The sequence below is a fragment of the Pedobacter ginsengiterrae genome, from assembly GCF_039537385.1.
GTDB classification, from domain to species: Bacteria; Bacteroidota; Bacteroidia; order Sphingobacteriales; family Sphingobacteriaceae; genus Pedobacter; species Pedobacter ginsengiterrae.
Genome location: NZ_BAABAK010000004.1, coordinates 350,288 through 399,126, shown reverse-complemented (window position 1 = coordinate 399,126; position 48,839 = coordinate 350,288). Strand labels below are relative to the sequence as shown.

The window sequence follows — 48,839 nt, the reverse complement described above, 5'->3', positions numbered from 1 at the left end:
TAAGAGCTATTCATCCGCTTTTCTGTTTGAAGACAAATTTTATGTCTACTTTTTCAGTGCCCTCTTATATAAGAGGCAGCTTTTTTTTTAAAAGCAACTTAAAAACCTACCGCAGCAGGTTGTTTACCTCTCAAATTAATTGCCGTCCTACTAATTACTGGCTGCAAAGTGATTAATAAAATTGTCGCTAAGCATAATATGGCAATCCATTCGTAATAACTTACACAAAATTGCAAAAAAGCTTGTTTCTGAACGGCTCTACTTAATAGACCAACTGCCGCTTTTCCAGCTTCATCGCTTGGCATCCCCTTGGAGGTTAATATGCCTTGATACAATTTTAATCTTTCGGGTAAGTTAAAATCAAGAATAGAAAGATTGCTTCTCAAATCATCATAATGAACCCCCTTGAAATACAATTGATAAAAATTGACGGAAGCCAAGCTCAAACTAAAGGTAGCAAAACGAACAAAAATTCCTACAGAAGCAGCCGACTGGCTCATAGCATCTGGAACTGAAGACATAATAAACATTACGACAGGAGACATGAGCATACCTGCGCCAACGCCCTGCAAAAATAACGGTAAATAGAAATTAGTTGTGCCTGCTTCATTCGCAAAAAGTAAACACATCCAAAAGAAAAATGAAGACAACAGCAGAAAACCCGCTATCCATAAAATTCTTAAATGTTTTTGCCTGATTAAGAATTTAATTGCAATCAATGATCCCGTAATAACGCCTGCTACATTGAAAATCATAATTTCATTGGCATGAAGGGAATCCATCCCTAAAACCATAACAAAATACGAAGATGTTAAACTAAAAGCGCCACGAATAATGTATAAAACAACCAGAAATACAATTCCAATGATAAAATTTCGGTATTTAAAAACGGATAGATTAACTGCAGGTCTTTTTAAAGTAAGTTGTCTAAGTATCGAGACTATAGATAAAAATACTATAGACGAGATTGAATAAAGAATACTTGAATCATCCATCCAATCTTTCTGCTGCCCATAAATTAATACATAAGCGATAAGGACTAACATGGTAGAAAAAAGGACAAAACTCATCCAATCTATCTTATAAAGTGGCGTTTTGCGCATGGCATGGCTACGGTTCATTATTGTAAAAAGTAACACGGCACTTGGTAAGAAACAAAATATAATGGCTTTATAAACAACATTGTATTCATAATTCTCTACTAATGGAGCTGAAAAAAGTGCAGTTACAGGCGATACGCAAAGTATCATTCCATAAAATATAGTGTAGCCTGTTTCTTTAGCATGTTCTGATTTTAACCTACTAAACAATAAATTAAGAGAAATACTTGTTAAACCGCAATTCACAATCCCTTGTAAAAAGCGGAGAGCGAAAATCAACCACATATCGCGGGTTTTGAAGCACCAGTATGCTGTTATAATTTCGAGAATTATACAGATTAAGAGGTAATCTTTAGTTACTACACGTGAGAAAAATCTTCGTTCTACAACAGCAAAACTTGCAACAGCAGCGTAAAACATCAGCATAGAAAATTGAATGTCTGCAGGTCCTGCTCCGTAATACCCTGCGGCGGCAGTTCCGTCGGCTGTAGACAAAGCAAAAAGTAAAACAGATGACAATAGCACCATAAAAATACTGGTAACAATTAACCATTCGGGTACTTTAACTTTAAATATGGATAAACTATTAATCATTCTGACCTTCTCTTTTAACCTTAACACTTACGCTCATGCCTGCAGTTAATAAATCTAAATCTTTATCATTCTTGTTTAAAAGAATACGAACTGGTATTCTCTGAGCAATTTTTACAAAATTTCCAGTGGAATTATCTGGAGGTAATAACGAAAATCTTGAACCTGTAGCTCCTGAAAGTGATTCGATTTTACCTGCAAAAATTTGATTCGGAAATGCATCTACCTCAACATTTACGGTTTCGCCAACATGCATTTTAGCAATTTGTGTTTCTTTAAAATTTGCCACAACCCATTTCCCTGCACTCCTATCAACTAAATACGCTAAGGTTTGTCCATTTTGAACCAATTGGCCTGCTTGTATCGTTCTTCTGCCCATTTTCCCATTGTAAGGTGCTACAATAACCGTATACGATGTATTTAAGGTATTCCTTTTCACCACAGCTTCCCTCCTTTTTATTTCAGATAAAAGCACATGACTTTGTGCCTTAATATCGTTAGTTTTAGAAATTGCTGTAACGTAATCTTCTTTCGCTGCTTGGTATTCTGCTTCCGCTACCTGCCACACGCTTTCAATAGTTTCTAACTGTTGCCTAGTTGCCGATTCTGCATCAAATAGTTTTTTATAACGCTTATACTCGGTTAGTGCTTTCCAAAGCTTTGCTTTGGCGGCAACAATTTTTACATTTGCAACCGAAGCTACACTTTGAGCCGTTCTTACATTACTTTGCTGAACAGAAATTTGCGCTTTAGCATTCAATAATGATGCAGATGCTTCATCTTGTTGCACAGTATAATCGTCATCATCAATTAGAACAAGTGTATCACCCTTTCTTACTTCCTGATTTTCTTCAAACCTAACTTCTTTAATGTAACCGCTTACTCTTGCCGCAACTGGATTAATATATTCGTCTATCTGTGCGTCGTTTGTTTCTTCATATTTCAAGTAACCGAACAATGTTTTACCTGCCCAAATTAACAAAACAACGAGTACGACTACAGCAATTACGGTTGTTACTTTACTGATAATTTTATCAGATTTACTTTGTATATGTGTGCTCATTTTTATAAATTTCCTATGGCTTTTTGTAATTGATAATACTGCATTTTAGCATTTACCTTAGCTGTGGTCAGCTCAAATTTAGATTGAAGTAATTGCGTTTCTGCATCGAGTAGATCGGTTAGAAGCGACAATTGATTGAAGTAAGTATTTTGAACAATACGATAACTTTCTGAAGCTTGTTTAATATTTTCTTCAGCCAGATTAATCCGTTGTACCGATTCTCTATATCTAATGTAGTTCTCCTGAACTTCCTGGCGAATGTTATCTTTTACTTCCTCATCTTCCACCTCTTGTTGTTGTAATCTAATTTGCGCTTCTTTAACTTTATGTTGATTGGTGTACCAGCTTGAAATCGGAATTTTCAACTTCAAACCAACCATCCCGTTACTATATAAAGAAAGTGTATAAGGATAAAACTGAATTTGAGGATAAGCAAAAGCATACTCACCAAAAAAGCCCAACGTAGGCAGAATATTCGACTTCACGTTTTTCAACTTTAACCTAGCCAGCTCGTGCTCCTTTTCCGAAATTTGGAGTTTATAAGAAGATCCCTTGGCTGAGTCGAAATAACTATCAATTTCTTTCAATGCAATAGCATCGGTTTCATATTCTGAGATTTGAGGATTTACGAGTTCGTCGTCTTTTCCACCAGTTAAGATATTTAGTTTTTGAGAAGCAATTTTTATACTGTTTTCAATTTCAGTTAACAGCATTTTCTGTTTCGATAAACGCAACTCTACCCTCAAAACATCACTTTTTAAAACCGCTCCGTTTTTGTAGAGCTGATTAATTTCCGCTAGCTGTTTCTCCCGATCTCTAATATCTTGTTCCAGCAATCGTTTGTAAGAAATATTTCGAAAAACATCGTAAAAATAAACCGCGGCTGTGTAATGAATTTCTTGTCTGCTTTGATTTCTTAGCACATTACTTAATTCATATTCTACTTTCGATGCCGCTATTTCGGTATTGGTTTTACCACCGTTATAAATATTTAAATAGGCGTCTGCTCCAGCTTTATAATAAGTGGATACTACTGGAAATTGAGATGGCGTATGAAACAAACCATTTTCGTAAATGGGTAATGGAAAAACGTATGCGTAAGTTCCGCCAGCAGAAATTTCTGGTAACCGTTCCGCCTTGCTCACCTTTAAGTGTGCCTCATTTGCGGCGATGTTAATATTTTGCATTTCAAGTTTTTTGCTATTACTATCAACAAGCGCCCAAACCCGATTAATGGTTAAATTATCATTTTGTATATCTTGCGCATGAGCAAAAACCGTTAATAAAAGAAAAGCCATCCACAGCCATAAATTTCTTTTATACCTTATAAAATTCATATTCATTAATTAATGCTGCAAATTTCGATAGAGATTTGTTTCTTTGTTTTATCTAAACCGACATATATTTATTCAAACCAGCCAAATGATAAAAGTTAGCAATGAAGACCTTTTATTTGCAATCGACGAAAAACCAGAAACTATGTATGTTTGGCATAGTCGGTTCGAAGACCGTTTTAAAGATCATGCTCATTTAAAAGGCCAGCTCACTTACGTAGAAGGTGGAATCATTTTCTTGTACACTAAGGAAAAATCCTACTTTTTACCCGCAAGGCATTACGTTTGGATTCCCGCTGGTGTAGAACATCATTTGCAACACCGCTATCATGCAGCAATTGTTCGTAATATTTACTTCGATACCACAACAGATGAAGAAAACCCATTTTACAAGCAAATTGGAATTTACCCTGTAAACAATTTGCTGTTGGAGATGTTCTTGTTTTCGGAAAGATGGAATGGAAACATCGAGCCCAAAACGAAGGAATACGATTTTTTAAGTACACTAAAAAACATTCTTCCAATTGTAAGCGAGCATCCTTTGCCAATTGCTTTACCAACAACCGAAAACCAAAGATTAAGACCAGCATTAAGACATATTGTAGATCATTTATCAAACGACGCATTAAGCCTGGAAAGCGTAAGCAAAACTATGGGATTTAGCGAACGGACTTTATCTAGGTTATTTCAATCGGCATTAGAAACATCTTTTTTCCAATACCTAAAACTGGCGAGAATGATTAAAGCGATGGAGAAATTATTAGAAACTGATTTAACCATTAGCGAAATTGCTTACGCAGTTGGTTACAACAGTATTTCATCCTTTAGCAATACGTTTTACAAAGTGGTTGGCAAAAGACCATCAGAATTTAAAGAGCTGAAGCAATCTACTTTAACAAAACTTAATACCGTTTAAGCTAAAACGGCAATTGGCACAAATTTTTCAAAAACGGCCTCTGTATGTGGTGCATCAGACAATTCATCAGTTAAATCTTGCCCCGCCCAATGTTCATAGTGCCTGCCATTTCGCCATAAGCGGCTTTCGGTCATATCATAAATAAAACCTTTGTAGGCTACCCAAATCTGCGGTTTATCTTGTCCGTTTCGTAAAGCGAGTTGTTGTTTGGTATAAACTGGTAAATCCATTTAAATTAATATTCTAATGTGATTTTGAAGCGCAATTGTTTTACAAAATAATACGTTACTTCCCGTTTTACGCTTAGCAAACTCTTACCTCGGTACAGCAGGGTAGCGCTACAACCGCTCCTAAATGGCAACTGAGGAAATTTATTTTTACGGTTGGCCTGACGCAAACTTTGTGTTTAAAGCAGACAATAGCGGCAGCCCCAAATTTTTGCTATGAGGGCTATAGCAAATGTCAGGACGGCAAGCGCCAAATTAACCTAACGCTCATTTTCTAATTTTATTAAGCTCACGCTTTTTTAGCAGTCTTACTTTTAAAAAATTCGTACAAATAAATATTCATTAGCAGCAAACTCATTAAATAAAAATGATCTTCAAAAGGAATTGTACCAACTTTAAAGCCTAAAATTTCTTTACTGTTATAAATAACCACAGGAATTGCAGTTAAAAAACCATTAACGATATAAAACGGAATTAACGAAACCAAATATGCTCTATAAAACTTATACATAAATCTAAGTTTATTTACATACTCTACATAAACCAGCACTAAAAACAAGAAACCAAAGTTTATAAGCGTGTACCATCTGTTAAAACCGAAGAATAAAACTGCGATAGAAATGCCCAATATTAAATGACTAAGTGCTAAACTGTATTTTTGTAAATAATTTGATGGAAAATAAGCGTTTAAGCATTCGTAAATAAATATGCAAGCATATGGAACGGTCAGAAAAAATAAAATTTCTTCTAATGGTAAACCAAAAAAGCTTAGTCCAATTAAATAGTCGGGATTGAATGACCAAACATTTAGTTTTACAAAAAGTAAATCCCATACCAAAAAAACCAAGCCTGTAATTAAAATTGCGGGCAAAACAAATCTCCATTTACTAAAGAAATGCACTTTTTTATCAAAAGATAAAACCAACGGAAAGAATAATACGGCAATGTTGATGAGTAAATAAATATAATTCATTTAAATGTATTTCTTAAAAATCTTAACTTCTTCGTCAGTGCAACGCTCACTGTCGATCATAAATTTGGCAACATTTTTTATCAGAATTTCATCGGCGAGGCCAAAGTTGTTGTTTTGATAATGTTTAACAATTTCTTTTCGATCGGCCGTTAAATCTTTACTAAAACCTAAAAACGATGGGGTAAAATGCTCGATAGAAAAACGCATAAAACGAATTTCCATGTTTTCTTTATCCATGTTAATGGCTTTCTGCATGGTTTTAAGCGAAACCTTTACATATTTAATTTTATTGTAAGGATTCCAGGAGTGCTTAGCTTTAAGCGCTTCCAAAGTACCCGTATATGCGGTTATTAGTGCAGTTTTATTTGGGAGCTTAATTAGTTTTTTATAAAGCGAATCGGTTAGTTTCGAGCTTTCTACTGCTTTAACCAAATTGGTTTTAAGTACCGAAATCTCTTTAGTAGAAAGCTGTGCTTTTACAACACTACTTATTAAAATTAGAAGAAAAAAAATTAGGCTTTTATATTTCATTGATTGGGTAAAGTTAATAAAACATAATTATAGTGCTACAAGGACAGAAATAATCAATCGCCTTTCGGTAGCTAAAAATCCAACTAAACGAAAATGCTGTAAACCACCATTAAAAATTCAAACAAAACCCTTTAAAATTGCTTTATTTACAAAATGAATAAAAAAGCTGATGTGACTGTAATTGGAGCTGGTTTTGCTGGTTTGGCTGCAGCCGCTTTGTTAGCCAAGGATGGTTTCGAGGTTACTGTTCTCGAGAAAAATGAAATGGCAGGAGGAAGAGCCAGAACTTGGGAAAAAGACGGTTTTATTTTTGATATGGGGCCAAGTTGGTATTGGATGCCAGACGTTTTTGAAAACTATTTTAAGCTTTTTGGCAAAACGACTTCCGATTTCTATGAACTTAAACGACTTAGCCCATCGTACAGGATATACTTTGGTAAAGATGATGTTTTAGATGTTCCAGCAACTTTAGATGCTCTGAATAGTTTATTCGAAACTCTTGAACCAGGCAGCAGTAAAAATTTAGAACTTTTTCTCGCTCAAGCTAAATACAAATATGATGTAGGCATGAACGAATATGTTTTTAAGCCTTCGCATAGCGTTATGGAATATTTCGACCCAAGGCTGGCCATTAGTGGAATTAAATTACAACTGCTTGGCAACATGCGCAAACATGTTCATACCCTATTTAAGAATGATAAACTTAGAAAACTCTTAGAGTTTCCAGTTCTATTTTTAGGCGCCACACCACAAAACACACCAGCATTATATAGTTTAATGAACTATGCCGACTTGGTTTTAGGCACCTGGTACCCAATTGGTGGCATGCATAAAATTGTTTCTGCCATGAAAAGTATTGCCGAAGAACAAGGTGTAAATTTTCATTTCAATACAGAGGTGCAAAAAATTGAAGTAAGAAATCATATTGCCGAAGAAATTGTAACGAATAAGGGAACTTTTAAAACCAATTTTATTGTCGGAAATGCCGATTATAATCACATAGAACAACATCTTTTAAGTCAAAATAATAGAAACTACAGTGAAGATTATTGGGATAAAAGAACAATGGCACCTTCTTGCCTTTTGTTCTACATAGGTTTAAATAAAAAGCTTGCTAATATCCTTCATCATAATTTATTTTTTGACGAAAACTTTGATGAGCACGCCGAAGAAATTTATACGGAAGCAAAATGGCCATCGAAACCATTATTTTATGCTTGTTGTCCTTCGATTACAGATCGACAGGTTGCGCCTGAGGGCTGTGAAAATTTATTTTTTTTAATTCCGATTGCACCTGGATTGAAAGACAGCGAAACCAAAAGAGAAGAATACTTTAATTTGCTGATTAACCGATTTAAAGATTTAACAGGTAACGATATTAGCGATGCAATTTTGTTTAAAAGAAGCTATGCTATGAATGATTTTATTGAAGACTACCATGCCTTTAAAGGAAACGCCTATGGATTAGCTAACACGTTGAAACAGACGGCTTTTTTGAAACCTAAAATGAAAAGCAAAGTAAAAAATATTTTTTTTACAGGCCAATTAACGGTTCCAGGCCCTGGCGTACCGCCTGCAATCATCTCTGGACAGGTGGTAGCAAAAGAAATAAAAAAAAAGTTAAAAAAAGCTTGACAAATTTAAAATTTCCCTTATCTTTATAACCACAAAACAAAAACACTGCAAAACATAGTTAAAACACATTATTAACTGAGGTTTGCATTTGTTTCGAAATTAGAGAGAAGGCAGATTGTTGAAATAAAAAATAAGAATCAACTAACCAAATATATGATAAGCAAAAAGGCCAGGAATTTTTTCCGGGCCTTTTGCTTTTTATAACCTCTTCTTTTTTACTAAATATTTAACTTTGTTAAGTTGAAGGTGAATTTTTCACCTGGATAACTCTTTTTAGTAAATTCGACCCAACAGCAGCAGGGCTTAATTAACTCTTGGAATTTGTATTTTAAACGATGTAAGGTTCCATTTCTTTATCGATGCTTTTTCGAAGTTCCATTAGTTTTATCGCATAACCATGCATCGCGTTTTCTTTTTCTGTTTTGGGAGTGAAAGATGGAATTGTTTTAGGCTGTCCGTTTTCATCAACAGCGACAAAAACTATTATGCAGTGGGTATTTTTAACAAATTCTGACTGACCAACAGGCTTTGAAAAGGCATCGACAGCAATATGCATACTGGTTTTTCCTGTATAAATTATGCGAGCCTCCATTTTAACCAAATGACCGATGTGAACTGGATGAAAAAATCTAATTCCACCCACATAAACCGTTACACAATAAGAGTCGCTCCATTGTAAAGCGCAGGCAAAAGCAGCTTGATCAATCCACTTCATCATCATTCCACCATGCACTTTTCCTCCATAATTTACATCAGATGGTTCGCTTAAAAACTGTAATTCGATGTGATTTTTTTTTCTGGCCATGATTATAACTTTGAATTATTAACCGCAAAGTACAAAAAGTGAAAACGCAAAGAAAGCGAAGATGGATTTTTTAGATAAAACTCTACCACTATTACTACCATGCACGTCATTGCGAGTCACGAAGCAATCCTAACACGGTAGCTATTGAAACTTTTTGGTTTTAAGATTGCTTCGTGCTTTCGCAATAACGAAACATCTATAATAAATCATAGAGGAAATCATAAATCGGCTGAAATCAGCGAAATCTTTGGGAGCATTTTTTTTTAAAAATCATCATTAAAACAAAAAAGTCGTCCCATTAGGAACGACTTGAAATAAACTTATAAGTTTCGCGAAGAACTTTAGGCTCTTTGCGTTTAAATCAGTAAACTTATTTCGCCATTATACTTATTGCATAACCACCACCTGGAGCACAATTCAATGTTAATTTCGTTTTATTGGTTACTTCCATTTTACGAATGGTATAAGCTTTTGGATTCGTTTCGTAATGCGCATCCTTTGCGTCAGCATAAATGGTTGCTGTATATTTTTTACCAGCATCTAAAAAGCTAAAATCAATCTTCGAAGTACGGGCAACCTCATCATTCGTTCTACCAACAAACCAATCGTTTTTGCCTTTTGCTTTACGGGCAAAAGTGATGTAATCGCCAGGTTCTGCTTCTAAAACTTTAGTATCATCCCAATCGACCGCTACATCTTTAATAAATTGGAAGGCATCCATATATTTATTATAGGTTTCTGGTAAATCGGCAGCCATTTGCAATGGACTATACATGGTAACATATAGCGCCAACTGACGGGCAATTGTAGTATGTACGAATGAATTATTTTCTGGATTATATGCACTTACTTTGGTTTCGAAAATACCTGGCGTATAATCCATCGGACCGCCAATTAAACGCGTGAAAGGTAAAATGGTCGTATGGTCGGCATTATTACCACCAAAAGCTTCGTATTCTGTTCCACGGGCCGATTCGTTTCCAATTAAGTTAGGATAAGTACGGGCCAAACCAGTAGGGCGAACCGCCTCATGGGCGTTAACCATAATTTTATATTCTGCAGCTTTTTCAATCGCATACAAATAATGATTGTTTAACCATTGACCATAATGATGTTCGCCACGAGGAATCATATTGCCCACGTAACCACTTTTCACAGCATCGTAACCGTTTGCTTTCATAAATTTGTAAGCGGTATCTAAGTGTCTTTCATAATTACGAACCGATGAAGAAGTTTCGTGGTGCATAATCATTTTAATGTTTTTGCTTGCCGCATAGCGATGTAATTCTTTCACATCAAAATCAGGATATGGTGTTACAAAATCGAAAACATAATCTTTCGTCTTACCAAACCAATCTTCCCAACCTTCATTCCAACCTTCAACTAAAACAGCATCTAAACCATTTTTAGCAGCAAAATCTATATATTCTTTTACATGAGCAGTATTTGCGGCATGTTTTCCATTAGGTTTAGTTTTCGAATAATCGGTTATACCCAATTGAACACTGGTTAAATCGTTATAAGCCCAGGTGCTTTTGCCTGTAATCATTTCCCACCAAACGCCAACATATTTCGTCGGCTTAATCCACGATACATCCTTAAATTTTGTAGGTTCGTTTAAGTTGTATGTTAATTTCGAGGTTAAAATATCGCCTGCCTTATCACTTACAATAATTGTTCTCCAAGGCGTTAAACAAGGCGCTTGCATATAACCTTTATCTCCTACCGCATCTGGCGTTAACCACGATTCTAAAACCATGTTTTTATCATCCAAATTTAACGACATTAAAGAATAGTTAATTAATGCTGCCTCGTGGATATTGATATACAAACCATCTTTACTTTTCATCATTAAAGGCGTTTGTAAACCCGTTGGCGAAAATGTAGTTTGCGATGCATTTGGTGTAACCGCATCTTTCATTTTACCACGAACTTCTGATAAGTTAGAAGTTACGGTGCTATATTCCTGCGTATCATAATCGCCAGGTAACCAAAAAGCTTTATGGTCGCCAGCTAACGCGAATTGTGTTTTTTCTTCTTTAATTACGAAATAATCAAGATTTTTCTGTTCTGGAAATTCATATCTGAAACCCAAACCATCGTTAAATAAACGCAAACGAACAATAATGAAACGATTGGTTTCCTTTTGCGTTAAAGTAACAGCCAACTCATTGTAATGATTTACAATTTGCTTTACCTCGCCCCAAACAGGTTTCCAGGTTTCGTTAAATGTGCTGGTTTTGGCATCGCTTATTGTAAAACCATTGGTTAAGTTTTTACCATCCTTAAGCTCCAAACCAAGCTTACTCGTTTTAATAACATCCTTGCCCTTGTACTTTAAGCTATAAGTTGGTACACCACCATCTGCTAAAGAAAAATTTGCAATCAAATTTGCATCAGGCGATTTTAATTCCTGAGCGGAAACGTTCCCGAAAAATAGCAAAAGGCAAATTAATGCCATAAATTTTGAGAGGTTAAAGGGTTTGTTGTTTAGGTTTTTATTCACTTTATATAATTTATTTTATAATTCTGTTTCATTTATCGCCATGCCGAATTTAGCTCGGGAACTATCGTATATTAATTTGTTGTCATTCGGAACGCAGTGAAGAATACCTAACCTAAAAGCCTTGCATAAAATTAACCCACTTTTTTGATTTACTATACCTAAAAGCCAGCCTTTTATTTCATCAGATTTACTTCGCAGCTATTACACGATCTTCACTCCATTAAGCACGACATACTTTTCCAGTTAATCCAATAACAATGTATCATCCTCATCATCAGTCAAACTTAACTGAATACTATCGCTACCTGCAATACCCTCAATCGAGCCACGAATATGTGTTGCGTTTAACAAAACTTTTTCGAGCTGTTTTTCGCGGGCTTTCCACAAACGCTCCATTGCATCACGTTCGCGTTGGATGGATAATTTCATACTCATAAAACCCTCGCGAATAGCTTTCCATTGCTCAGAAAATTCTACTCCTGTTAAGTAATCATAAAGCATGTGCATTTTATCGCCACGATTTTCTTGAGATTTCATTGCTGTAGATAAACGCAAAATTCCGTCTCTCAATACATAAGCAACTGCATTCACTTCTTCGAAAGAGCAAATCCAAACACCATCCTTTTGACCGAAACAATCCATTCCTTTCGGGTAACATTGACTTACGATTACCGCAACATCAACGCCCATACTACGCATATCCTTTTTCAGCTTTTCAATCCAATCGCCACCGAAATCTTTGGTGCGCTTACTTTCATAAATAATTTTGCCACACTCCTGTCCGAATTGGTTACGCACAACTTGTACACAATCGGCTCCGCGAACACCTTTCCCAACCTCTTCTATTAAATCGAATGGGAAATTACTACGCAGTAATTCCTCCAAAATCAACTCCTGTACTTCGCCCTGCAATTGCATACTGCCTTGCTCCGCTTTGCGTTTCATTTCTTCTGCCAGTTTTTTCTGGTCGTCGAGTTGTTTTTCAAGTTCTCTTAAACGCAACTGATGCTCGGTATCTTTAATGCTATTTTTCTCGGCTTCTTGTTTACGAATTTGCTCCACCAACTCGTTGCGTTGTTCTTGCATTTTACGTTGGAAAGCCAATTCCATTTCTTCCTCTTTTAGCTTCAAACCTTGCTCACGACGCAAAAACTCCAATTCCTTTTCGCGGGCAAGTTTTAATTTCTCTTCGTTTTCTTTTGCATTGCCTTCCAACATTTGCAATTTGGTTTCAAAATCCGACGCGATACTTTTACGCAGGTTTTCTTCCAAATCCCCTTTTAGTTTATTCTTTTCTTCCACCAATTTAGCGTCGAAAACTTTTTGTTGTTGCTGTTTATCTGCCTCAAAAACCTGAAGTTTACGTTGGTATTCTTCATCTTTTTGTCTGGCATAAGCCGCCGCTTTCTCTCTCAGCTCTTTCTTATAATCTTCGGCCATTGCTTCTTCCATCGGAAAAACATGAGCACAGTTTGGACATTTAATTTCGGTAGCCATAAATAATTTTTTACTTCACAAAATTGAAGAGTTACAAAGATATTAAAGCTTTTAAGGAAATGGTAAACGAGTTTTGCACCATTTACTATAACACTTTCGACCGAACCTCGTTACCCGCCGTAAGAATTTTACTCACTGGGCATTTCGTCGCAATATCTTCCAGTCTCTGTTTTTGCTCTTCGGTTAAATCGCCTGTACAAGTAATCTCTTCGAGGAAAATGTTTTGCGCATTTTCGATGCCCATATTTACCTCCACTTCAATTTTATCAACCGCCCAACCCTTTCTATCCACATACATGCGCAGCGTAATGGCCACACAAGATGCAAGCGAAGCCATAAGCAAGCCTTTTGGCGCAAAACCTTTATGCGTTCCACCTAATTCTACAGGCTCATCTACTATAACTTCATGAGCGCCATTTGTAACCGAACAAGCATAATGTTCTTTATTTATCGTTGCTTTTACCATTGTTTATTAAAATTTGAAATCAAATATTGGTTTTATTTTAAACATTAAGATAATAATTTATTGAAAATGAAAGGTTCTGTTTATTTGGAGGTTTGCAGTCCTGCTTACCATTACAAATCCGCACTCGTACCTCGCTTGCGTGCTTTTCATTAAAATCAGATTTATAAACAATGGGTTAAGCACCCTGCAAACCGCCAAAATAAAAATCTGCCTCTGCCTTTTAGCCCCGATTGAAGTGAAAATACTTTTTGGTGCAGTAACCGTAAATATGATGTAATGCGCAGGCACAAAGCATTTGCAACAAATGAAACAGAGGCTTCGTGTATCAGCATGACAGGAGTTTGAAAAGATTGAAACGAAGAGCGGGACTGATTTTAATAGATGTTGTGCATTTGCGCTTCAGCAAATAATCCTTTAAAGATTATGAAATTGTCATTCATTTAAAAATAACGAAACATTATTAAATGGCATTTGTTCTTTTTAAAATATATTGCTATGAAATACAGAAAGTTAATCGGAAAATACTTAGCGCACAAATCTCATAATAACGCACAAATTGCCATTGCTTTAGTTGCAGGCTTAGCGGCTGGAGCGGTTATCAGTGTATTATTTGCACCAGATAGTGGCGCTGGAACTCGTGGAAAAATTGCAGGTGGAGCAAGAAATCTTCGTTTTGGTTTTCAGGATAAATATAACCTGTTAAAAGAAAAAGTATTTGGCGTTGAGGCTATTGAAGAAGATATTGTAGAGCATGAGGTGCCTCATTTTAAGCATAAAGTACAAAAGAAACGTAAATCGGATGTGCAAGATATTTTAGAACATGCGCACGAAAATGGACAAGTGCAAGAAGGACAAGGATAATTGACAATTAGCGGAATAATCTTAGTTTTACAAGACTATTTCGCTTTTTATGATATTTATCCTCTCGAAGATTCTCTTGTTTCTACTAAAACCAATACTTTGGATTTGCTTACTCTTAATTTTAGCTGTTTGCAAAAAATATGAACCGAACAGAAAGAGGCTGCTTTTTGCAGCGTTAGCTTTATTAATATTTTTTTCTAACGCTTTTATAGTTGGAAAAATTTTCAACTTTTACGAATCTGGATATCCACAAAAGGATAGAAAATATGATGTAGCAATTGTACTGGGCGGATTCTCTGGGCTCAATAAACGAAATAATAAAATCGCATTTGGAAGTTCGGGAGATAGGTTATTTCAGGCAATTGAGCTTTACAAAAACGGTAAAATCGGTAAAATTCTTTTAAGCAGCGGAAGTTCTAATTTAATTGATAAAAAAGTTAAGGAAGCCGATTTAGCAGTGGCTTATTTAAAGCTGATTGGTATTCCAGACTCTACTATATTAATTGAAAATCAAAGTAGAAACACCATAGAGAATGCGAAATTTAGCTTAGCCTTAATTGAAAAGCAAAAACCACAAGCGAGTGTTTTGGTTATTACCAGTGCATGGCACATCCCTAGAACTAAACTTATCTTTAACAAACAAAGCAAAAATAAATTAGACTATTATCCTACAGATTTTAGAGGCGTGGTTGAGTATGAGTTTGGTGATTTCATAATTCCAAATGCTTCGGCCCTAGGCTCTTGGGAAATACTTTTAAAAGAATGGGTGGGGTATGTTGTAGATGGAATAAGATCTTAATAATTGAATAAAATGATTAACTGTGCAAGCAAATTTCAGCTTTAAACTGTTTCTTACTTGCCCAATTTTTCAACTTAAGATTCAATTGCTTTCCAAAGCATATCCTTCAATTCTAAAATATTCTTTTCGGCAACCGATGATATAAATATTGATGGCACACTTGGCAAGTCCTGTTTCATTTCTGCCATTAATTCTTCATCTAACATATCCGATTTGGTAATAGCTAAAACATGTGGTTTTTGCATTAATTCGGGATTGTAAGATTCTAATTCCCTTTTAAGGATTTCATACTCTTCCTTTATTGAACGGCTCGTATCTGCAGGAACCATAAATAACAATACAGAATTACGTTCAATGTGGCGTAAAAAACGATAGCCCAAACCTTTTCCTTTCGAAGCACCTTCAATTATACCTGGAATATCGGCCATTACGAACGACTTGCCACCACGATAACTTACTATACCTAAATTAGGAACAATTGTGGTAAAAGGATAATCGGCAATTTCTGGTTTAGCAGCCGAAACTACTGAAAGCAAGGTAGATTTACCTGCATTCGGGAAACCAACCAAACCTACATCAGCCAAAACTTTAAGTTCCAGAACGTTCCAAACTTCTTGTCCTTGTTCGCCGGGTTGTGCAAAACGTGGTGTTTGCTGAACGGAGTTTTTAAAGTGTGCGTTACCCAAACCACCACGGCCACCAGCCGTTAAAATCTTAGTTTCGCCATCTTTTGTAATTTCGAAAAGAACTTCTCCAGTTTCAGCATCTTTAGCAATAGTTCCCAAAGGAACTTCTAAGATTTCGTCTTTACCTTGTCGGCCGAATTTGTGTGAACTTCCTCCCGCCAAACCGTCTTCAGCAATAATATGCTTACGGTATTTAAGGTGTAATAATGTCCAGATGTTGCTACTACCTTTAACGATAATGTGGCCGCCACGACCGCCATCACCACCATCAGGCCCACCCATAGATGTTAAAATATCACGATGCAGATGTGCTGAACCTGCCCCGCCCTTACCAGAACGGCAACAAATTTTTACATAATCTACGAAATTCGAACCCTGTGACATATTATTTACGATTTTAGATTGACGATTTAGATTAAAAAAAATCGACGATGAATTCTTATTGTATTTACTATTAACGATTTTAGATTACAAAAATCGCTAAAAAACAAACATCCGCAAAAAACAACTAATGCCTTTTTTGCGGATGCTATATTTAAAAAAATTGATTATTTAAAACTGATCTATTACAGCGCAAAGATCATTATAAACTCTATCTATTTCACCAATTCCGTTTACTTTCTTCAATTTCCCCTGCTCCTCGTAATAAGGTAATACATGGATAGTTTTATCGAAGTATTCTGAAATGCGTTTTTTTAACTTTTCTGCATCATCATCTGGACGGCCACTAATTTTATGACGTTCAGCTATCCGTTTTGTTAATTCATCCTGATCAACATCTAAAGCAATAACACCAGCGATTTTACTGTCCTTACGCTCTAAAAATAAATCAAGCTCCTTTGCTTGCGGAACCGTTCGAGGAAAACCATCAAATACAAATCCTTTTGCATCAGGGTTTTTATCTACTTCTTCTTCAAGCATGGCAATTGTAATCGCATCTGGCACCAATTCTCCATCAGCTAACAATTGACTAACTTTTTTTCCTAATTCTGTTTCTCCTTTAACGTGTGCTCTAAATAGATCGCCTGTTGAAACGTGTACCAACTGATATTTTGCAATCAGTTTTTCAGATTGGGTGCCTTTACCCGCCCCTGGAGGGCCAAAGAGAACTAAATTAAGCATTCAAGTTGTTTAGGTTGTCTTTAAAATTAAAAAAGCCTTATTCCTATGGCTGTACTAAATATGAAAGTTAACGCCTAATATTAAATTAAAGCGTTGCTTTCAAGGCTGCAAATATATAATTATTAATTTAGATGCTATTTATAATTGAGAATTTATTTGAAAATAAACCCATTTTAAAAGCATTCTAAATGCTTTTGCAAAGAATCTTAGGTCTTGTTTACACTTAACCAAATATTCTATTCGTATGCAAGTCGTTTCCCAAAACATTTAATTATTTGTCTGATAAAAATTATTTAATGATGCGATTGATATCAACTTTCAAGTACACTAAAATAATCCGAAAGCAGGTACAAATATTAGTTTGACTTTTAGCATTCGCGATATCTATATTAATATTGAAAATTATTTTCAATTATTTTTGGTACTGAAAATTATATCCCTATATTTGCAACCCCAAAGGAATACAGCAATGTATTAATTTGCGAAAGTAGCTCAGTTGGTAGAGCACGACCTTGCCAAGGTCGGGGTCGCGAGTTCGAATCTCGTCTTTCGCTCTAAATGTTTTCCTACCAGAAAGCATTTATTAAAAATTAACCTACCGAAGGATTTCGGAACAGGCTAATGCTCGGGTGGTGGAACTGGTAGACACGCAGGACTTAAAATCCTGTGCTTTCAAAGGCGTGCGGGTTCGATTCCCGCCCCGAGTACTTCAAAAAAAATCGAAACTAAAGCCATCAGAAATGATGGCTTTTTGTTTTATACCTTTTTTCCCTCTCTTTTCGAATTTTAATCACATCACATTTCGAATACAAGCTTAATCCAACTTATAGTTCGAGCATGAATATTGTTCTTGGCTGGAAGTTGTGTGATATTAAAACCTAAGAGGTACTATGAAATTAGAATCTTCAATTGAATTGACGAAGTATCGAAAAAATAATTATGTGATTCCGTGCAAAACCGGCCACCCGAATTTCTAACCAACGATAGCATCAAATAGGAATACAAAATTTGCAATTTATCCCATTTAAGCTGGTCCAAAATTGATCACTATAATAGATAAGCAATAAATAGAAAGTTTCCATGATGGCTTATTGTCGTGATATGATGTGTCATCGCCTGTTTCCTAAAGATTTCAGGCAGTCCCGATTCATCTGTTTGCAGAAATAAATCGTTATGATCGCGGTTAAAAAGAGTTAAGTAGTCGGTACAGTTTTTTGCGTGAATTATCCTGCACTTTTCATAGCTGGCATAAGTCTTAAAACTCAGCGTATGAACGTAGTTTTGAGCAACCTCGCTTCTTGTTAAAAATTTTTCACCAAAATAGTCGACAGAACCCTTTGCCTTCGAACCATTCAGATCGAATCCGCAAATGAATGCCTTTGGATCATAAACACGAATTCCCGTTCGCCGGTTTACAATCTTATAGACTGCCTCTTTCATGCTCCACATCAGCCATACCATCAGGTCCGCATTGTCTGAATTATAAATTATATCCTGCTCATTTAAAGAAAAAACCTTAGACAAATAGTTTGACCGTTTCCAGTTGCTTTGCGTTTTGGCAAGTCTTAGATCTATAACATCATTACCCAGCATTTTCAGCAAGTTTAGTTTCAATGACCTCAACTGTAGCTTTAATATTTAGCATTCTCGCCATCGAATCATTGTCGATTGAGATATTAAACTTTTCTTCGATATCAAGTACGATATCCACAAGATTAGCTGAATTTATTTTCAAGTCCGTAATGAAATCAGTGTGTTCATTTATGTTTTCCAATGAATCCTGGTTTTCGCTATAAAGGGAAACAATTTCCCTAAGTTCAGCAATTATTTCTTTTTTATCCATTGCGGTATTTTTTTAAAATTAAACAGGCATTCACATCTCCAAAACCAAAACTCGCTTTGGCCAAAATATTAAAACTTCTTTTCAAAAGTTGGCGAGGAACCCTACGCTCATCTATCAGTGAGGAAATTTCCAAATTCAAATCCTCGCAGTTTATGTTTGGGAAGATAAATTCTTCGTATAACTGCAGCACGGATGCAACGCATTCGATGCTCCCTGAAGCGCTAATACAATGACCAATCATTCCTTTTAACGAATTTATATATGGAAAATTTTCTTTGGAGGAGCCAAGTGCATGCTTCCAGTTTTCAATTTCTAGTGCGTCTTTGCTTGTTGCAGTCAAATGCCCGTTAATAACATCGATATCCTCAGGATTAATTCTGGCATTCTCAATCGCTTTTACGATACAACGCTGAACAGCCCCTGGGTTAGGAGCGGTCATTGTCCCCCCGCCACGCTGACCACCCGAGTTGATATGACCACCGATTACCTCAGCATAAATACTGGCATTCCTGGACTGCGCACTTTCGAGAGATTCCAATACGATTGCACCTGCCCCGCTGCCAGGAACAAACCCACTTGCAGTGGCGCTCATTGGCCTGCTACCACTTTCAGGTGAATTATTGTGTTTGAAGGTACAAACCTTCATCGCATCAAATCCCCCCCAAATGTATGGTCCACTATCACTTGTACTTCCTGCAAGCATTCTCCTCGCTTTTCCAGATTTAATGTGATCGTAAGCCATCAAGATACTTTCTGTGCCTGTTGCACAGGCTGCAGAATTTGTGCTAACCTGGTTGCCTAATCCAAGCTTACCACTGATGAAAGCACTCACACCACTGGCCATTGTTTGCGCTACAACACTGCTACCTAGCTTTCTTATATCAAGTTCATCTATTTTGTTAATTGCCCATCTGAGCTTATCAATCCCAGAAGTTCCAGTTCCAAAAAAAGTTCCACTATCCCAGTCAGGATCAGCCGCGGCGGATATTTCAAGGCCTGCATTCCGCCAAGCGTCAAGTCCTGCAATAACTCCATAAACAATTCCAGAACTCGCTAAGCTTCTTATTTCAAGAGGGGTAAAATATTGAGCTATCCGCGCTTCATCAAGAGTAGGTTTGCCTGCTATCTGACAAGAAAAACCCAGTCTTTCAAGTTCGGGCTGATGGCTTATTCCAGATAGCCCATTTTTTATGGCATGAAGAAATTCCTCAACAGTTGTTCCATTTGGTGCACATACACCCAAGCCAGTAATTACAACCCTATTTTCAGTCATTTGCATTCGTTGTTAACATACCCGATATTATACCTTTACAAACTGTTTCCCCTGCTGAATTTTTCATAACCACTTTGCAGGATAGTTTGTTAAACCTGAAATAAATCTTCTCACTTGTAACAAAAACTTGTTCTCCAGGATAGACAGGTCTCAAAAAATCAATTTCACTGGAGGTCATCGCGAGTCCAAAACCTTTTTCCATCAAGGTTTCTCCAACCAGGAAGATCCCTAAACACACCACACCAATCTGCGCCATGGTTTCTGTAAGTATGACTGCCGGAGTAATCGGAAAATCCTTGAAGTGTGACTTATAAAAGGAAAGCTCTTTATCAAAAGTATAGGTACCTTTTGCGCCATCTTCATCGACATATAACAATTCCCCGACAAATAAAAAGTCCTTCCCGTAAGGAAGTTTGCTTAGAATTTCTGCTTTAGTCATATTACCACTTCAAAAGTATTCTTTGGGCAGAAAAGCCTGGACCGAAGCTGAGCATCAAACCCGTTTCACCAGAGGCGGGATTCGTTTCCATATGACGCTGCAAAACGTAAAGTACCGTAGCACTACTCATATTACCATATTGTCTCAACACCTCTTTGGTATGATCTATATTTTTGCCTAACTGACCAAATAGTGCTTCTACCACCTGGATGATTTTTCTTCCTCCGGGATGAAAAATAAGATGGTCTATATTCGAAATTTCCAACCCGTTTTTTAGTAAAAAAGGATGAATTATTTCTGGAAAATGCTCCGCGATGGTTTCGGGTACCCCCACATCAAGCACCATCTGAAGTCCGGTATCGGTAATCTTAAAACCCATCATATCTTCTGCGTGGTAAAAATGATACATTTCCTCTGCAAGGATCTCTGGCCCCTGATCAGATTCATGAGAGCTTAGCAGCACACATGCAGCCCCATCTCCAAAAATTGCCGCACTGACGATATTGGCCATGGAAAAGTCATTTAGCTGAAATGTTGCTGTCGGGGATTCAACAGCAATAACAGCTGCTCTTTTTCCAGGATTTGCCTTTAAAAAATTTTTAGCATAAATCATCCCAGACACACCTGCTGCGCAGCCCATTTCAGTAACTGGAAGCCTAACAATATCTTGCCTTAAGCCAAGGGCATTGATTAGATACGCATCCAATGAGGGAATCATAATCCCCGTACAACTTACGGTAATGATAAAATCTAAATCGACTGGTTTCCAGTCTGCCTTTTCCAGAGCAGAAGAAAGACATTGTATGCCGAGCTTAATTGCCGCCCGAACATATATATCATTTCGCTTTTCAAAAGTCAAGTCGGAAAATACTTCTTCGGGTGACATAATTGAATACCTCTTGTCCACTGCAGCACCTTCAAATATCTTTTTAACCTTTCTGATAAATCGGTCGTCCTGTCCAGCTAACCAAATATCCAAAAATGGCAGAATTTCAGAAGTTGTTCTGGAGAACTCAGGTAAAGCTTTGCTTATTGTTTTAATTTTTACGCTCATCTTGTTTTAATAACCCATAAATACCTGAAAGCCCATCTCCAGCCTATATAACTTGAAGTAATGTCTAAGGCTTTTTCGTAGCGCTTTAGATCTGCCTTCTTAAATCCACGAAGAATTGACACTAGACCATCTTCCCTTGACATATTATTAAGCTTGAACACATAGCTCAACGCGGTAAAAAGACGGTATGCAAGACCACTTCTTTCCAGATCATTGACAACTATACCTACGAAAACCCCCTTGATAAGGTTGTTGAAAAGATTAGTTATCTGGCCGTCGGAAAAATGATGCAGGGTGAGGGTGAAGAGCATGATATCGCATCGCTCAGTTTCTTTGCTTTGATCAAAAATATCACTGCACTGATATTGTATTTCCGGATAGTTCAAAGAACAGCGCACGGCATGTGCGATGGTGCATTTATTAGCATCTATTCCTTTCAACTCAAAGTTCAAATGATTTTTACGGGCATAATCCGCGAGCATTCTAAGCATTGCTCCGTTACCACAACCTACGTCAGTAATGCTTAGCTTAGCAGCATTATTTTTCGGCATCAACATTCTAACGCCTTCCAAAGTCACTTTGTTTCCCCCAAGGAGTTTGTTTATTGCCGCGATTTTATCCAAGGCATCCGTTAAGATATCTCCCTCCATTGCGAAGTCATCCATGATTTCTGCAGCTGTGCTTCTAAATTTTGTATCTATTGGCATTTATTGAGAAATTGATAGTGGTTTTCCATGCGTCATTTTGATCGTTCTTGAAAGCAGACCAGGCATTTTAGTTAAAGTACCCAGGGCTAATTTCTGTATAGTGGGATTACTGAAAACAGCGGACAAGATTTTTCCCGCGAAGAGTCTTCTTTGAAAAAGACCTTTCCACTGCTTTGTATATTCCTTTTCCATCACCTTTCTGGAAAGTCCTTTACTTTGGGAAAATCTAATCAGAAGTTCAGATGCAATTTTAGCACTGTGTATGGCCATTGCCATGCCGTTTCCACAAAGCGGATGAATTAAAGCTGCAGTATCACCTATCATGAGAATATGATCAAAAACAGGTTCCTTTGACTCAAAGCAAATCTGACTTATAGTTAGCGGCGTTTCAAAAATCATTCTTGAATCCTCTAAAATAGTTTTAAGAAACTTATTTTTATATAGCACTTCCTGCTGATAGCTTTCGATATTCTTAAAATGCTTGAAACGGTTAAAATTCGCGAGATAACATATATTAAGTTTGTTATCTTCAACTTTTGAAATCCCGCAATATCCTCCACTGAAATTATGCAGGGCAACCAGGTTAGACGGAAACTCTCCCTCATAGTGCGCCTTTACAGCAAGGTAAGGAGATTTACTCTGCATAAAATCCCGTCCAAGCGTTTTATCAAGTGAGGATCTTTTGCCAAAGGCTCCTAAAACATGGCTGGCAACGAATTGCTTATTTGCATTAGTCTCCACATAGAAAAGATCATTCTTGTATAGTACCTGATTAACTGTATCGAAAAGCACCGACACACCTCTTTTTAAGAGTTCTTGGTAGAGGAAATCATCCATCACATACCTGCTTAGCCCAAATCCGCCGAGCGGCAAACTCGCATTCAGGAAAGATCCGGAAACAGAACTAAACTGTAAGCTGGTTATCAAAGCCGGCTTCAGGCTTTCAAAAGAAATGCCAAGCCAGCTTAAATATGGCAGTACTTCATTGGAAACATACTCCCCGCAAACTTTATGATGTGGATAAGGTTTTTTCTCGATTAGCGTGACGTGAAATCCAGATTGCTGTAAATGCAGCGCCGCGGTCAAGCCGGCCAGTCCGCCACCGATTACAAGGATTTCCGTTTCAATCTGCATATGGTTAAGATAACAATTTCCCTGGTTTATTGTTCAGTAAAAAGTCACTGCCCACAAGAATTAATTCGATAAAAAAATTAAACCATTTTTTGACAGAAGCATGCTCATTGATCGAAAAAATTCGGAAATGTAAATCATTTGCCTATTGATATCTATATTAGCATATGATATGGACATCAAGAGAAGTAAGAAAAGCTAGCGAAGATTTGAGAATGAACATCGTCGATGCAGCCAAAGTGCTCTCCTTGCGTAATGAGCATGATGCAGCATCCATTAGCAAAATTGCTTAATATACAGTTCAGCCCGACAATTTTCCCCACTCTCCAGTCTAAAGATCCAAGAATGGTGTTTTTTCGCATACTATCAAGATTAATAAAGAATCAGATGGGCTCTGTATCCTAGGCACGAAAAAATTAATTCGTTGCGTGAGCGAACAAATTCAAAACGCTTGAACTAATAACAGGAAATGAGACTGATGGTGTTGGCTTTGCTGCTATAAAATTAATCCGCAATAAGAAAATGTTTAATTAGGTAATTGAGTGCCGCAAAAAAAGTCGCAGAATTGAATGCCGAAAAAGGAATAAAAAATTTCCTGCTTTATACTTTAAAACAAATTCGAGTTTTTAAAACTCCGGCGGACAAAATTCGATTAACTTTTGCTGTACAAACAAGTCATTGTTTACAATAGACGAATCACAGGCTCTAATTATTAATAATCCGACATTTTGAATGGAACGCGATACAACAAAAAAAGCCTCAGATTTCTCAAAGGCTTTCTTTTTCGTGCACTTGTAGGGATTCGAACCCCAAACCTTCTCATCCGTAGTGAGATGCTCTATCCAATTGAGCTACAAATGCGTTTCCGTATTGTTAACGGACTGCAAAGGTATAATTTGATATTTTAATTTCCAATTAAATTTTAAAAAAAATCAAAATTATATATTGCAAGTTTAAACTTAACCTTTTAAGGCTTCATCAATCGCCTTAAAATCAGGCAAGTCGTGTGCATCTTCCAAAACCTCAGCATAAGCGATTTTTCCTTCTTCATCAATAACAAATGCTGCTCTTTTAGAAACACCTTTCAATCCGAATACAAATTCGTTGTACAAAGCACCATATTCTTCTGATACATTTTTGTTAAAATCGGATAATAATGGAAATTGGTAATTCTGTACTTCTTTAAACTTTGCTAAAGAAAAAGGAGAATCAACTGAAATACCTAATACTTGCGCATTAATACCTTCGTAAAAACTAAAGTTATCTCTCATTGTACACAATTGCTCAGTACAAGTACCCGTAAAAGCCATCGGAAAAAAATGAATAATAACCTTTTTACCTTTAAAAGCTGATAAAGAAACTTCCGCTAAATCAGAACTGTATAATTTAAAATCTGGGGCTTGATCGCCAACTTGTAATGACATATTTTTTATTATTAAATTGTTGTAAATATTTTATTATTGAAGGTTTACTGCAGCTGTGGCTTCACAAATCGGCCGTTACGTTTTTCGTTTTCTAATTACTGTCTCCCAATCTTGCTACTAAACACTTGCTACTTTTTTCATCTGCTCATCCACAATTTTCAGTCCTTCTTCAAAACTGTGTGGTTTATAATCTAAATCTTTTATTGTTTTATCTAATACAAAACCAGTTTTAATTGGTCGCTTAGCCGATTGATTTAAACTCTCAGAACTTATTTCAGAAATTATCGATTTATCGAGCGACCAATAATCGGCAACTTTTCTCACTAAATCTGCAATGCTCATGTAATCTTTCCCCGAAACGTGATAAATACCTTGCGCATTTTTTTCTACTGCTAACAAGCAGGCCTCTGCTAAATCTTCGGCCAAGGTCGGCATTCTCCATTGATCGTTTACTACATTTATAGCCTGCCCCTTTTCTAATGCACCTTTCGCCCAAAGCACAATATTACTACGACTCATATCATTAGTAATACCGTAAACTAAAATAGTGCGCAAAATGGCCCAATTTGCTGTCGATTCTTTAACAGCTAATTCAGCTAATAGTTTAGTTTCTCCGTAATAACTCAAAGGATTTGGCGCATCTTCTTCTTTGTATGGACCATCTGCTCCATCAAATATAAAATCGGTACTTAAATGTATAAAGCGAATATTATTTTTTTCGCAAAGCGATATTAAGTTTTGAGTTGCATCTACATTTAATTGATGGCAAAGTTCTTTATCAGCCTCGCCAGTATCTACATTAGTCATTGCGGCGGTATGTATAATCGCATCGGGCTGATACTTTTCGATAACTTGCTTAACCAGCCCGTTATTCAAAATATCCATTTCGGCGTATTCATATCCGTTTGCAATAGGATAACGATTAGCACCCTTTGAAGTTGCAATGAGTTTTACCCGTCCTTCGGCTAAAACTTTTTCAGTTAATTTTTGGCCTAAAAGGCCGTTACTGCCAGTTACTAAAATGGTTTTCATTTGATGATTTTATGCCTCTAAATTATCTATAAAAACCTTGTTTAAAAATTTTATAATATATATTTAAAATATAGCAAGAATAACTTAACTTTGCCAACCGAATTGGAGCCCTTACAAACAGCTTTAATTCATTGACTGTAATAAATTTACTCACAACAGATATGCCTAACTTAGGAAAAATAGCACAAATTATCGGCCCAGTGGTTGACGTTAGCTTTGCTGATGATGCCCATCTACCTAAAATTTTCGATGCGTTAGAGATAACAAAAGAAAATGGACAAAAAATTGTTTTAGAAGTTCAACAGCATTTAGGCGAAGACCGCGTACGTGCAATCTCTATGGATTCTACTGATGGTTTAGTTCGTGGAATGAAGGTACTTGATACTGGTTCAGCGATTAAAATGCCAGTTGGCGACCAAATTAAAGGTCGTTTATTTAACGTAGTAGGTGACGCAATTGACGGAATCACTGCAGTAGATAAAGCTGACGGTCGTCCGATTCACGCTACTCCTCCTAAGTTCGAAGATTTATCAACAGAAACTGAAGTACTTTTTACTGGTATAAAGGTTATCGATTTATTAGAGCCTTATGCAAAAGGTGGTAAAATCGGTTTGTTCGGTGGTGCTGGTGTAGGTAAAACTGTATTAATCATGGAGTTGGTAAATAATATCGCTAAAGCTTATGCTGGTTTATCAGTATTCGCAGGTGTTGGTGAGCGTACTCGTGAGGGTAACGATTTACTTCGTGAGTTTATCGAATCAGGCGTAATTAACTATGGTGATGAATTCTTACACTCAATGGAAAAAGGTGGATGGGATTTGAACGCAGTTGATACTGAAAAATTAAAAGAATCTAAAGCAACATTGGTTTTCGGTCAAATGAACGAGCCTCCTGGTGCACGTGCTCGTGTAGCATTATCAGGATTAACAGTTGCAGAATATTTCCGTGATGGTGATGGCGAAGGCGCTGGAAAAGATATCCTTTTCTTCGTTGATAACATCTTCCGTTTTACTCAGGCAGGTTCTGAGGTATCGGCTTTATTAGGTCGTATGCCATCTGCGGTAGGTTACCAACCAACATTGGCAACTGAAATGGGTTTAATGCAAGAGCGTATTACTTCAACTAAACGTGGCTCAATTACATCTGTACAGGCTGTATATGTACCTGCGGATGATTTAACTGACCCTGCGCCAGCTACAACTTTCGCCCACTTAGATGCAACTACGGTACTTTCTCGTAAAATTGCTGAGTTAGGTATTTACCCAGCGGTAGATCCATTGGATTCTACCTCACGTATCCTTTCTCCTGCCGTTTTAGGTGATGAGCACTATAACACTGCACAACGTGTTAAAGAAACTTTACAACGTTATAAAGAATTACAAGATATCATCGCGATCTTAGGTATGGACGAATTATCTGAAGAAGATAAATTAGTAGTATCTAGAGCTCGTCGTGTTCAACGTTTCTTATCTCAACCTTTCCACGTAGCTGAGCAATTTACAGGCTTAAAAGGTGTATTGGTTGACATTAAAGATACCATCAAAGGTTTCAATATGATTATGGATGGTGAAGTTGATGAATATCCTGAAGCTGCATTTAACTTGGTTGGTAGCATGGAAGACGCTATTGAAAAAGGTAAAAAATTATTAGCAGAAGCGAACTAGTATCGAAATTTGAGTATCAGGTATCAAGACCAACAATAAAATCTTGATACTTGATACTAGCTACTTGATACTCAAATCAAAAAAAATGAATTTAGAAATATTAACTCCAGATAAAAAAGTTTTCGAAGGTGAAGTAACCGCAGTTACAGTTCCTGGAACTTTAGGTTCTTTTCAAATTTTGAGAGACCATGCGGCAATCATCTCAACTTTAGAAGATGGAGAAGTTATTATAAAAGCAGGCAAAGATGAAGAACAACGTTTCTTTATTAAAGGTGGCGTAGTTGAAGCTATTCATAATAAGATTGTAGTTTTGGCAGAAGGCATTGCATAACATAACTTAACTCATTTAAAAAGCCTTTTCAATTAATTTGGAAAGGCTTTTTTTGTGATCAAAGAATTTCTCATTTCTATTGAAAAACAATTCCCCTAAGGCAAGTTTTTCCGAACCTTGAAAGTAATTTGGTTTAATATTCTTTATAACAAAATAGCTTGTTTCGCCGAAGCAAAACAAGCTATTCATATTATTAATAAGTCTTCTTATTTGTTTGTACCTGTAATTATAACGTTATCTAAACGTAAACCTAAAGTGTTTGTAGCAGCTGGACCAAAAAATTCGACTGTGTTATTTGCAAGTGCAGGAACATCACCTACAACTTCTAACGTGTAAAATTTATTTGTATCAGCACCTACAATTGGTTGACTGGTTACCGCATATTCTACGCCGTTAACTTTAACTTTGATCACATTCAAATTACCAGTTGAACTTGAACCTTGAATATTTGCTGCTGCATCATATTTAATTTTTAATTTCGAATACCCACTAACAGTAACTCCAGAAATTACCACTGAAGCATCTTTAGCTGCAGGTAACCAAACATGTGCATTTGTTCCGTCGCCATAAGTAGAAATAGTTCTTAAATCTGCATTTCCGTAGCTATCAGCAAATGTGAAAGTTTTGTTATCGTAGTTAGTATAAGTTGTAATTTTTGGTTTTGTTGTACCAATTGTTCCCGTACCAAAACCTTCTGTATAAAGCACTTTATCTTCGCCAACTGGTGGAGTTACCACAACCACATCCTGATCAACAGTATAAGAACCTGAAGGAACGTTATTCCAGTTGGTAATAGTAGCAGAAATTGCAACAGCAACAGGAGTAGCTGTACCGCCATTTTTCAATTCAATTTCGTAGCTATATTTTTTACCTTGCTCAAATTTAGTATTAGCTGGTAAAGTCAGTTTGAATTTTCCAGCTGGCAAGCTAAAAGTAATTTGTTTTCCAGAAGCATCTTCAACTGGTAATACAATAACTTCAGAAACTACAGCAGAACCTCTAAGACCAGTTTTAGCGACAACTTCAACAGCCTGAGTTTGATTAGCTAAAATTCCTGTAGCTAAATCGAAATCAGCTTTAGTGTTTAAACCTGCAATGGCTGTACTTAAGCCATTCAAATCAGATACACCAGTACCATTTTTAACGGTAAACTCTATTTTCGAAAGTTTATGAGAAAATACAAGGTTTGCATTTGTACTGGTTTTGCTTAAGCCTGTTGCATTGTTTGCATATAACAAATCTATTGCACTTTGGCTGGTTTGATTATTTACATCAACAGCATAAATATTGTTACTAGGAAGACTTTGCTTAAATGGATAGTAAGCAATGAAATCTACTGTTTTACCATCTTCTGGATAGTATAAGGTTTGATCAGCTGCTGATGGTTTAAATTCGCCATCACCTGTTGTATTGTAATTTTTGTTTGCAGAAATAACAGAAGTTAAACCTGTACCAGTTTTCATGAATACACCAATTGCATCACTGCTTTCCCAGGCATCATTTAATGCTTTAGTTTTAATTTGGCCATCAATGCTTGAAGAAAATTTAACCGCCGTTGCATTAGGGTTAGTTACAACTGGAGCGTTATCTTTCTTACAAGAACTGCTCATTACAAACAGCGTAATTGCTGTCGCGAATAAAATGTTTTGATTTCTCATGTTCGTTTTAAAGTATTATTATGTTTGTTTATTTCCAGATCGTGTTATCAACGGTTGCTTTAACCTCAGCAGAAAGTTTAGGGAAGAAAGTATAACCTGTTTCTTTTTCTAAATCACTTACACTTACACGGTAAGTATTGTAGTTGTTACCCGAAGGGATAACCTGATTATTGATTCTAAACCCTATTGTATAATATGTACTCCCTTTTTTCATTGCTAACGCCTTATAGTAATATTTAGGAATAGCAGAACCTTTAGCATAAGTAATGTTTTGATCAGTTGCTGTTTTAATTGCGGCACCAGTAACTACATAAAGTGTATCACTTTGTGCAGTCCAGGTTCTAACTTGTTGTTCTAAATTGTTCCAAATGCCTTGGTTCATGGAAGAAACTTGAGCAGTCATGTTAGAATAATAGAAAGTAGTTGCATTTAAATCTCTAGAAGCTGTACGATCGCCACTAGGAATTTGGTGACCGCGATCGTAACCATTACCAAAAGAACTACCCAAATCAACCTGATCGCTTGAGGCAATTGAAGGATCAAATGCCCATGCATCAGAACGGCCAGAGCTTCCAATATAAGATGCATGTAAAGGATAAGCTACCCAATAAGCCATTTTATATTTTTTATCGTATAACATTGCGTAATTTCTTACACCTGTTTTTCCAGGAAAACCGTGTGAAACGTAAACGGTGTTCTCATCAGTTGTAATTGCAGGAGTTTCCATATAACCAGACAAAGTTGGAGGAGTTACAACAACGGTTTCCTGATCAAGATTGTATGAACCAGAAGGAACATCATTCCAGTTTATAATGCTTGCTTTAATAAATGCAGCAGTTCCTACAGGGCTTGTGCCTTCGCCTTTCAATTCAATTTCGTAGCTATATTTTTTACCTTTTTCGAATTTGGTACCAGCCGGTAAAGCCCAGGTAAAAGTTTTAGCACCTAATGTAAATATCACTTTTGTTCCTACCTCGTCAGTAGTTGGAATTAAAATTGCCTCAGCAACAGTGGCTGCATTTCGAACACCAGTTTTAGCTAAAATAGTTGCTGTTTGGCTTTGAGGAGTAATTGTTCCTGTTGCCAAATCGAAATTGGCATTAGTTTTTAAACCAGTTATACTTACTGATAAGCCATTTAAATCTGCAACACCAGTACCATTTTTAACAGTAAATTCTACTTTGGATAATTGGTGAGAGAAAACAAGATTAGCATTCGTACTGGTTTTGCTTAAACCCACTGCATTATTTGCATACAGTAAATCGATTGCAGGTTGGTTACCTTGTGCACTAACATTTACTGAATAAATGTTACCAGAAAGATTTTGATCGAATGGATAATAAGCGATAAAATCTACTGCTTTTCCATCTTCAGGATAATAAATGGTCTGCTCTAAATTTGATGGTTTAAATTCGCCATCGCCAAGCGTTAAATAAACTTTATTTGCAGATAAAACATTGGTTAAACCTGTACCAGTTTTCATAAATACGCCGATTGCATCATTTGCACTCCAGCTGTTATCTGCTGCTTTTGTTTTAATTTGTCCGTTAATTGAAGATGAAAACTGTACTGCAGTACGATTTTCATTAACAACTTCTGGAGCATTGTCTTTTCGGCAGGCAGTACCTAAAAGCATGAGCATAGCAATAGAGCCAAATTGTAAATTTTTGATTTTCATTTTTGTTCGTTATGTTAAAAATTTATTTGTTTTTGTGTTTTTTATTTGAGGCTGAAAGCGCCTAAAACTTTAAGGAATGATTGAGATTACGTCTGATTTATTATACATTAATGAGCACTATTGGCGCCCCGTTAGAAAATGATTAGTTAAATGTTACTGCAAAGAAAGGCCAATACAGTACGCTTTGAGTTAAGCGAAAAAGAAGCTTACGTTAAGCTTCGGTGCTAAAAAAAATAAATAATAATGGTTTGTTAACATAACTTTTTGTAGCCATAATAGGCACATTTCTTAAAGCTAAAAGCTTAAATAAATAGCAAGAGGCAGATAAAAATTATATTTAAACAACTGTATAACAATCAGATAAACTAAAGTTAAAGTTATATCAGTTGTATTTAATGACTTAGGTTACCTCCAAAAATTATTTTGAAATCTTAAGTTTATAGCTCTCGCATTTCTTTAAACCTAAAAATTTCAATGCATCATGAATCTTCACTTTAGAGTCGTTCGTTTTAGTCGGCATAGAATTTAAGTACTTTTGCTCTGCTAAAAAACAGTCATGAAATCTTTAAAACATTTTTTTTTAAAATCACTCTTTATTATTGGTATAATTTCTCTTCAGTCTTCCTGTAAGAAAAATATCGATGTAACGCCTGAAAAGATAAAAGTGTCGAAGATGGTGTTGGTTTATATGGAGGCAAATAACGATTTACGTTACGATGCTTTAAACAGCATCAACCAAATGGAAAAAGGTGCTGCAAACATTAATGGCACATTATTGGTGTACATTAAAACCAGTAGCGTTCGTTCTTATCTATTAAAGATTAAATATGATCCTGATGAAAACAAAATTGTTAGCGACACCGTTAAAACTTTCGAGAATAGTAGTAATTCAGACCCTGAATTTTTAAAAGACGTAGTTAAGTATGCTCAAACAGAGTATCCTGCAGAAACTTACGGACTTATACTCTGGTCGCATGCCACTTCATGGGCTCCCCCAACATCAGCAATAATTAAAACAAAATCATTTGGGCGAGATACTGGAAAAGAGATCGATATTATAGATTTAAAAAACGCTTTACCAAATAATCTTGAATTTATCATCTTCGATGCCTGCTCAATGGGTGGCGTAGAAGTTTTGTATGAATTTAAAGATAAAGCGAAATACATTATCGCATCCCCCGCCGAAACCATTGCAGAAAGTTTTCCCTATCAAAAAATTACGCCCTACTTATTTCAAGGTTCAGCTCAATTAAAAGATGTAGCAAAAGCATATTACGATTATTATAATGCTTATACAGACGATAGACAATCTGCTACGGTTGTGCTAGTCAAAGCAAGCGAACTTGTGCAATTAGCTACGGAAATGAAAGCAATTATGCTTAAAACAAAACTTTATGGTAATAAATTTATTAGCGATAATATTCAACGGTTAGATTTCACTACTAATTTCCCCGTGGCTAATTATGATTTTGGAGACTTCTTAAATCATAATTTTGCAAATAATGACTTGACGAGTATTTATGCTCAATTAGATAAAACCATTTTATATAAAGCTGCTACTGCAAACTTTTTAGGCACACCGATAAAAACATTTTCTGGACTTACATGCTACATTCCTTATCAAGGCGATGTTAACCTAACTTATTATAAAAAACTACAGTGGTATTCAAACAGTGGGTTCTATATTCCTTTTGATAAGTAAACCCACTTTTATTTAACTATACCAACAACTTAAAGCAAGGACAATCAACAAACTTCAAAAAACATTAAGAAAAGAAAATGCACTTTCGAAAATGTTGCCTGGCTTAGAATCCGAAGGAAGTCTTTTAAATATTCCAGATCGATGGCTTTATGGGATGAAGATGATGCACTGTGAAAATTCAGATATCAACAAGTAAAAACTCAACTGAACAGATTTCATTTTTGGTAGTATTTTTTTAAATATTTAAGCACTAAAAGCAATTTTAGGCAGAAAATTAGAAAATTTATAATGCAAGCATAACAAATAGACCGTATACCGTTTTGATATTCAGTCTACGGTCGTCGAGATTAAATCACTAATCTTAAACAGAATAAGAATATTGTTCTGATTTAATATAAAAAATCAAAATTATATTCTTATTTCATTTTTTTCTGATTTCTCTTGCATATTTATGAACCAAAAACTAAATTGGTTTTATAAACAAAGCAATAGTAATGATCACATCAAATAACACATTTTTAAATAACTCTACTGCAATTGCAGCTGGAAACATTGTGTTATTATCTGTCATTTTACTTAACCTGCTTCTCCTAAATATTTTAGGGAAGAAAACGGACTGCTTTTAAATAGATTTAAAAAACTAAATATACCTAAAGCGTCCTGATACAAACAGGACGCTTTTTTTAAATAACAAAACACGGTATTATGAAATACTATAATTCTAATACGATTATTTACCTTGATGGAAAGTTTGAAAAGGCTGTTGATAGCAGTACTGATCTTTACGGACAGTCGTTACATTATGGCTATGCAGCGTTCGAGGGTATTAGAGCTTACAAAACGCATAATGGCAATCGCATTTTTAAAGCTGCTGCCCATTTCGATCGCTTAGAACGTTCTTGTCAACTGGCAAACATTCCTTTTCCATGGGATAAGCAGGAACTGATTAAGGAAACTTATAAGTTACTTACTTTAAATAAACTGAAGGATGCTTATATCCGTCCGTTGGTTTTTTGCCACCCAAATATGAAATTGAATGAACCTAGCGGCGTTTCGATTTTAATTTGTGCTTGGGATTGGGATGCTTATTCAGGTAATAAACTTTTAAAATTAACCATTTCTGATTACGAAAGACCGAATCCTAAATCGACTCCAATGGAAGCGAAATTGAGCGGAAACTACGTGAACTCCATCTTAGCAACTACCGCAGCCAACATTAAAGGTTACGATGAGGCATTGCTTTTAGATATGCACGGTTTTGTGGCCGAAGCTTCGGGAGCAAACATCTTCTTAGAAAAAGATGGCAAACTTTTCACGCCATCTTTAGGAAATATTTTGCCCGGAATTACCAGAGCCACCGTTAAAGAACTTTGTACTGTTCTAGATATCGAATGCATCGAGAAAAAATTGACAGTTGAAGATTTGAAACAAGCAGACAGTGCTTTCTTATGCGGCACGGCTACCGAAATTGCGGGGATTGCTTCCATAGATGATATTGTTTTCCGTACTCTTTGGAGAGAGTCAATTGGTTACACCATTCAACGTGCTTACAAAAACCTGGTACTTGAAAAAGTAAACTACGAAGTGATAATCTAACCAACAACATTATGAATCAGGATATCAATCAACCATTCCCAAAAGCTTACCAGCAAATTAATGATGCAACTAAAGCATCAGGATTTGAGATGGCTTCAGATGTGTTGACCTGTGCCTTGTTAAAAACGCTTGCAGCATCGAAACCTGCTGGGCGTTTTCTAGAGTTAGGGACTGGCACAGGCTTATCAACTTCTTGGATTTTGGATGGGATCGATGAATGTTCAACTTTGATTTCGATAGATAATGAAGATAAATTTTTAAACATTGCCAAAACATTTTTGGAAGATGATAAACGTTTAGAACTAGTCTCATCAGATGGTGGTGATTGGTTTGAAAACAATAAAGAAAAAAAATTCGATTACATTTTTGCTGATACATGGCATGGAAAATATTTGCTTTTAGAAGAAGCAATAAGAATGCTAAATAAAGGTGGATTTTACATAATCGATGATATGTTACCTCAACCGAATTGGCCTGAAGGACATGAGGAGAAAGCCATTAAGTTGATAGCGGATTTAGAATCTCGAGAAGATTTGCACTTAATCAAACAAGTTTGGGCAACTGGGATTTTAATCGCAGTAAAAAAATAATGAGGGTTTTTACCTCGAAACAGAATAACTTACAGAACCACAACATATTTTAACAATGAGCGAATTAAACAAGTACAGTAAAACATTTACACAAGACCCAACACAACCTGCTGCGCAAGCAATGCTTTACGGAATCGGATTAACCGATGCAGATATGGCAAAAGCGCAAGTCGGTATTGCGAGTATGGGTTACGATGGCAACACCTGCAACATGCACCTTAACGACCTTGCAAAAGATGTTAAAGCTGGCGTTTGGAAAAATGATTTAGTGGGCTTAGTTTTCAACACCATTGGCGTAAGTGATGGGATGAGCAATGGAACTGACGGCATGCGTTACTCCTTAGTAAGTCGTGATGTAATTGCAGACAGTATCGAAACCATTTGTGGTGGACAATATTATGATGGAATTATCTCGATTCCAGGTTGTGATAAAAACATGCCAGGTGCGATTATGGCAATGGCTCGTTTAGACCGTCCATCGATTATGATTTATGGTGGCACAATTGCCCCTGGTCATTACAAAGGCGAAGAGCTAAATATTGTTTCGGCTTTTGAGGCTTTAGGTCAAAAAATATGTGGTAATTTATCAGAAGAAGATTATCAAGGCATTATTAAACATACTTGTCCTGGTGCAGGCGCTTGTGGTGGTATGTACACCGCAAACACAATGGCATCGGCAATTGAGGCTTTAGGAATGAGTTTGCCTTATTCTTCATCAAATCCAGCAGTTAGTCCTGAGAAAAAACAAGAGTGTTTGGATGCTGGAAAATACATCAAAGTTTTATTAGAAAATGATATTAAACCATCTGATATCATGACGAGAAAAGCATTCGAGAATGCAATTCGTTCAATCATTATATTAGGTGGAAGTACAAATGCGGTATTGCATTTCATTGCAATGGGCAAAGCGATTGGTGTTGAAATTACGCAAGATGATTTCCAAAAGATGAGTGACATCACACCAGTATTGGCCGATTTTAAACCAAGTGGAAAATACTTAATGCAAGATTTACACCAATATGGTGGGATTCCTGCGGTGTTGAAGTTTTTATTAAACGAAGGTTTATTGCATGGCGATTGCCTAACCGTAACTGGAAAAACAATGGCTGAAAACTTGGCTGATGTGAAATCGATTATGGATTATGACCAGAAAATCATTCAAAAATTAAGCGAACCGATCAAACCAACAGGTCACTTACAAATCCTTTACGGAAACTTAGCAGAAAAAGGTTCTGTTGCAAAGATTTCTGGTAAGGAAGGAGAAAAATTTGAAGGTCCAGCACGTGTATTTGATGGCGAGCATGATTTAATTGCGGGTATTTCTAGTGGTCGTGTTCAGCCTGGGGATGTAATCGTAATTAAAAACTCAGGTCCAGTTGGAGCTCCAGGTATGCCTGAAATGCTAAAACCTACTTCTGCAATTATTGGTGCGGGTTTGGGTAAATCCGTTGCTTTGATTACCGATGGCCGTTTCTCTGGAGGTACTCATGGTTTTGTGGTAGGTCACATTACTCCCGAATCTTACAAAGGAGGTTTAATTGGTCTGGTTGAGGACAATGATCCAATTTTAATCGACGCTGTAAATAACATCATTAGTTTACAGGTGAGCGAAGATGTTATCGCAGAGCGAAGAAAAAAATATGTTCAACCAGCATTGAAAGTGACAAAAGGTGTTTTATATAAATATGCTAAAACAGTATCAGATGCAGCAAGTGGTTGCGTAACTGATGAATATTAACCTCCTAACTCCCTGGAGGGGGGAGAAAAAGGTCAAATTTAAACCGGTCACAAATTGTGACCCCATATAATTAAGACACCAATCATCACAACGTGAGATGATGACTTGAAGTCACATCTGTGACATCGAGATTAAAGAATAATAGAACCGCAAAAACATAATTATGGAAACTGCACAAGATACAATACAACAAACCGAGGTGAAGGCAGAAACCTCAAAAACTTTCCAGGGAACAGGCTCGCAGGTTTTGTTGAATGGATTGATTGAAGAAGGCGTAACCACCATCTTCGGTTATCCTGGAGGAGCAATTATGCCAATTTACGATGCATTGTACGATTACACTGATAAATTACAGCACATATTGGTTCGCCATGAGCAAGGTGGTATCCATGCTGCTCAGGGCTTTGCAAGAGCTAGTGGTAAAGTGGGTGTTTGTTTCGCAACAAGCGGACCTGGCGCAACCAACTTGGTTACAGGTTTGGCAGATGCTCAAATCGACAGTACGCCTTTAGTGTGTATTACAGGTCAGGTTTTCGCTCATCTATTAGGCACCGATGCTTTTCAGGAAACGGATGTAATTAACATTACCACACCTGTTACCAAATGGAATTATCAGGTTACAGATGCGAAAGAAATACCTGAAGTTTTAGCTAAAGCTTTTTACATTGCTAAAAGCGGAAGACCAGGACCAGTTTTAATTGACATTACTAAAAATGCACAAATACAGATTGAGGAATTTCCTGAATATGTGAAGTGTAATCATATCCGCTCATACCGTCCGAAACCAAAAGTTAGGGTTGAGTATATTGAACAGGCAGCAGCTTTAATTAATGCGGCGAAGAAGCCATTCGTATTATTCGGACAAGGAGTTGTTTTAGGGACCGCCGAAGAAGAATTTAAAGCATTCATTGAGAAAAGTGGTATTCCAGCTGCATGGACAATTATGGGCGAAGGTGCAATTCCAACTTCGCATCCTCTAAATGTTGGTATGTTAGGGATGCATGGTAATTACGGACCAAATGTTTTAACTAACGAATGTGACGTATTAATCGCCATCGGAATGCGTTTCGATGACCGAGTGACTGGTCGTTTAGATAAATATGCAAAACAGGCTAAAGTGATTCATTTCGACATCGACCCAGCTGAAATTGATAAAAATGTTAAAGCTGATGTGGGTGTTTGGGGCGATTGTAAAGAAACCTTACCCCTATTAACCAATCTGGTTAACGAAAATAAACATGAAGATTGGGTTGCTAAATTCAAAGATTACAATCAGCAGGAAATCGACCAGGTCATCACACCTGAACTTTACCCAAAAGGCGATGAAATAACGATGGGCGAAGTATTACGCAACATCAATGAAATTTGTGGCGGCGATGCAGTGATTGTAACCGATGTTGGTCAGCACCAAATGGTAGCATGCCGTTACGCTAAATTTAATAATACACGAAGTAACATTACTTCAGGTGGTTTAGGCACAATGGGTTTTGGTTTACCTGCTGCAATTGGTGCGAAATATGGTGCGCCAAACAAAACTGTAATTGCTATTATTGGCGATGGTGGTTTCCAAATGACTCCACAAGAACTGGGTACTATTATGCAATTTGGTGCAGCTGTTAAAATCCTGATTTTGAACAACCGTTTCTTAGGGATGGTTCGCCAATGGCAAGAGCTGTTTAATGATAAACGTTATTCATCGGTAAACATTACAAGTCCTGATTTTGTAGCACTAGCTAAGGCTTACTACATCGAAGCTGATAAAGTTGATGAGCGTGCTAACTTGAGAACCGCTTTGGAAACGATGATTAATCACGAAGGTTCGTATTTACTGGAAGTAATGGTTGGAAGAGAAAATAACGTCTTCCCAATGGTTCCACAAGGAATGAGCGTAAGCGAGATTAGGTTGAAATAAGCTGAAAAGAGTAAAGCAGAAAGACTAAAGCGAAAATCATTGCCAAAAGAAATTATCATGAGTACTGAAAACACGATAGAACATAAAATAGACAAAGCTGATATAGAAGGAAAGCAGGAATATACCATCACGGTTTATGCTGAAAATCGTATCGGTTTATTAAACAGGATTGCGATTATCTTCTCGAAGAGAAAAATCAATATTGAAAGTTTGAATACTTCTCCATCCGAAATTGATGGCATACACCGTTTCAATATTGTGATTACGGAGAGCTATGAAGTGGTTAGAAAATTAGCTCGTCAGATTGAGAAGCAAATTGAGGTTTTGAAAGTTTATTTCAACACCAACGAAGAAATCATCTGGCAGGAACTGGCTTTATACAAAGTATCTACGGATGAAATTGCAGAGAAAGTAACTGTAGAAAGATTACTTAGACAATATGGTGCGAGTGCGGTGGTAATCCGTAAAGATTATACCGTTTTTGCAGTAACTGGCCACAGAGAAGAAACTGATGCTTTAGTGAAAGCTTTAGAACCTTATGAACTGATTGAGTTTGTGCGTTCAGCCAGGGTTGCGATTATTAAAGACAGTGCTGGTTTCCACGAAAAATTAAAAGAATTTGAAGCTTTTGAACCTGGAGAAGAACTTGTTGAGAATGAGTTTTTAGATAAAGGCGAGAAGATTTTTACCATGTAAATAAGTACTACGTTATAAGTGGTAAGTTATAAGTTCAGGACGTAAAACGTATAACTTAAGACCTAAAACAATAGAAAAAATGAACGAAATATTTGATTTTATAATTAACTCCCGTAAAGCTTTTATTCAGTTGATGGATGGCTTAACGATTGAGCAGTTGAATAAAATTCCCGAAGGTTACAACAACAATATCATCTGGAATTTCGGGCATGTGGTAGTGAGTACGCAAACGCTTTGTTATGTCCGTACAGGGATTTTGGCTGATGCCAGCTCGGTAAAATTCAATGAGTTTTATAAAAAAGATACTCGTCCGACTTCTACTGTAACAGCTGAAGGAGTTGCAGAATTAAAAGCTTTAGCACTTGATAGCATTGAAAAGATAAAAGAAGATTATGCAAATGGTGTATTTGCGAACATCACGCCTTTTTCAACATCAACTTATGGTGTGGAAATGAAAAGCATTGAAGAAGTGCTGATTACGACTATCGGTCATGATAATGTGCATTACGGATATGCCTGGGCGCTGAAGAAAGGTATAGAAAGGGTTTAGGGTTTAAGGTTTAGGGTAACAACACCGAACCTGAGTAAAATAAACCGATTGAAGTGGAAATACTTTTTTTTCACCAAAACTGTCATGCTGAGGCACTAAGCATCTGCAACCGATGAAACAGATTCTTCCCTCCTCAAAATGACAGGAGTTAAAAAAGATTGAAATCCCCAACAATGTTGGGGAGGACTGAAATAACTAAAAAGCACAAAAAATTGCTTTATATATTTCGACTACGCTCAATGGCAAAAATGTTCGTGAGGATACGAACCACGGCGGTAAAACCTGCAAAAAACGAACTAATTAGAAAATAGAACCATAAAATAAATAACAAAAACGATGTCAAATTATTTTAACACATTACCTCTTAGAGAAAAATTAAACCAACTGGGTGTTTGCGATTTCATGGATAGCAACGAATTTTTAGATGGCATTAGCGCTTTGAAAGGCAAAAAACTAGTGATTGTAGGTTGTGGCGCTCAAGGCTTAAATCAGGGTTTAAATTTAAGAGATAGTGGTTTAGATGTAAGTTACACGTTGCGTAAAGAAGCGATTGAAGGCAAAAGAGATTCATGGAAAAATGCAACTGAAAACAACTTCAAAGTTGGTACTTACGAAGAATTAATTCCTGGTGCGGATGTGGTAATTAACCTTACACCAGATAAACAACACACTGCGGTTGTAAATGCAATTATGCCTTTAATGAAAGATGGCGCTACATTATTGTACTCTCACGGTTTCAACATCGTGGAAGAAGGTATGCAAATCCGCAAAGATTTAACGGTAATTATGGTAGCTCCAAAATGCCCTGGAAGTGAAGTTAGAGCAGAATATGTTCGTGGTTTTGGTGTACCAACTTTAATTGCTGTGCATCCAGAGAACGACCCTCAAGGTAAAGGATTAGCACAAGCAAAAGCTTATGCTGTTGGTACAGGTGGTCATAGAGCTGGTGTTTTAAAATCATCTTTCGTTGCTGAGGTCAAATCTGATTTAATGGGCGAACAAACCATTCTTTGTGGTCTATTGCAAACAGGTTCCATCCTATCTTTCGATAAAATGGTTGAGAAAGGAATTGATGCTGGCTATGCATCTAAACTGGTTCAATATGGTGTTGAAGTAATTACGGAAGCGCTAAAGCAAGGAGGTATTACTGCAATGGTTGATAGATTAAGCAACATTGCTAAAATTAAAGCTTTCGAAATTTCGGAAGAATTAAAAGATATTATGCGTCCGTTATTCCAAAAACACCAGGATGATATCATGAGTGGCGAATTTAGCCGTATCATGATGGAAGATTGGGCTGCTGGCGATAAAAACTTATTGGCATGGAGAGCTGAAACTGGCGAAACTGCTTTCGAAAAAACTCCTGCTGGCGATGTTAAAATTGGCGAGCAAGAGTATTTCGACAACTATTTATTAATGGTTGCTTTCGTTCGTGCTGGTGTTGAATTGGCTTTTGAAACGATGGTTCAGGCTGGAATTAAACCAGAATCTGCTTACTACGAGTCGCTACACGAAACACCGCTTATCGCAAACACTATTGCCCGTAAGAAATTGTTTGAAATGAACCGCGTAATTTCTGATACCGCTGAATACGGTTGTTATTTATTCGACCAGGCTTGTAAACCATTATTGGCTGATTTCATGAAAAAAGTGGATACTGATTTAGTTGGTAAAAACTTTAACGATGGTAAAGATGGCGCTGTTGATAACAGAAAATTAATCGATGTTAACGAAGCGATCCGCTCTCATGAAGTAGAACAAATTGGCGCTACTTTACGTAAAGCAATGACTGCGATGAAAGCAATTAAAACTGCATAGAATAAAAAGAATGTCATCCTGAGCTTGTCGAAGGATTCTTTTTATTCTTTAAAGGGTCTTCGACGGGCTCAGACCGACAACATTAAATACAAAATAAAATGTCAAAAACATTAGTAGAAAAAATTTGGGATGCACACGTTGTAAAAAGTGAAGAAGGATTTCCTGATATTTTATACATTGATACACACTTAATACACGAGGTAACTTCTCCTCAGGCTTTTGATGGCTTGCGCAAAAGAGGTCTGCCTGTTTTTCGTCCACAACAAACGGTGGCAACAGCCGACCATAACGTGCCAACGTTAAACCAATTACAGCCAATTAAAGAAGAGCTTTCTCGCTACCAAGTGGATATGCTGACCAAAAATTGTGCAGAATTTGGGATTGAACTTTATGGCTTAGGACACCCATTTCAAGGAATTGTTCACGTAATTGGCCCTGAGTTGGGTATTACCTTACCAGGAAAAACGATGGTTTGTGGCGATAGCCACACTTCTACCCATGGTGCTTTTGGAGCGATTGCTTTCGGTATCGGCACATCACAGGTTGAGCAGGTTTTCGCAACGCAATGTTTGTTGCAATCGAAACCTAAAACCATGAAAATTGAGGTTAATGGCGAACTTGGAAAAGGTGTTGGCGCAAAAGATATCATCCTATACATCATCGCTCAGATTTCTGCAGCTGGTGGAACTGGATATTTCATCGAATACGCTGGTTCGGCAATCGAGAGTTTAAGTATGGAAGCTCGGATGACAATTTGCAATATGAGTATCGAAATGGGGGCCAGAGGTGGCTTAATTGCTCCAGACCAAATTACTTTCGATTACATAAAAGGTAGAGAATTTGCGCCCGCAGGCGAAGAGTGGGATAAAGCTTTAGCCTATTGGAAAACGTTATACAGCGATGCTGATGCAAAATTCGACAGCGTTTTAACTTTCGATGCGGCAGATATTGCACCAATGATTACTTATGGAACCAACCCAGGAATGGGAATGGGTATCCAGGAAAACATCCCTGCAACAAATGCTCAACCAGAAAAAGAAAAACTTTCTTATCAAAAAGCATTGGACTACATGGGTTTTGATGATGATGCTTCATTAATTGGGAAACCAGTTGATTATGTTTTCATTGGAAGTTGCACCAACTCTCGTATTGAAGATTTGCGTGAAGTAGCTGATTTTGTAAAAGATAAGCGCAAAGCAGATAATGTTACGGTCTGGATTGTTCCAGGTTCGAAACAAGTAGAGCAGCAAGCTAAAAACGAAGGTTTGGATAAAATTTTCGAAGCTGCAGGTTTCCAGTTACGTGAGCCGGGTTGCAGCGCTTGTTTAGGCATGAACGAAGATAAAATTCCAGCTGGAAAATATTGTGTTTCTACATCGAACAGAAATTTTGAAGGCAGACAAGGGCAAAATGCTAGAACTTTATTGGCTAGTCCGTTAACGGCTGCTGCTGCTGCTGTTACAGGTGTGATTACGGATGTTAGGGAATTATTAACCCCCTAACCCAAAAAGTAGAAATGTCTAATTCGATAAGCATAAACGATAGAACAGAAGCCCCCTTTATAGGGTTGGGGGGTTTGGAAGAAATTCAAAACCAATTTAACGCAGTATCTGAGAAGTACGATAAGCAAAGGCGTTTTCTTATTCCTTGTTTTGATGATTTTTACGGGACCGCTTTAGCGCTGTCGGAAAATGTTCCAGCAGTTAAAAGCATTTTGGATGTTCGTGCAGGAACTGGATTGATGAGTGCGTTCTTTCATGAGAAGTATCCTGAGGCGAAAATAACTTTGGTTGATATCTCTAAAGAGATGCTTAAAAAAGCAGAGGAGCGTTTCGAGGGAAATGAAAACATTAGTTTTTTAAACGCCGATTTCTCCACTGTCGATTTACCAGAAAATCATTATGATTTAGTGGTTTCAGGACTCGCAATACACCATTTACCAAATGAATTGAAACAACAGTTGTTTGGCAAAATTACAAAAACGCTCAAACCTGGAGGTTGGTTTATCAACGCTGATCAAGTTTTAGGCGAAACTGAAGTGGCAGAAAAAATTTTTACTGAAAACTGGAAAAACCATGTTGAACAGAACCCGAATTTAACAGGAGAAGAAAAACAAAGTGCATTCGAGCGAATTAAGGTTGACATTATGGCGCCTTTAAAACCGCAATTGGAATGGCTTGAAAATGCAGGACTACAAAATGCAAATTGTTATTATCAGTATTACAATTTTGTAGTTTTTGCTGCAAATAAATAAAAAAATAAAGCGATAAAAGGGTTCTTGATCCTGTTACTCGCAACTTGATACTAATAAAATGAAAAAGTTCACAAAATTAACATCGGCAGTAGTGCCTTTAAACATAGAGAACATTGATACCGACCAGATTATCCCTGCGAGGTTTTTAAAAGCAACAACTCGTGAGGGTTTTGGCGAAAACTTGTTCCGCGATTGGCGTTATGAAAACGACAATCAACCTAAAGCTGATTTTGTGTTAAACGACCCGACATATAGCGGCCAAGTTTTAGTGGCAGGAAAAAACTTTGGTTGCGGCAGTAGTCGTGAACACGCAGCTTGGGCTATACAGGATGCAGGTTTCGATGCGGTAATCAGTAGTTTTTTTGCTGATATTTTCAAAGGTAATGCCCTGAACAATGGCTTATTGCCAATCCAGGTAAGCGAAGATTTCTTAGCTCAAATTTTTAAAGCTGTAGATATCAATGCAAAATCTCCTTTAGAGGTTGATTTAGAAAACCAAACGGTTACAATTGTTGAAAGCGGTGTACAGGAATCTTTTGAGATTAACGCTTACAAAAAATCGTGCTTGATTAATGGCTATGATGATATCGATTTCATCCTGGCGCAAAAAGATTTGATTGAGGAATTTGAAACCCCCAACACCCTAAAAGGGGCTTAAAACCTATAGCTAACAACCACGTCATTGCGAGGCGCGAAGCAACCTTAAAGCAAGGGATCGAAGGGTATAGCGTTAGTAGTAGGATTGCTTCGTACCTCGCAATGACGACCGCCTAATAACCACGATTAAAAAAAACGACAATACCCAACTTAGATTTACTAAGGTTTTTAAGATGGCAAAAAATAAATAGCATGAAAGAAAGTTTCGTCAGTATTCAGGATTTAAACCTAAAACACCAACAAAAATCGGTGTTAAAGGATTTGACTTGGGCTATTAATCGTGGCGAAAACTGGGCATTAGGTGGCACGAGTGGAAGCGGAAAAACTTCGTTAGCTAAAATTATTGCAGGCTTGCAAAATGCGGCTGGCGAGGTAAAAATCAATTTCAATAATGAAAGTCATTTACCAGCAGAGGTTTTATTCGTAGAAAGCTGGTATCAGTTTAAAAACTTAGAGGGCGTTGCAAACTTCTATTATCAGCAACGTTATACCAGTCAGCAGGCGAAAGACACCTTGACTGTTCATGCCGAATTGGTCAATTATGGTAAAGAAAAAGGAATTCATTTAGATAAAGTTGAACACATTTTAGAAGCGCTAAACTTTTCTTCATTTGCCAGTTCGCAATTGATTGAATTATCTAGCGGAGAACATAAAAAATTGCAGCTCGTTAAAGCTTTATGGTTAAAGCCGCAATTGTTAATTATCGACCAACCTTATACAGGCCTGGATGCCGCATCACGTAAAAACCTTAACCTTTTATTGGATGAAGTTTCAACGGATGGTGTTCAGTTGATTTTAATTTGTAATGACTCGGAGTTACCAAGTTCTATTCATCGCTTTGCGGAAATAGTAAATGGTCAAATTTCAGTTTCTAATTCAAGAACTATAACATCAGTTTCTGATGATCAACATTCAAAAGAAATTCCAGATTTCCTAAAAGAATCGCCTGTTTATTCTTCCGAGAATATTGTTAACATGATTGATGTAAACATCAGTTATGGCGAAAAACAGGTTTTAAAAAACATCAATTGGGAAGTTAAAGCTGGCGAAAAATGGTTATTGCAAGGACATAATGGTTCTGGAAAATCAACTTTATTAAGCCTTGTAAATGGCGACCATCCACAATCTTACGCCAACGAACTTTACCTGTTTGGCAACCGACGTGGAAGCGGCGAGAGCATTTGGGACATTAAACAGCATATCGGTTTAATTTCACCTGAGTTTCATTGGTATTTTGATGCTTCGGCAACGGTTTGGCAAAGTATTGCTTCTGGTTTTTATGACACTGTTGGATTATTTCAACAGCTGCCTTATACTAAAGGCCAACAAGTTGATGAATTGGTAGAATATTTCGGTTTAACTGAAAATAAAAACGAACTCTTAAGTTCGCTCCCCTTAGGAAGACAACGATTGGTTTTATTGGCAAGAACCATCATCAAAAATCCAGAATTATTGATCCTGGATGAACCATGCCAAGGTTTAGACCAACAGCAAACGGTACATTTTAACCAATTGGTTGATGAGTTGTGCAGCAATGGAATGACCTTAATTTATGTTGGCCATTTTGAATCGCAGTTGCCAACCTGCATCGAGAAAAGAATATTATTAGAAAAAGGCGAGGTAAAAGTCGTTGAAAGTTTAAATATAGAAATACTAAGCTAAAGCAGAATTGCCACAGAAACACAGAATACACGGAATCAATTTTTCCCAATTTCCGAGTCTCCGTGGCAAATGATTAGCTGAAAACAATAGAAGTCGAAAATGAAGAAGAACATTTTAGTAATACCTGGAGACGGTATTGGACCAGAAGTAACCACCTGGGGAAAAGCAGCATTAGAAAAAATTGCAGAAATTTTTGGCCATGAATTTGTGTTTGATGAAGCTTTAATGGGCCACGCGGCTATTGAGGTAACAGGCGAACCATTGCCAGACGAAACTTTAGAGAAAGCAAGAAAAAGCGATGCCATCCTCTTCGGTGCCATCGGCCATGCCAAATACGACAACGACCCAAGTTTAAAAGTTAGACCTGAGCAAGGTTTATTAAAAATCCGCAAGGAACTTGGTTTATTTGCAAACCTCCGCCCGATATTACTATTCGATGAACTTCTTCAGGCATCGAGTATTAAACCCGAAATATTAAAAGGAACGGATATTTTATTCTTCCGCGAATTAACGGGAGATGTTTATTTCGGCGAAAAAACACGTTCTGAAGATAGAAATACCGCTTCTGATTTAATGATTTACCACCGTTACGAAGTAGAGCGTATTGCGCACAAAGCTTACCAAGCTGCTCAGCAACGTAGTAAAAAATTATGTTCGGTAGATAAAGCGAATGTTTTAGAAAGTTCTCGTTTATGGCGAGAAACCGTTCAGGAAATTGCAAAACAATATCCTGATGTAGAAACCGAGCACATGTTTATTGATAATGCAGCGATGCAGCTCATTAAAAACCCTAAGAAATTCGATGTGGTTTTAACTGCAAATTTATTTGGTGATATCCTAACTGATGAAGCCTCACAAATAGCCGGTTCAATGGGTATGCTGGCATCGGCATCTGTTGGAGAAAGCACTGGTTTCTTTGAGCCAATCCACGGTTCTGCGCATGATATTACCGGTAAAGACTTAGCTAATCCTTTAGCTTCGATCCTCTCGGCTGCGTTGATGCTAGAAATTGGTTTCGGACTAAAAGAAGAAGCCAAATTACTGGTTGATACCGTTGATGCGGTTTTGAAAGAAGGTTTCAGAACACATGACATTGCCGACCAAACCACTAACCGATTTAAAGTTTTAGGCACAGCCGAAATGGGCAAATTGGTATTGAAATTTTTATCCCAAAAAACATCCACAACACAAGCATCATGATACACGATCCAAATAAAGTATATATTTTCGATACCACCTTACGCGATGGCGAACAGGTTCCAGGCTGCCAGTTAGACACCAACCAAAAAATTGAGATTGCCAAAGCACTTGAATTACTTGGCGTTGATGTAATTGAAGCCGGTTTCCCAATTTCAAGTCCTGGAGATTTTCAAAGTGTTGTGGAATTATCAAAAGCGATTAAAAACCCAACAATTTGTGCTTTAACAAGAGCGATCAAAGGAGATATAGATGTTGCTGCAGAATCTTTGAAATATGCCAAATACCCACGTATCCACACCGGTATAGGCGCATCGGATATGCACATCCAGTACAAATTTAACAGTACCCGCGAAAAGATTTTAGAAAGAGCAGTTGAGGCTGTAAAATATGCTAAAAAGTTTGTGGAAGATGTGGAATTTTATGCGGAAGACGCAGGAAGAGCAGACAATGCATTTTTGGCGCAAATGATTGAAGCCGTAATTGCAGCTGGTGCAACGGTTGTTAATATACCTGATACAAACGGTTATTGCCTGCCAGACCAATATGGCTCCAAAATTCTTTACTTAAAAGAGAACGTTAAAAACATAGATCAGGCCATTATTTCTGTTCATTGTCATAACGATTTGGGCGTTGCCACAGCAAATAGCATTGCAGGAGTTTTAAATGGTGCCCGTCAAATTGAGTGTACCATTAACGGAATTGGCGAAAGAGCTGGAAACACAGCTTTGGAGGAAGTTTCGATGATTCTTAAAACACATGCTTTAGGTTTACATACAGGGATTAACAGTAAATATTTCACAGAAATCAGTGGAATGGTTAGTCGCATGATGCACATGCCAGTACAACCAAATAAAGCCATTGTTGGTAAAAATGCCTTTGCTCACAGCTCTGGTATCCACCAGGATGGATTTTTGAAACATCGTGAAAACTATGAAATTATTAATCCTGAAGATGTTGGTTTAAACAGTGCGGATATCATTTTAACTGCTCGTAGCGGTCGTCATGCTTTAAAACATCATTTAGAGCGTTTAGATTACGATATTGAAAAAATCAATATTGATGATGTTTACGAACGTTTCTTGGTTTTAGCTGATGAGAAAAAAGACATCACAGATGAT

44 protein-coding genes and 3 tRNA genes (1 of these 47 cut by a window edge) are annotated in these 48,839 nt (G+C 36.9%); 23 read left to right on the top strand and 24 right to left on the bottom strand.

Annotated features, from left to right (window positions below):
- Positions 1 to 98: 98 nt before the first annotated feature.
- Genes ABD692_RS06565 through ABD692_RS06555 form a run of 3 tightly spaced genes read right to left on the bottom strand, consistent with a single transcriptional unit; the run spans position 99 to position 4,091 of the window.
- Positions 99 to 1,694 (bottom strand): MFS transporter, encoded by a 1,596-nt coding sequence (locus tag ABD692_RS06565; RefSeq protein WP_316763420.1) that lies wholly within the window; start codon positions 1,692 to 1,694, stop codon positions 99 to 101.
- The gene (locus ABD692_RS06560; protein WP_316763423.1) at positions 1,687 to 2,754 is read right to left on the bottom strand and encodes an HlyD family secretion protein; all 1,068 of its coding nucleotides are present in this window, start codon (positions 2,752 to 2,754) and stop codon (positions 1,687 to 1,689) included. Before ABD692_RS06560 ends, ABD692_RS06565 begins: the two co-directional genes overlap by 8 nt.
- Before the next feature lie 2 nt (positions 2,755 to 2,756).
- Positions 2,757 to 4,091, bottom strand: a complete 1,335-nt coding sequence (locus ABD692_RS06555; protein WP_316763427.1) for a TolC family protein — start codon at positions 4,089 to 4,091, stop codon at positions 2,757 to 2,759.
- Between the two features lie 85 nt (positions 4,092 to 4,176).
- On the opposite strand from ABD692_RS06555, the gene ABD692_RS06550 reads away from it, so the two are divergent.
- Positions 4,177 to 5,004, top strand: a complete 828-nt coding sequence (locus ABD692_RS06550) for a helix-turn-helix domain-containing protein (RefSeq protein WP_316763430.1) — start codon at positions 4,177 to 4,179, stop codon at positions 5,002 to 5,004.
- Here the strand turns inward: ABD692_RS06550 and ABD692_RS06545 are convergent.
- The 3 genes from ABD692_RS06545 to ABD692_RS06535 form a co-directional block, all read right to left on the bottom strand.
- Positions 5,001 to 5,234: a cytochrome b5 domain-containing protein gene (locus ABD692_RS06545; RefSeq protein ID WP_344765916.1), complete on the bottom strand. Its 234-nt coding sequence runs from the start codon at positions 5,232 to 5,234 to the stop codon at positions 5,001 to 5,003. The genes ABD692_RS06550 and ABD692_RS06545 overlap by 4 nt on opposite strands.
- A 286-nt stretch (positions 5,235 to 5,520) precedes the next feature.
- Positions 5,521 to 6,204 carry a lycopene cyclase domain-containing protein gene (locus ABD692_RS06540; RefSeq protein WP_344765915.1) on the bottom strand — a complete coding sequence of 228 codons (684 nt, stop codon included), beginning with the start codon at positions 6,202 to 6,204 and terminating at the stop codon, positions 5,521 to 5,523.
- A complete protein-coding gene (locus ABD692_RS06535; RefSeq protein ID WP_344765914.1) occupies positions 6,205 to 6,735 on the bottom strand; it encodes a hypothetical protein in 531 nt (176 codons plus the stop codon).
- 153 nt (positions 6,736 to 6,888) lie between these two features.
- Between ABD692_RS06535 and ABD692_RS06530 the strand changes: the two genes are divergently transcribed.
- The gene (locus ABD692_RS06530; RefSeq protein ID WP_344765913.1) at positions 6,889 to 8,370 is read left to right on the top strand and encodes a phytoene desaturase family protein; all 1,482 of its coding nucleotides are present in this window, start codon (positions 6,889 to 6,891) and stop codon (positions 8,368 to 8,370) included.
- 328 nt (positions 8,371 to 8,698) lie between these two features.
- Here the strand turns inward: ABD692_RS06530 and ABD692_RS06525 are convergent, their stop codons facing one another.
- From ABD692_RS06525 to ABD692_RS06510, 4 genes are all read right to left on the bottom strand, one after another.
- Positions 8,699 to 9,175 (bottom strand): acyl-CoA thioesterase, encoded by a 477-nt coding sequence (locus tag ABD692_RS06525; protein ID WP_316763444.1) that lies wholly within the window; start codon positions 9,173 to 9,175, stop codon positions 8,699 to 8,701.
- A 370-nt stretch (positions 9,176 to 9,545) separates the two neighbouring features.
- Complete coding sequence (locus ABD692_RS06520) at positions 9,546 to 11,636, bottom strand: glycoside hydrolase family 97 protein (RefSeq protein ID WP_344765912.1); 2,091 nt, start codon at positions 11,634 to 11,636, stop codon at positions 9,546 to 9,548.
- Positions 11,637 to 11,924: 288 nt separating this feature from the next.
- Entirely contained in the window at positions 11,925 to 13,178 is a 1,254-nt protein-coding gene (locus ABD692_RS06515) for a DUF2130 domain-containing protein (RefSeq protein ID WP_316763448.1), read from the bottom strand.
- 85 nt (positions 13,179 to 13,263) lie between these two features.
- Positions 13,264 to 13,644 carry an OsmC family protein gene (locus ABD692_RS06510; protein ID WP_316763451.1) on the bottom strand — a complete coding sequence of 127 codons (381 nt, stop codon included), beginning with the start codon at positions 13,642 to 13,644 and terminating at the stop codon, positions 13,264 to 13,266.
- A 495-nt stretch (positions 13,645 to 14,139) separates the two neighbouring features.
- Here ABD692_RS06510 and ABD692_RS06505 point away from each other — a divergent pair, with 495 nt between their 5' ends.
- Positions 14,140 to 14,505 carry a YtxH domain-containing protein gene (locus tag ABD692_RS06505; RefSeq protein ID WP_344765911.1) on the top strand — a complete coding sequence of 122 codons (366 nt, stop codon included), beginning with the start codon at positions 14,140 to 14,142 and terminating at the stop codon, positions 14,503 to 14,505.
- Positions 14,506 to 14,554: 49 nt separating this feature from the next.
- Positions 14,555 to 15,304: a YdcF family protein gene (locus ABD692_RS06500; protein ID WP_344765910.1), complete on the top strand. Its 750-nt coding sequence runs from the start codon at positions 14,555 to 14,557 to the stop codon at positions 15,302 to 15,304.
- A gap of 74 nt (positions 15,305 to 15,378) precedes the next feature.
- On the opposite strand, the gene obgE is transcribed toward ABD692_RS06500, so the two are convergent.
- Together obgE and ABD692_RS06490 are read right to left on the bottom strand one after the other, a co-directional pair.
- Entirely contained in the window at positions 15,379 to 16,374 is a 996-nt protein-coding gene (gene obgE, locus ABD692_RS06495) for a GTPase ObgE (RefSeq protein WP_344765909.1), read from the bottom strand.
- Positions 16,375 to 16,542: 168 nt separating this feature from the next.
- The gene (locus ABD692_RS06490; RefSeq protein ID WP_344765908.1) at positions 16,543 to 17,112 is read right to left on the bottom strand and encodes an adenylate kinase; all 570 of its coding nucleotides are present in this window, start codon (positions 17,110 to 17,112) and stop codon (positions 16,543 to 16,545) included.
- A gap of 481 nt (positions 17,113 to 17,593) precedes the next feature.
- On the opposite strand from ABD692_RS06490, the gene ABD692_RS06485 reads away from it, so the two are divergent.
- A tRNA-Gly gene (locus tag ABD692_RS06485) sits at positions 17,594 to 17,666 on the top strand.
- A 69-nt stretch (positions 17,667 to 17,735) separates the two neighbouring features.
- Positions 17,736 to 17,819: transfer RNA gene (locus ABD692_RS06480), tRNA-Leu, on the top strand.
- 340 nt (positions 17,820 to 18,159) lie between these two features.
- Here the strand turns inward: ABD692_RS06480 and ABD692_RS06475 are convergent.
- From ABD692_RS06475 to ABD692_RS06445, 7 genes are read right to left on the bottom strand one after another with little or no spacing between them, the layout of a single operon-like run.
- Complete coding sequence (locus ABD692_RS06475; RefSeq protein WP_344765907.1) at positions 18,160 to 18,705, bottom strand: 4'-phosphopantetheinyl transferase family protein; 546 nt, start codon at positions 18,703 to 18,705, stop codon at positions 18,160 to 18,162.
- Positions 18,695 to 18,955: an acyl carrier protein gene (locus tag ABD692_RS06470; RefSeq protein ID WP_344765906.1), complete on the bottom strand. Its 261-nt coding sequence runs from the start codon at positions 18,953 to 18,955 to the stop codon at positions 18,695 to 18,697. Before ABD692_RS06470 ends, ABD692_RS06475 begins: the two co-directional genes overlap by 11 nt.
- On the bottom strand, positions 18,948 to 20,228 hold the full coding sequence (locus ABD692_RS06465) for a beta-ketoacyl-[acyl-carrier-protein] synthase family protein (RefSeq protein WP_344765905.1): 1,281 nt from the start codon (positions 20,226 to 20,228) through the stop codon (positions 18,948 to 18,950). Before ABD692_RS06465 ends, ABD692_RS06470 begins: the two co-directional genes overlap by 8 nt.
- A complete protein-coding gene (locus ABD692_RS06460) occupies positions 20,221 to 20,667 on the bottom strand; it encodes a 3-hydroxyacyl-ACP dehydratase FabZ family protein (protein WP_316763471.1) in 447 nt (148 codons plus the stop codon). Before ABD692_RS06460 ends, ABD692_RS06465 begins: the two co-directional genes overlap by 8 nt.
- A gap of 1 nt (position 20,668) precedes the next feature.
- A complete protein-coding gene (locus ABD692_RS06455) occupies positions 20,669 to 21,721 on the bottom strand; it encodes a type III polyketide synthase (RefSeq protein ID WP_344765904.1) in 1,053 nt (350 codons plus the stop codon).
- Complete coding sequence (locus ABD692_RS06450) at positions 21,718 to 22,428, bottom strand: methyltransferase domain-containing protein (protein WP_344765903.1); 711 nt, start codon at positions 22,426 to 22,428, stop codon at positions 21,718 to 21,720. The genes ABD692_RS06455 and ABD692_RS06450 overlap by 4 nt, the downstream gene beginning before the upstream one ends.
- Entirely contained in the window at positions 22,429 to 23,562 is a 1,134-nt protein-coding gene (locus ABD692_RS06445) for an NAD(P)/FAD-dependent oxidoreductase (protein WP_344765902.1), read from the bottom strand.
- 164 nt (positions 23,563 to 23,726) lie between these two features.
- On the opposite strand from ABD692_RS06445, the gene ABD692_RS06440 reads away from it, so the two are divergent.
- On the top strand, positions 23,727 to 23,852 hold the full coding sequence (locus ABD692_RS06440; protein ID WP_316763482.1) for a hypothetical protein: 126 nt from the start codon (positions 23,727 to 23,729) through the stop codon (positions 23,850 to 23,852).
- Positions 23,853 to 24,346: 494 nt separating this feature from the next.
- Here the strand turns inward: ABD692_RS06440 and ABD692_RS06435 are convergent.
- The 3 genes from ABD692_RS06435 to ABD692_RS06425 all read right to left on the bottom strand — a co-directional run bounded on the left by ABD692_RS06435 (position 24,347) and on the right by ABD692_RS06425 (position 26,015).
- Positions 24,347 to 24,420 (bottom strand) — tRNA-Arg (locus ABD692_RS06435).
- Positions 24,421 to 24,518: 98 nt separating this feature from the next.
- Positions 24,519 to 24,983 (bottom strand): redoxin domain-containing protein, encoded by a 465-nt coding sequence (locus tag ABD692_RS06430; protein WP_316763484.1) that lies wholly within the window; start codon positions 24,981 to 24,983, stop codon positions 24,519 to 24,521.
- Between the two features lie 117 nt (positions 24,984 to 25,100).
- Positions 25,101 to 26,015 (bottom strand): SDR family oxidoreductase, encoded by a 915-nt coding sequence (locus ABD692_RS06425; protein WP_344765901.1) that lies wholly within the window; start codon positions 26,013 to 26,015, stop codon positions 25,101 to 25,103.
- Positions 26,016 to 26,176: 161 nt separating this feature from the next.
- Here ABD692_RS06425 and atpD point away from each other — a divergent pair, with 161 nt between their 5' ends.
- Both atpD and atpC read left to right on the top strand, forming a co-directional pair.
- A complete protein-coding gene (gene atpD, locus ABD692_RS06420; protein ID WP_344765900.1) occupies positions 26,177 to 27,679 on the top strand; it encodes a F0F1 ATP synthase subunit beta in 1,503 nt (500 codons plus the stop codon).
- A gap of 85 nt (positions 27,680 to 27,764) precedes the next feature.
- Positions 27,765 to 28,010, top strand: coding sequence for an ATP synthase F1 subunit epsilon (atpC, locus tag ABD692_RS06415; protein WP_010601039.1), 246 nt, complete (start codon positions 27,765 to 27,767; stop codon positions 28,008 to 28,010).
- A 206-nt stretch (positions 28,011 to 28,216) separates the two neighbouring features.
- Here the strand turns inward: atpC and ABD692_RS06410 are convergent, their stop codons facing one another.
- Positions 28,217 to 29,668: a fimbrillin family protein gene (locus ABD692_RS06410; RefSeq protein ID WP_344765899.1), complete on the bottom strand. Its 1,452-nt coding sequence runs from the start codon at positions 29,666 to 29,668 to the stop codon at positions 28,217 to 28,219.
- A gap of 28 nt (positions 29,669 to 29,696) precedes the next feature.
- Entirely contained in the window at positions 29,697 to 31,346 is a 1,650-nt protein-coding gene (locus ABD692_RS06405) for a fimbrillin family protein (RefSeq protein WP_344765898.1), read from the bottom strand.
- Positions 31,347 to 31,902: 556 nt separating this feature from the next.
- Between ABD692_RS06405 and ABD692_RS06400 the strand changes: the two genes are divergently transcribed.
- From ABD692_RS06400 to ABD692_RS06335, 14 genes are all read left to right on the top strand, one after another.
- Complete coding sequence (locus ABD692_RS06400; protein WP_344765897.1) at positions 31,903 to 33,048, top strand: clostripain-related cysteine peptidase; 1,146 nt, start codon at positions 31,903 to 31,905, stop codon at positions 33,046 to 33,048.
- 705 nt (positions 33,049 to 33,753) lie between these two features.
- Positions 33,754 to 34,644: a branched-chain-amino-acid transaminase gene (gene ilvE, locus ABD692_RS06395; protein ID WP_316763500.1), complete on the top strand. Its 891-nt coding sequence runs from the start codon at positions 33,754 to 33,756 to the stop codon at positions 34,642 to 34,644.
- 11 nt (positions 34,645 to 34,655) lie between these two features.
- Positions 34,656 to 35,234, top strand: a complete 579-nt coding sequence (locus tag ABD692_RS06390; protein WP_316763504.1) for an O-methyltransferase — start codon at positions 34,656 to 34,658, stop codon at positions 35,232 to 35,234.
- 55 nt (positions 35,235 to 35,289) lie between these two features.
- Positions 35,290 to 36,972, top strand: coding sequence for a dihydroxy-acid dehydratase (gene ilvD / locus ABD692_RS06385; RefSeq protein ID WP_344765896.1), 1,683 nt, complete (start codon positions 35,290 to 35,292; stop codon positions 36,970 to 36,972).
- A gap of 163 nt (positions 36,973 to 37,135) precedes the next feature.
- Positions 37,136 to 38,884 carry a biosynthetic-type acetolactate synthase large subunit gene (ilvB, locus tag ABD692_RS06380; RefSeq protein WP_344765895.1) on the top strand — a complete coding sequence of 583 codons (1,749 nt, stop codon included), beginning with the start codon at positions 37,136 to 37,138 and terminating at the stop codon, positions 38,882 to 38,884.
- Positions 38,885 to 38,941: 57 nt separating this feature from the next.
- Positions 38,942 to 39,580 (top strand): acetolactate synthase small subunit, encoded by a 639-nt coding sequence (ilvN, locus tag ABD692_RS06375; RefSeq protein WP_316763511.1) that lies wholly within the window; start codon positions 38,942 to 38,944, stop codon positions 39,578 to 39,580.
- Positions 39,581 to 39,659: 79 nt separating this feature from the next.
- Entirely contained in the window at positions 39,660 to 40,130 is a 471-nt protein-coding gene (locus tag ABD692_RS06370) for a DinB family protein (RefSeq protein ID WP_344765894.1), read from the top strand.
- Between the two features lie 336 nt (positions 40,131 to 40,466).
- Positions 40,467 to 41,948 carry a ketol-acid reductoisomerase gene (ilvC, locus tag ABD692_RS06365; protein ID WP_316763516.1) on the top strand — a complete coding sequence of 494 codons (1,482 nt, stop codon included), beginning with the start codon at positions 40,467 to 40,469 and terminating at the stop codon, positions 41,946 to 41,948.
- Between the two features lie 98 nt (positions 41,949 to 42,046).
- A complete protein-coding gene (leuC, locus tag ABD692_RS06360) occupies positions 42,047 to 43,450 on the top strand; it encodes a 3-isopropylmalate dehydratase large subunit (protein WP_344765893.1) in 1,404 nt (467 codons plus the stop codon).
- 14 nt (positions 43,451 to 43,464) lie between these two features.
- Positions 43,465 to 44,202: a class I SAM-dependent methyltransferase gene (locus tag ABD692_RS06355; RefSeq protein ID WP_344765892.1), complete on the top strand. Its 738-nt coding sequence runs from the start codon at positions 43,465 to 43,467 to the stop codon at positions 44,200 to 44,202.
- 58 nt (positions 44,203 to 44,260) lie between these two features.
- Complete coding sequence (gene leuD, locus ABD692_RS06350) at positions 44,261 to 44,860, top strand: 3-isopropylmalate dehydratase small subunit (protein ID WP_316763525.1); 600 nt, start codon at positions 44,261 to 44,263, stop codon at positions 44,858 to 44,860.
- A 191-nt stretch (positions 44,861 to 45,051) separates the two neighbouring features.
- Positions 45,052 to 46,521: an ATP-binding cassette domain-containing protein gene (locus tag ABD692_RS06345; RefSeq protein WP_344765891.1), complete on the top strand. Its 1,470-nt coding sequence runs from the start codon at positions 45,052 to 45,054 to the stop codon at positions 46,519 to 46,521.
- Between the two features lie 99 nt (positions 46,522 to 46,620).
- The gene (leuB, locus tag ABD692_RS06340; RefSeq protein WP_344765890.1) at positions 46,621 to 47,721 is read left to right on the top strand and encodes a 3-isopropylmalate dehydrogenase; all 1,101 of its coding nucleotides are present in this window, start codon (positions 46,621 to 46,623) and stop codon (positions 47,719 to 47,721) included.
- Positions 47,718 to 48,839, top strand: the 5' portion of a protein-coding gene (locus ABD692_RS06335) for a 2-isopropylmalate synthase (protein WP_344765889.1). 384 nt of this gene lie beyond the right edge of the window; 1,122 of the gene's 1,506 nt are visible here — the first part of the coding sequence; the start codon lies at positions 47,718 to 47,720; its stop codon lies off the right edge, out of view. Before leuB ends, ABD692_RS06335 begins: the two co-directional genes overlap by 4 nt.

What these genes read in the sequence shown, in the direction of transcription:
- ABD692_RS06370 (WP_344765894.1), top strand. Translation starts at nt 39,660, where the DNA reads ATGAACGAAATATTTGATTTTATAATTAACTCCCGTAAAGCTTTTATT.
- ABD692_RS06550 (WP_316763430.1), top strand. Translation starts at nt 4,177, where the DNA reads ATGATAAAAGTTAGCAATGAAGACCTTTTATTTGCAATCGACGAAAAA.
- ABD692_RS06525 (WP_316763444.1), bottom strand. Translation starts at nt 9,175, where the DNA reads ATGGCCAGAAAAAAAAATCACATCGAATTACAGTTTTTAAGCGAACCA.
- ABD692_RS06490 (WP_344765908.1), bottom strand. Translation starts at nt 17,112, where the DNA reads ATGCTTAATTTAGTTCTCTTTGGCCCTCCAGGGGCGGGTAAAGGCACC.
- ABD692_RS06445 (WP_344765902.1), bottom strand. Translation starts at nt 23,562, where the DNA reads ATGCAGATTGAAACGGAAATCCTTGTAATCGGTGGCGGACTGGCCGGC.
- leuC (WP_344765893.1), top strand. Translation starts at nt 42,047, where the DNA reads ATGTCAAAAACATTAGTAGAAAAAATTTGGGATGCACACGTTGTAAAA.
- ABD692_RS06405 (WP_344765898.1), bottom strand. Translation starts at nt 31,346, where the DNA reads ATGAAAATCAAAAATTTACAATTTGGCTCTATTGCTATGCTCATGCTT.
- ABD692_RS06410 (WP_344765899.1), bottom strand. Translation starts at nt 29,668, where the DNA reads ATGAGAAATCAAAACATTTTATTCGCGACAGCAATTACGCTGTTTGTA.
- ABD692_RS06440 (WP_316763482.1), top strand. Translation starts at nt 23,727, where the DNA reads ATGATATGGACATCAAGAGAAGTAAGAAAAGCTAGCGAAGATTTGAGA.
- ABD692_RS06520 (WP_344765912.1), bottom strand. Translation starts at nt 11,636, where the DNA reads ATGGCATTAATTTGCCTTTTGCTATTTTTCGGGAACGTTTCCGCTCAG.
- ABD692_RS06430 (WP_316763484.1), bottom strand. Translation starts at nt 24,983, where the DNA reads ATGTCATTACAAGTTGGCGATCAAGCCCCAGATTTTAAATTATACAGT.
- ilvE (WP_316763500.1), top strand. Translation starts at nt 33,754, where the DNA reads ATGAAATACTATAATTCTAATACGATTATTTACCTTGATGGAAAGTTT.
- ilvB (WP_344765895.1), top strand. Translation starts at nt 37,136, where the DNA reads ATGGAAACTGCACAAGATACAATACAACAAACCGAGGTGAAGGCAGAA.
- ABD692_RS06425 (WP_344765901.1), bottom strand. Translation starts at nt 26,015, where the DNA reads ATGAAAACCATTTTAGTAACTGGCAGTAACGGCCTTTTAGGCCAAAAA.
- ABD692_RS06540 (WP_344765915.1), bottom strand. Translation starts at nt 6,204, where the DNA reads ATGAATTATATTTATTTACTCATCAACATTGCCGTATTATTCTTTCCG.
- ABD692_RS06475 (WP_344765907.1), bottom strand. Translation starts at nt 18,705, where the DNA reads ATGCTGGGTAATGATGTTATAGATCTAAGACTTGCCAAAACGCAAAGC.
- ABD692_RS06515 (WP_316763448.1), bottom strand. Translation starts at nt 13,178, where the DNA reads ATGGCTACCGAAATTAAATGTCCAAACTGTGCTCATGTTTTTCCGATG.
- ABD692_RS06530 (WP_344765913.1), top strand. Translation starts at nt 6,889, where the DNA reads ATGAATAAAAAAGCTGATGTGACTGTAATTGGAGCTGGTTTTGCTGGT.
- ABD692_RS06400 (WP_344765897.1), top strand. Translation starts at nt 31,903, where the DNA reads ATGAAATCTTTAAAACATTTTTTTTTAAAATCACTCTTTATTATTGGT.
- ABD692_RS06560 (WP_316763423.1), bottom strand. Translation starts at nt 2,754, where the DNA reads ATGAGCACACATATACAAAGTAAATCTGATAAAATTATCAGTAAAGTA.
- ABD692_RS06510 (WP_316763451.1), bottom strand. Translation starts at nt 13,644, where the DNA reads ATGGTAAAAGCAACGATAAATAAAGAACATTATGCTTGTTCGGTTACA.
- leuB (WP_344765890.1), top strand. Translation starts at nt 46,621, where the DNA reads ATGAAGAAGAACATTTTAGTAATACCTGGAGACGGTATTGGACCAGAA.
- ilvC (WP_316763516.1), top strand. Translation starts at nt 40,467, where the DNA reads ATGTCAAATTATTTTAACACATTACCTCTTAGAGAAAAATTAAACCAA.
- ABD692_RS06390 (WP_316763504.1), top strand. Translation starts at nt 34,656, where the DNA reads ATGAATCAGGATATCAATCAACCATTCCCAAAAGCTTACCAGCAAATT.
- ABD692_RS06455 (WP_344765904.1), bottom strand. Translation starts at nt 21,721, where the DNA reads ATGAGCGTAAAAATTAAAACAATAAGCAAAGCTTTACCTGAGTTCTCC.
- ABD692_RS06345 (WP_344765891.1), top strand. Translation starts at nt 45,052, where the DNA reads ATGAAAGAAAGTTTCGTCAGTATTCAGGATTTAAACCTAAAACACCAA.
- atpC (WP_010601039.1), top strand. Translation starts at nt 27,765, where the DNA reads ATGAATTTAGAAATATTAACTCCAGATAAAAAAGTTTTCGAAGGTGAA.
- ABD692_RS06535 (WP_344765914.1), bottom strand. Translation starts at nt 6,735, where the DNA reads ATGAAATATAAAAGCCTAATTTTTTTTCTTCTAATTTTAATAAGTAGT.
- ABD692_RS06505 (WP_344765911.1), top strand. Translation starts at nt 14,140, where the DNA reads ATGAAATACAGAAAGTTAATCGGAAAATACTTAGCGCACAAATCTCAT.
- ABD692_RS06450 (WP_344765903.1), bottom strand. Translation starts at nt 22,428, where the DNA reads ATGCCAATAGATACAAAATTTAGAAGCACAGCTGCAGAAATCATGGAT.
- ABD692_RS06470 (WP_344765906.1), bottom strand. Translation starts at nt 18,955, where the DNA reads ATGGATAAAAAAGAAATAATTGCTGAACTTAGGGAAATTGTTTCCCTT.
- ABD692_RS06465 (WP_344765905.1), bottom strand. Translation starts at nt 20,228, where the DNA reads ATGACTGAAAATAGGGTTGTAATTACTGGCTTGGGTGTATGTGCACCA.
- ABD692_RS06555 (WP_316763427.1), bottom strand. Translation starts at nt 4,091, where the DNA reads ATGAATTTTATAAGGTATAAAAGAAATTTATGGCTGTGGATGGCTTTT.
- leuD (WP_316763525.1), top strand. Translation starts at nt 44,261, where the DNA reads ATGAAAAAGTTCACAAAATTAACATCGGCAGTAGTGCCTTTAAACATA.
- ABD692_RS06460 (WP_316763471.1), bottom strand. Translation starts at nt 20,667, where the DNA reads ATGACTAAAGCAGAAATTCTAAGCAAACTTCCTTACGGGAAGGACTTT.
- ilvN (WP_316763511.1), top strand. Translation starts at nt 38,942, where the DNA reads ATGAGTACTGAAAACACGATAGAACATAAAATAGACAAAGCTGATATA.
- ABD692_RS06500 (WP_344765910.1), top strand. Translation starts at nt 14,555, where the DNA reads ATGATATTTATCCTCTCGAAGATTCTCTTGTTTCTACTAAAACCAATA.
- ABD692_RS06545 (WP_344765916.1), bottom strand. Translation starts at nt 5,234, where the DNA reads ATGGATTTACCAGTTTATACCAAACAACAACTCGCTTTACGAAACGGA.
- obgE (WP_344765909.1), bottom strand. Translation starts at nt 16,374, where the DNA reads ATGTCACAGGGTTCGAATTTCGTAGATTATGTAAAAATTTGTTGCCGT.
- atpD (WP_344765900.1), top strand. Translation starts at nt 26,177, where the DNA reads ATGCCTAACTTAGGAAAAATAGCACAAATTATCGGCCCAGTGGTTGAC.
- ABD692_RS06565 (WP_316763420.1), bottom strand. Translation starts at nt 1,694, where the DNA reads ATGATTAATAGTTTATCCATATTTAAAGTTAAAGTACCCGAATGGTTA.
- ilvD (WP_344765896.1), top strand. Translation starts at nt 35,290, where the DNA reads ATGAGCGAATTAAACAAGTACAGTAAAACATTTACACAAGACCCAACA.
- ABD692_RS06355 (WP_344765892.1), top strand. Translation starts at nt 43,465, where the DNA reads ATGTCTAATTCGATAAGCATAAACGATAGAACAGAAGCCCCCTTTATA.